The sequence below is a fragment of the Streptomyces sp. NPDC127197 genome, from assembly GCF_042672405.1.
GTDB lineage: Bacteria > Actinomycetota > Actinomycetes > Streptomycetales > Streptomycetaceae > Streptomyces > Streptomyces flavusporus.
Genome location: NZ_JBHXVG010000037.1, coordinates 1 through 48,806 on the forward strand (window position 1 = coordinate 1; position 48,806 = coordinate 48,806).

General features: G+C 70.8%; 43 protein-coding genes, 1 pseudogene and 1 riboswitch. Of the genes and pseudogenes, 15 read left to right on the top strand and 29 right to left on the bottom strand.

All coding sequences use genetic code 11. The annotated features are described in order from the left end of the window. The 5 genes from ACFVJQ_RS36500 to ACFVJQ_RS36520 form a co-directional block, all read right to left on the bottom strand. Positions 1 to 94: hypothetical protein (locus tag ACFVJQ_RS36500; protein ID WP_385516986.1), on the bottom strand; the 94-nt coding region annotated here is incomplete at its 3' end. Between the two features lie 131 nt (positions 95 to 225). Further along, on the bottom strand, positions 226 to 918 hold the full coding sequence (locus ACFVJQ_RS36505; protein ID WP_385516339.1) for an ABC transporter ATP-binding protein: 693 nt from the start codon (positions 916 to 918) through the stop codon (positions 226 to 228). A gap of 117 nt (positions 919 to 1,035) precedes the next feature. Beyond that, positions 1,036 to 1,797: a DUF3710 domain-containing protein gene (locus ACFVJQ_RS36510; protein WP_385516338.1), complete on the bottom strand. Its 762-nt coding sequence runs from the start codon at positions 1,795 to 1,797 to the stop codon at positions 1,036 to 1,038. Between the two features lies 1 nt (position 1,798). Then, on the bottom strand, positions 1,799 to 2,350 hold the full coding sequence (gene dut, locus ACFVJQ_RS36515; RefSeq protein WP_385789985.1) for a dUTP diphosphatase: 552 nt from the start codon (positions 2,348 to 2,350) through the stop codon (positions 1,799 to 1,801). Next, a complete protein-coding gene (locus ACFVJQ_RS36520; RefSeq protein ID WP_385516336.1) occupies positions 2,347 to 2,931 on the bottom strand; it encodes a PaaI family thioesterase in 585 nt (194 codons plus the stop codon). The genes dut and ACFVJQ_RS36520 overlap by 4 nt, the downstream gene beginning before the upstream one ends. A gap of 78 nt (positions 2,932 to 3,009) precedes the next feature. Between ACFVJQ_RS36520 and ACFVJQ_RS36525 the strand changes: the two genes are divergently transcribed. Beyond that, positions 3,010 to 3,480 (top strand): DUF3093 domain-containing protein, encoded by a 471-nt coding sequence (locus tag ACFVJQ_RS36525; RefSeq protein WP_224735396.1) that lies wholly within the window; start codon positions 3,010 to 3,012, stop codon positions 3,478 to 3,480. A gap of 22 nt (positions 3,481 to 3,502) precedes the next feature. On the opposite strand, the gene ACFVJQ_RS36530 is transcribed toward ACFVJQ_RS36525, so the two are convergent. The 4 genes from ACFVJQ_RS36530 to ACFVJQ_RS36545 form a co-directional block, all read right to left on the bottom strand. Beyond that, a complete protein-coding gene (locus ACFVJQ_RS36530; RefSeq protein ID WP_385516335.1) occupies positions 3,503 to 4,462 on the bottom strand; it encodes a hypothetical protein in 960 nt (319 codons plus the stop codon). Between the two features lie 13 nt (positions 4,463 to 4,475). Further along, positions 4,476 to 4,772: a DUF4193 domain-containing protein gene (locus tag ACFVJQ_RS36535; protein WP_003993510.1), complete on the bottom strand. Its 297-nt coding sequence runs from the start codon at positions 4,770 to 4,772 to the stop codon at positions 4,476 to 4,478. A 395-nt stretch (positions 4,773 to 5,167) separates the two neighbouring features. Continuing rightward, the gene (locus ACFVJQ_RS36540) at positions 5,168 to 6,397 is read right to left on the bottom strand and encodes a sensor histidine kinase (protein WP_385789987.1); all 1,230 of its coding nucleotides are present in this window, start codon (positions 6,395 to 6,397) and stop codon (positions 5,168 to 5,170) included. Positions 6,398 to 6,403: 6 nt separating this feature from the next. Next, positions 6,404 to 7,057, bottom strand: coding sequence for a response regulator transcription factor (locus tag ACFVJQ_RS36545; protein WP_007385219.1), 654 nt, complete (start codon positions 7,055 to 7,057; stop codon positions 6,404 to 6,406). 433 nt (positions 7,058 to 7,490) lie between these two features. Between ACFVJQ_RS36545 and ACFVJQ_RS36550 the strand changes: the two genes are divergently transcribed. Further along, complete coding sequence (locus ACFVJQ_RS36550) at positions 7,491 to 7,664, top strand: hypothetical protein (protein WP_165396400.1); 174 nt, start codon at positions 7,491 to 7,493, stop codon at positions 7,662 to 7,664. A 69-nt stretch (positions 7,665 to 7,733) separates the two neighbouring features. Here the strand turns inward: ACFVJQ_RS36550 and ACFVJQ_RS36555 are convergent, their stop codons facing one another. Both ACFVJQ_RS36555 and ACFVJQ_RS36560 read right to left on the bottom strand, forming a co-directional pair. Continuing rightward, the gene (locus ACFVJQ_RS36555) at positions 7,734 to 8,549 is read right to left on the bottom strand and encodes an inositol monophosphatase family protein (RefSeq protein ID WP_385516334.1); all 816 of its coding nucleotides are present in this window, start codon (positions 8,547 to 8,549) and stop codon (positions 7,734 to 7,736) included. Between the two features lie 8 nt (positions 8,550 to 8,557). Continuing rightward, positions 8,558 to 9,685 (bottom strand): ferrochelatase, encoded by a 1,128-nt coding sequence (locus ACFVJQ_RS36560; RefSeq protein ID WP_385789991.1) that lies wholly within the window; start codon positions 9,683 to 9,685, stop codon positions 8,558 to 8,560. A gap of 188 nt (positions 9,686 to 9,873) precedes the next feature. Between ACFVJQ_RS36560 and ACFVJQ_RS36565 the strand changes: the two genes are divergently transcribed. From ACFVJQ_RS36565 to sepH, 3 genes are all read left to right on the top strand, one after another. After that, positions 9,874 to 11,112 (top strand): MFS transporter, encoded by a 1,239-nt coding sequence (locus tag ACFVJQ_RS36565; RefSeq protein WP_224738440.1) that lies wholly within the window; start codon positions 9,874 to 9,876, stop codon positions 11,110 to 11,112. Beyond that, entirely contained in the window at positions 11,072 to 12,391 is a 1,320-nt protein-coding gene (locus ACFVJQ_RS36570; RefSeq protein WP_385516332.1) for a D-arabinono-1,4-lactone oxidase, read from the top strand. The genes ACFVJQ_RS36565 and ACFVJQ_RS36570 overlap by 41 nt, the downstream gene beginning before the upstream one ends. Positions 12,392 to 12,860: 469 nt before the next feature. Beyond that, the gene (gene sepH / locus ACFVJQ_RS36575; RefSeq protein WP_129801036.1) at positions 12,861 to 13,895 is read left to right on the top strand and encodes a septation protein SepH; all 1,035 of its coding nucleotides are present in this window, start codon (positions 12,861 to 12,863) and stop codon (positions 13,893 to 13,895) included. Positions 13,896 to 14,016: 121 nt separating this feature from the next. Here sepH and ACFVJQ_RS36580 read toward each other — a convergent pair whose 3' ends face one another. Beyond that, the gene (locus ACFVJQ_RS36580; protein WP_385789994.1) at positions 14,017 to 14,868 is read right to left on the bottom strand and encodes a sulfurtransferase; all 852 of its coding nucleotides are present in this window, start codon (positions 14,866 to 14,868) and stop codon (positions 14,017 to 14,019) included. 299 nt (positions 14,869 to 15,167) lie between these two features. Between ACFVJQ_RS36580 and ACFVJQ_RS36585 the strand changes: the two genes are divergently transcribed. Beyond that, entirely contained in the window at positions 15,168 to 15,971 is an 804-nt protein-coding gene (locus ACFVJQ_RS36585) for a VOC family protein (RefSeq protein ID WP_385789996.1), read from the top strand. 16 nt (positions 15,972 to 15,987) lie between these two features. Here ACFVJQ_RS36585 and ACFVJQ_RS36590 read toward each other — a convergent pair whose 3' ends face one another. The 4 genes from ACFVJQ_RS36590 to ACFVJQ_RS36605 are packed head-to-tail and all read right to left on the bottom strand — an operon-like array spanning position 15,988 to position 21,404. Next, positions 15,988 to 16,635 (bottom strand): thymidine kinase, encoded by a 648-nt coding sequence (locus ACFVJQ_RS36590; protein WP_385516329.1) that lies wholly within the window; start codon positions 16,633 to 16,635, stop codon positions 15,988 to 15,990. Between the two features lie 43 nt (positions 16,636 to 16,678). Next, positions 16,679 to 17,878, bottom strand: a complete 1,200-nt coding sequence (locus ACFVJQ_RS36595; protein WP_385516328.1) for an alkaline phosphatase family protein — start codon at positions 17,876 to 17,878, stop codon at positions 16,679 to 16,681. Next, entirely contained in the window at positions 17,878 to 18,474 is a 597-nt protein-coding gene (locus ACFVJQ_RS36600) for a DUF5998 family protein (protein WP_385516327.1), read from the bottom strand. The genes ACFVJQ_RS36595 and ACFVJQ_RS36600 overlap by 1 nt, the downstream gene beginning before the upstream one ends. Before the next feature lie 50 nt (positions 18,475 to 18,524). Then, entirely contained in the window at positions 18,525 to 21,404 is a 2,880-nt protein-coding gene (locus tag ACFVJQ_RS36605) for a GNAT family N-acetyltransferase (protein WP_385789999.1), read from the bottom strand. Positions 21,405 to 21,583: 179 nt separating this feature from the next. On the opposite strand from ACFVJQ_RS36605, the gene ACFVJQ_RS36610 reads away from it, so the two are divergent. Further along, complete coding sequence (locus ACFVJQ_RS36610) at positions 21,584 to 21,865, top strand: HPr family phosphocarrier protein (RefSeq protein WP_224735582.1); 282 nt, start codon at positions 21,584 to 21,586, stop codon at positions 21,863 to 21,865. 258 nt (positions 21,866 to 22,123) lie between these two features. On the opposite strand, the gene ACFVJQ_RS36615 is transcribed toward ACFVJQ_RS36610, so the two are convergent. From ACFVJQ_RS36615 to ACFVJQ_RS36630, 4 genes are all read right to left on the bottom strand, one after another. Then, the gene (locus tag ACFVJQ_RS36615; RefSeq protein ID WP_385516325.1) at positions 22,124 to 22,819 is read right to left on the bottom strand and encodes a GntR family transcriptional regulator; all 696 of its coding nucleotides are present in this window, start codon (positions 22,817 to 22,819) and stop codon (positions 22,124 to 22,126) included. A 188-nt stretch (positions 22,820 to 23,007) separates the two neighbouring features. Beyond that, positions 23,008 to 23,772, bottom strand: coding sequence for a M23 family metallopeptidase (locus ACFVJQ_RS36620; protein WP_385790001.1), 765 nt, complete (start codon positions 23,770 to 23,772; stop codon positions 23,008 to 23,010). Between the two features lie 13 nt (positions 23,773 to 23,785). After that, positions 23,786 to 23,950, bottom strand: a riboswitch (cyclic di-AMP (ydaO/yuaA leader). Positions 23,951 to 24,153: 203 nt separating this feature from the next. Then, on the bottom strand, positions 24,154 to 25,542 hold the full coding sequence (locus tag ACFVJQ_RS36625) for a M16 family metallopeptidase (RefSeq protein ID WP_385516323.1): 1,389 nt from the start codon (positions 25,540 to 25,542) through the stop codon (positions 24,154 to 24,156). Then, positions 25,539 to 26,891, bottom strand: coding sequence for a M16 family metallopeptidase (locus ACFVJQ_RS36630; protein ID WP_385516340.1), 1,353 nt, complete (start codon positions 26,889 to 26,891; stop codon positions 25,539 to 25,541). Before ACFVJQ_RS36630 ends, ACFVJQ_RS36625 begins: the two co-directional genes overlap by 4 nt. 330 nt (positions 26,892 to 27,221) lie before the next feature. Here ACFVJQ_RS36630 and ACFVJQ_RS36635 point away from each other — a divergent pair, with 330 nt between their 5' ends. Beyond that, positions 27,222 to 29,678 (top strand): DNA topoisomerase (ATP-hydrolyzing) subunit A, encoded by a 2,457-nt coding sequence (locus ACFVJQ_RS36635; RefSeq protein WP_385516322.1) that lies wholly within the window; start codon positions 27,222 to 27,224, stop codon positions 29,676 to 29,678. On the opposite strand, the gene ACFVJQ_RS36640 is transcribed toward ACFVJQ_RS36635, so the two are convergent. Beyond that, complete coding sequence (locus ACFVJQ_RS36640) at positions 29,675 to 30,748, bottom strand: CobW family GTP-binding protein (protein ID WP_385790004.1); 1,074 nt, start codon at positions 30,746 to 30,748, stop codon at positions 29,675 to 29,677. The two genes, ACFVJQ_RS36635 and ACFVJQ_RS36640, sit on opposite strands and share 4 nt — an antisense overlap. A 321-nt stretch (positions 30,749 to 31,069) precedes the next feature. Here ACFVJQ_RS36640 and ACFVJQ_RS36645 point away from each other — a divergent pair, with 321 nt between their 5' ends. Both ACFVJQ_RS36645 and ACFVJQ_RS36650 read left to right on the top strand, forming a co-directional pair. Beyond that, positions 31,070 to 31,621, top strand: coding sequence for a DUF6082 family protein (locus ACFVJQ_RS36645; protein ID WP_129801055.1), 552 nt, complete (start codon positions 31,070 to 31,072; stop codon positions 31,619 to 31,621). A 199-nt stretch (positions 31,622 to 31,820) separates the two neighbouring features. After that, on the top strand, positions 31,821 to 32,057 hold the full coding sequence (locus tag ACFVJQ_RS36650; RefSeq protein ID WP_129801056.1) for a hypothetical protein: 237 nt from the start codon (positions 31,821 to 31,823) through the stop codon (positions 32,055 to 32,057). 173 nt (positions 32,058 to 32,230) lie between these two features. On the opposite strand, the gene ACFVJQ_RS36655 is transcribed toward ACFVJQ_RS36650, so the two are convergent. Continuing rightward, positions 32,231 to 33,397, bottom strand: a complete 1,167-nt coding sequence (locus tag ACFVJQ_RS36655; protein ID WP_385790007.1) for a citrate synthase/methylcitrate synthase — start codon at positions 33,395 to 33,397, stop codon at positions 32,231 to 32,233. Between the two features lie 97 nt (positions 33,398 to 33,494). Between ACFVJQ_RS36655 and ACFVJQ_RS36660 the strand changes: the two genes are divergently transcribed. The 4 genes from ACFVJQ_RS36660 to ACFVJQ_RS36675 all read left to right on the top strand — a co-directional run bounded on the left by ACFVJQ_RS36660 (position 33,495) and on the right by ACFVJQ_RS36675 (position 38,221). Next, a complete protein-coding gene (locus ACFVJQ_RS36660; protein WP_385516319.1) occupies positions 33,495 to 34,751 on the top strand; it encodes a citrate synthase in 1,257 nt (418 codons plus the stop codon). A 54-nt stretch (positions 34,752 to 34,805) separates the two neighbouring features. Further along, complete coding sequence (locus ACFVJQ_RS36665) at positions 34,806 to 35,765, top strand: sucrase ferredoxin (RefSeq protein ID WP_385516318.1); 960 nt, start codon at positions 34,806 to 34,808, stop codon at positions 35,763 to 35,765. 96 nt (positions 35,766 to 35,861) lie between these two features. Further along, complete coding sequence (locus tag ACFVJQ_RS36670; protein ID WP_385790009.1) at positions 35,862 to 37,544, top strand: ATP-binding protein; 1,683 nt, start codon at positions 35,862 to 35,864, stop codon at positions 37,542 to 37,544. After that, positions 37,541 to 38,221, top strand: coding sequence for a response regulator (locus ACFVJQ_RS36675; protein ID WP_385516316.1), 681 nt, complete (start codon positions 37,541 to 37,543; stop codon positions 38,219 to 38,221). Before ACFVJQ_RS36670 ends, ACFVJQ_RS36675 begins: the two co-directional genes overlap by 4 nt. Before the next feature lie 27 nt (positions 38,222 to 38,248). Here the strand turns inward: ACFVJQ_RS36675 and ACFVJQ_RS36680 are convergent, their stop codons facing one another. The 3 genes from ACFVJQ_RS36680 to ACFVJQ_RS36690 form a co-directional block, all read right to left on the bottom strand. Further along, complete coding sequence (locus ACFVJQ_RS36680) at positions 38,249 to 39,841, bottom strand: cation acetate symporter (RefSeq protein ID WP_385516315.1); 1,593 nt, start codon at positions 39,839 to 39,841, stop codon at positions 38,249 to 38,251. Continuing rightward, positions 39,838 to 40,377, bottom strand: a complete 540-nt coding sequence (locus ACFVJQ_RS36685; protein ID WP_385516314.1) for a DUF485 domain-containing protein — start codon at positions 40,375 to 40,377, stop codon at positions 39,838 to 39,840. The genes ACFVJQ_RS36680 and ACFVJQ_RS36685 overlap by 4 nt, the downstream gene beginning before the upstream one ends. 132 nt (positions 40,378 to 40,509) lie before the next feature. Beyond that, positions 40,510 to 42,633 carry a type IIA DNA topoisomerase subunit B gene (locus ACFVJQ_RS36690; protein WP_385516313.1) on the bottom strand — a complete coding sequence of 708 codons (2,124 nt, stop codon included), beginning with the start codon at positions 42,631 to 42,633 and terminating at the stop codon, positions 40,510 to 40,512. Positions 42,634 to 43,074: 441 nt separating this feature from the next. Here ACFVJQ_RS36690 and ACFVJQ_RS36695 point away from each other — a divergent pair, with 441 nt between their 5' ends. Then, positions 43,075 to 43,305: a hypothetical protein gene (locus tag ACFVJQ_RS36695; RefSeq protein WP_224737409.1), complete on the top strand. Its 231-nt coding sequence runs from the start codon at positions 43,075 to 43,077 to the stop codon at positions 43,303 to 43,305. A 118-nt stretch (positions 43,306 to 43,423) separates the two neighbouring features. Here ACFVJQ_RS36695 and ACFVJQ_RS36700 read toward each other — a convergent pair whose 3' ends face one another. From ACFVJQ_RS36700 to ACFVJQ_RS36715, 4 genes and pseudogenes are all read right to left on the bottom strand, one after another. Further along, positions 43,424 to 44,272 (bottom strand): S1 family peptidase, encoded by an 849-nt coding sequence (locus ACFVJQ_RS36700; protein ID WP_385790011.1) that lies wholly within the window; start codon positions 44,270 to 44,272, stop codon positions 43,424 to 43,426. Positions 44,273 to 44,407: 135 nt separating this feature from the next. After that, positions 44,408 to 45,946: an RNA polymerase sigma factor gene (locus ACFVJQ_RS36705; RefSeq protein ID WP_385514769.1), complete on the bottom strand. Its 1,539-nt coding sequence runs from the start codon at positions 45,944 to 45,946 to the stop codon at positions 44,408 to 44,410. Between the two features lie 480 nt (positions 45,947 to 46,426). Continuing rightward, a complete protein-coding gene (locus tag ACFVJQ_RS36710) occupies positions 46,427 to 47,314 on the bottom strand; it encodes a FadR/GntR family transcriptional regulator (protein ID WP_224736671.1) in 888 nt (295 codons plus the stop codon). Positions 47,315 to 47,476: 162 nt separating this feature from the next. Next, positions 47,477 to 48,806: pseudogene (locus ACFVJQ_RS36715) on the bottom strand (hypothetical protein); the annotation flags it as partial.

Below are 48,806 nucleotides of genomic sequence, written 5' to 3' on the forward strand. Positions count from 1 at the left end.
GCTCCACCCGCCGGTGCGCCTCGGACAACATCGCGTACGTCTTGCCCACCCCCGGTGCCGCACCCAGGTAGATCCGAAGCTTGCCGCGTGCCATGGCCTCATTGTCCGTCTTCTGCAAACTGCGCGTACGCAGCGTCGACCTTACGGCCAACGTTCCGGGCAAATGGGGCGGCCAGGAGGGCCGAGGGCGTCTTTGACAGAACCCTGACGGCACCCCTGAACGAACTAGCGTTCGACGACCGCTCCGTCGCTCAGCTCCAGGACCCGGTCGGCCAGGTCGAGCAGGGTCGCGTCGTGCGTGGCGACCAGCGCCGTGACGCCTTCACTGCGTACGACGGCCCGCAGCAGCTCCATCACCGCGTGACCGGTCTCCGCGTCCAGCTGGGCGGTCGGCTCGTCGGCGATGAGGAGCGAGGGGCTGTTGGCGAGGGCCCGGGCGATGGCCACCCTCTGCTGCTGACCGCCGGACAGCTCGCCGGGCCGCTGGGCGGCGTGGTCGGCGAGGCCGACCAGGGACAGCAGCAGCTCGACGCGTTCCTCGCGCTCCCGCGGGTCGGCCCGGCGCAGCCGCATCGGTACGCCGACGTTCTCGGCGGCCGTGAGGATCGGGATGAGCCCGAAGGACTGGAAGACGAAGCCGATGCGGTCCCGGCGCAGTTCCAGCAGGCCGTTCTCGCCGAGCCCCGACAGATCGAGCCCGTCGACCGCGACCCGCCCCCGGTCCGGCTCGTCGAGGCCGCCGACGATGTTGAGCAACGTCGTCTTCCCGGACCCCGAGCGCCCCTTGAGGGCGACGAGTTCACCGCGCGGGACGTCGAAGGAGACCCCGCGCAGGGCGTGCACGGCGGCGGCTCCCTCGCCGTACGACTTGTGGACGTTCTCGACGCGCACCATGGTCTCGGTGACCACCTGGCTCATGTCGCCTCCCCCGTGATCCGGGCGCCAGTATCACGAAGCGACGCCCACCCGTTCAAGCGTTCGCACACGACGAGGGCCGCACCCCTCCGGGGGATGCGGCCCTGCGTGCGCTGACGTCTAGCGGACCTCGGTGATCTCCGGCCCGCGCTGCAGCTGCCCCATGCCGCCCGAGAAGCGGGAACCGGCCTGGTCGTCCTGCTGGACGCCCTCGGGGACCATCTGCGCGTCGTTCGGCAGCTTCAGGACGATCGGGTCGCGGGGCGCCATCGGTCCGTCGCCGCGGACCACGACCGTGTCCCGGAAGATCTGCTCCAGGAGGCCGGCGGCCTGCGGCTGCACGGCACCCTGCCCGGAGATCACACCCCGCAGGAACCAGCGGGGCCCGTCCACACCGACGAACCGGACCACTTGGAAGCCGCCCGTGCCGTCCGGCAGTTGCACCGGCACCTGGGCTCGCAGCTCCCAGCCGAGCGGGCCCTCGACCTCGTCGATGATGCCGCCCTGCTGGGTGATGCCGGCGCCGATCTCCTCGCGCACCTCGCCCCAGATGCCCTCGCGCTTGGGCGCGGCGAAGGCCTGCAGCTGGATGGCGCTGTCCCGCAGTACGACGGTCGCCGCGACGATCGCGTCGCCCGCGACCTCGACCCGCAGCTCCATGCCGTCGACGCCCGGCACGAACAGACCACCCAGGTCCACCCGCCCCTCGGCCGGGTCCCGGACCTCGGTGCTGTCCCAGGGCCCGTCGGGCCGCGGTTCCGGCTCGAGCCGCACCCGCTCGCGCTCGACCTCGTCCGCCTCAGTGTCGACGCTGTCGACGACCTGCTCGGCCTCGCCGGCCGCGTCCTCGGCGGCATCCTTCTTCTTGCGACGTCCGAACACGTCACTGTCCTTCCCGGTCGGATACGACCGAAGCGTATCGATTCCCACCCGCGTTGCCGCCGACGGCGGCCTGACCGTTTGTGCCGCGCCCGCCGTCCACGGCGGCATGGCCGCCGGTGGACCCGAAGCCCCCCTCGGCCCGTGCCGAGTCGGGAAGCTCCGCCACCTCCTGGAAGCGGACCCTCTCGACCTGCTGGACGACCAGTTGGGCAATCCGGTCGAAGCGCTCGAACCGCACGGGCTCGCGCGGGTCGAGATTCACCACGATCACCTTGATCTCCCCACGGTACCCGGCATCAACCGTCCCCGGGGCATTGACGAGGGCCACGCCGCAGCGGGCGGCGAGGCCGGAACGCGGGTGCACGAAGGCCGCGTACCCCTCCGGGAGCGCCACAGACACCCCCGTGGGCAGTACGGCCCGCTCACCCGGCTTCAGTTCACGGCTTTCGGTGGTGCGCAGATCGGCTCCCGCGTCGCCGGGATGCGCATACGCCGGAAGCGGTACGTCCGGATCGACACGCCGGATCAGCACGTTCACGGGGTCGCGGCTCACGGGTTCACCTCGAAGGCGCGGACGCGCCGGATCTGGTCGGGGTCGTTCATGGCGGCCTGGATCTCTTCCTTGCGGCCGTGGTCGATGAAGTGGTCGACCTCGACCTCGATGAAGAGCGCCTCGGCGCGGACGACGACGGGCCCGTCGGGGCCGCCGATGCGTCCGGTGGCCCTCGAGTAGATCTTCCGCCCGGCCACCGCCGTCACCTCGGCGGCCAGCTGGAGCGTGGTCCCCACCGGCACCGGCCGCACGAAGTCGGTCTCCAGCCGTCCGGTCACAGCGATGGTGCGCAGCAGCCAGTTCAGCGAGCCGAGGGTCTCGTCGAGGGCGGTCGCCAGCACTCCGCCGTGGGCCAAGCCGGGAGCGCCCTGGTGTTCGGGCCGCACGGTGAACTCGGCGGTGATCGACACCCCTTCGCCGGCCCGCGCCGCGAGGTGCAGTCCGTGCGGCTGGTCGCCGCCGCAGCCGAAGCACTCGCCGTAGTGCGGGCCGAGGAGCTCGCCGGGCGCGGGAGCGTCGGGGTGCCGCACCGGCTTCGTCGCGTCGGCGGGAGGCTCCAGAGCTGCGGATGTACCACTCACAGCCGCAGACCTTACCCGGCGCTTCGCCCCGGCCCCCTGACCCTGCCTCCCTGCGGGCACCGTGCCAAGCTTGAGTCCATGCAGCAGCTTTCCGCCGCCCCGTACGAAGAACGCCTCACCGCGCCCCGCTCCTGGTGGCTGATCAGCCTCCTGGTCGGGATCTCGATGGCCCTGATCCTGCTGCCCTTCGGCACCCTGCCGATGCTGGGCGGCCTGGCCGGCGGCACCGCGGTCGCGGCGGTCGCGGCGAGTTCGTACGGCTCGGTCCGCATCCGCGTGGTGAACGACTCCCTGATCGCCGGCGAGGCGAAGATCCCGGTCACGGCCCTGGGCGAGGCGGAGATCCTGGAGCCCGAGGAGGCCCGCGCCTGGCGCACCCACAAGGCCGACACCCGCGCCTTCCTGCTGCTGCGCGCCTACATCCCCACGGCCTTGCGCGTGGAGGTCATCGACCCGGCCGACCCGACGCCGTACCTGTACCTGTCGACGCGTGAGCCCGAGCGGCTGGCGGAGGCCATCAGGGCGGCCAAGGCGGCGTGTACGGCGTAGCCGACTACCCGGCCACCCCGACCTACTCGGTCGCGTTCGGGCCCGGACGCCCGGGCTCCTCGAGGGCCTTCTGGATCGACAGCGCGTCCGCGGGCCGCTCCAGCGGCGGCAGCTCCGACAGCTGGTCCCACGGCACCTGCATCTTCCGCAGGTCCGCCCGGATCCGCGCGGCGACCTTCCTGGTGTCCCGCCGGTTCATGACCGCGCCCACCGCGGCTCCCACCATGAACGGCATCAGGTTCGGCAGATTGCGCACCATGCGCTTCATGATCTGCTGCCGCAGCTCCCGCTTCATCTGACCGCCGAGAGCCGCGTTGACCGTGAGCGGCTTCATGGGGTCGATACCGCGCTCGTCCGACCAGGACTTCAGATACGCGCTGCTGCGGTCCTTCAGATTGCCCGGCGGCCGCACGCCGTAGACCTCGTGGAGCTCGGCGATCAGCTTCAGCTCGATCGCGGCCACCCCGGTGACCTCTGCCGCCAGTTCCGTGGGCATCGCGGGCGGCACTGGAAGCATGGCCGCCGCGCCGACTCCCGCTCCGACCGTCGCCGACGCGTTCGCCGCGCCCGCCACGAGCTTGTCCGCGAGCTGCTCGGGCCCGAGGCCCGGGAACTGCCTGCGCAGCGTCGCAAGGTCCCGTACGGGGATCCGCGGGGCGATCTCGATGATCCGGTCGGCGAGATACGCCAGGCCCGCCCTGGCCCCGCTGCCGCTCTTGCGGGCGCCGGCCTTGGCCAGGTCCCTGGCCCTGTCCCGGATCACCGCCGCCCGCCGCCTGGCGACGGGGGTGGGACCCTGAGCCGGTACCGGGAGGTCGGCCCGGTCACCGGCGGGTTCGAGCGAGGCTGACTCCGCAGGGACCGGCAGTCCCGTACCGGAGGAGCCTCGCTCGTCGTCACGCACGCCGTGAGGGCCGTCGGACGGCCCCGAGTCCGCTCCCCATTGGAAGCGGCGCTTCCGAGGTGGGGTCGAGCCAGTCACGGCCGACCCCACCTCAGTCGCAGTCGCGGCAGATCGGCTGACCGTTCTTTTCCCGGGCCAGCTGGCTGCGGTGGTGCACCAGGAAGCAGCTCATGCAGGTGAACTCGTCCTGCTGCTTCGGCAGCACACGGACCGCCAGTTCCTCGTTCGAGAGGTCGGCGCCGGGAAGCTCCAGGCCCTCGGCGGCCTCGAATTCGTCGACGTCGACCGCCGAGGCGGACTTGTCGTTCCGCCTGGCCTTCAGCTCTTCCAGGCTGTCCGAGTCGACGTCGTCGTCGGTCTTGCGTGGGGTGTCGTAGTCGGTTGCCATGTCGCTCTCCCCCTCCGGGTGTCTGCGGTGTCTCCAGCGCACGTAACGCGTGAGAGGCCGGACTTGTGCCCGACCCGAGGCGGAGATTTTGCCTCACATCAAGGTCTGTTACTCAATCGACACCCAACCGGACTCCTCGCGAGTGATCGGCTTGGATGGCGATCGGGACCGTACACGGTCCGAATGTCGCACTTCAAAGGGGCCTCATCGTGTACTTCCCGTGATCAAGCCCCCGGAAAACCCGGATTTTCTGGGCTTTCCGGCAGCTCAATGATCACGGAGAGTAGATGGCCTGAAAATCGCCCTTGTGATCGATCACACATGGGACAGCCGGACGGGTGCCCCGAAAATTCCGCGCAAAGCGAACATTCCTCGGGTGTGTCGGGGCCATGGTCTCAGATCGGGAAGGTGACCCGCATCACGAGCCCTCCGCCCTCCCGGGGCTGCGCCGCGATATGCCCGCCGTGCGCCCGGGCCACGGACCGGACGATGGACAGACCGAGGCCGACGCCCTTGTCGCTCCCCGTGCGCTCGGTACGCAGTCTCCGGAACGGTTCGAAGAGGTTGTCGATCTCGTACGCCGGCACCACCGGCCCGGTGTTCGCGACGACCAGGACGGCCTGCCCGTGCTGGACCTCCGTGGTGACCTCCACCCAGCCGCTCTCGGGGATGTTGTAGCGCACGGCGTTCTGCACGAGGTTCAGGGCGATCCGCTCCAGCAGGACACCGTTGCCCTGGATGACCGCGCGCTCGCGCTTGCCGCGGATCTGCACGCCCTTGGCGTGCGCCTCGGCGTGCACCTGGTCGATGGCCTGCGAGGCCACCTCGGCGAGGTCCACCGGCTTGCGCTCGACGATCTGGTTGTCGCTACGGGCGAGCAGCAGCAGCCCCTCGACGAGCTGTTCGCTGCGCTCGTTGGTGGCCAGCAGCGTCTTGCCGAGCTGCTGCAGCTCCATGGGCGCGCTCGGATCGGACAGGTGCACCTCGAGGAGCGTGCGGTTGATCGCCAGCGGGGTGCGCAGTTCGTGCGAGGCGTTGCCGACGAAGCGCTGCTGGGCGGTGAAGGCCCGCTGCAGCCGCTCCAGCATGTCGTCGAAGGTGTCGGCCAGCTCCTTCAGCTCGTCGTCCGGTCCGTCCAGCTCGATCCGGCGGGACAGGTCGGAGCCGGCCACCGCGCGCGCGGTGCGGGTGATCCGGCCCAGCGGCGACAGGACGCGTCCGGCCATGGCGTAGCCGAAGGCGAAGGCGATCACGGCGAGCCCGAGGAGCGCCAGGAGCGAGCGGCTGAGCAGGTTGTCCAGGGCGTGCTGGCGCTGCTCGTTGACGCAGTTGTTCATGGCGTGGTTGAGCTCGGTGGCGGTCGGCTGCGACGGGAAATTGCAGGCCTCGCTGGCCACCTGGCCGGAGAGGATCTTGAAGGGCAGGTCGCTGCCCACGTTCAGCGCGTTCGCCGCCAGCAGGTAGATGATCGACAGCAGCAGGATGCCGGCGATCAGGAACATGCCGCCGTACAGCAGCGTGAGCCTTATCCGGATGGTCGGGCGCAGGATCGGGAACGGCGGTGGCTTCCTGGGGTCCCAGGTGGGCTTCGGGGGCGCCTGGGGAGGCGCGGGGTTCGCTGCCACGGTCGATCAGATCCGGTAGCCGGAGCCCGGGACGGTGACGATGACGGGCGGCTCGCCCAGTTTGCGGCGCAGGGTCATGACGGTCACGCGCACCACGTTCGTGAACGGGTCGGTGTTCTCGTCCCAGGCCTTCTCCAGGAGCTGCTCCGCGGAGACGACGGCGCCCTCGCTGCGCATCAGCACCTCCAGGACGGCGAACTCCTTCGGCGCGAGCTGGACCTCCTTGCCGTCCCGGAAGACCTCGCGGCGGTTCGGGTCGAGCTTGATGCCGGCGCGCTCCAGGACGGGCGGCAGCGGCACGCTGGTGCGCCGGCCGAGGGCACGCACGCGTGCCGTCAGCTCGCTGAACGCGAAGGGCTTGGGGAGATAGTCGTCGGCGCCGATCTCCAGGCCCTCCACCCGGTCGCTGACGTCGCCGGACGCCGTGAGCATCAGCACGCGCGTGGGCATGCCGAGCTCGACGATCTTGCGGCAGACGTCGTCGCCGTGCACCAGGGGGAGGTCGCGGTCGAGGACGACCACGTCGTAGTCGTTGACGCCGATGCGCTCCAGGGCGGCCGCACCGTCGTACACGACGTCGACGGCCATGGCCTCCCGGCGCAGTCCGGTGGCCACCGCATCGGCGAGCAGTTGCTCGTCCTCGACGACGAGTACGCGCACGTCGCTTGTCCTTCCTGTGTCCACCCGCGTAGCGCCTGAGCACGCGCGGGCAGGGGTCTTCGGGGTGTGTTGACCTCCATCCTGCCCTTTTCGGCCATAAGTGGGCAGTAAGACGGGGGAGCGGGCACCGGGCGGACCCTGCGCGAAGCTCGCGCGGACGGGGTAGCGGATCCGGGAATGCGAGATTTTCTCCTCCGGTTGAGGTTTCCGCGGAAGGGAGCGGGGGGAGGACCGAATACACCCCGCGATCACGCTCTGCTTGTGCCGCAGCACCATGCGGTACGCCGCGGTCCGCTTTCCGCAGAGTGGGCGTGGGTGTCCGGCACCGTCGCCGCCCAGCAGGGCAGCGCTGGGCACCCACAGACGTGATCGCCCCTTCCGAACGGCACACCCCCGTGCCACCGACCCACGACCCAGGACGAGGGGGCGCAGCATGGACGCTTTCACCGCAGGACTTCTGCAGCGCATAAGGGCGACCGAGTCCGACCTGACGCGGGCTCGTGACGAGGGCGACGACTTCCTCGTCGAGGTGGAGCAGGGCGAGCTCGACGACCTGCGCCGCCTCGCCGCCGAGCATGGCGTGGAAGTCGGCGCGTCCGGCGTCTGACCGGCTCACACGTACGACAGCGGGCCCCGGCGAATCCATCGCCGGGGCCCGCTGCAGTTTTTTGGCTCGTCAGTCGTGCCAGGCGCCGAAGTCCTCCAGGAGCCGCTGGAGGGGCTCGAAGACGCCCGGGGTGCCCGCCACCGTCAGGTCGCGTGACGGGCGCTCTCCGGGGCGTCCGCCGGTCAGCGCGCCCGCCTCGCGGGCGATCAGGTCGCCGGCCGCGAAGTCCCAGGCGTTCAGTCCACGCTCGTAGTAGCCGTCGAGGCGGCCTGCGGCGACGTCGCACAGGTCGACGGCGGCCGATCCGCTGCGCCGGATGTCGCGCAGCAGCGGGATCAGCCTGCGCGCCACGTCGGCCTGGTGGGTGCGGACCTCGGTGACGTAGTTGAACCCCGTGGAGACCAGAGCCTGGTCCAGGGGCGGCGCCGGGCGGCAGGCGAGGACGCGCTCGCCGTCCCAGGCGCCGGTGGCCCAGGCGCCGCCGCCGCAGATCGCGCCGTAGGTCTCGCCGCGCATCGGGGCCGCAACGACCCCGACGACGGTCTCGCCGTCCTGTTCGGCCGCGATGGACACGGCCCAGGTCGGCAGCCCGTAGAGGTAGTTGACCGTGCCGTCGAGCGGGTCGATCACCCAGCGGATGCCGCTGCTGCCCTCGCTGGAGGCGCCCTCCTCGCCGAGGAAGCCGTCGTCGGGGCGGTGACCGGAGATCAGGTCGGTGATCAGCTTCTCCGCCGCGATGTCCATCTCCGTCACCACGTCGATGGGGCTCGACTTGGTGGCGGCGACCGCGAGGTCGGCCGGCCGCCCGTCCCGCAGCAGCTCGCCGGCCCGGCGGGCGGCCTCCCGGGCGAGCTGGAGCAGGTCCGTGTGCAGCGTGTCGGTCACGGCGCTCCTCACGCGTAGGGGCTGTCGGCGCCCGCGGCGGCGGGGCGGGGGGCGCGGGCCGGGCAACAGCCCACCGGGCAGAGGTTGTGGCTCGCGCCGAGGGCGCCCAGGGCGCAGGGGGTGACCTCCTGGCCGCGCTCGACGGCGGCGCGCTCCAGGACGAGGTCGCGGACCGCGGCGGCGAACCGCGGGTCGGCGCCGACGGTGGCCGAGCGGCGCACCGGCAGGCCCAGTTCCCCGGCCTTGGCGTTGGCCTCCGTGTCGAGGTCGTAGAGGACCTCCATGTGGTCGGAGACGAAGCCGATGGGGGCCATCACCACGGCCGGGACGCCCGCGGCGTGGCGCTCCTCGAGGTGGTCGCAGATGTCGGGCTCCAGCCACGGGATGTGCGGGGCGCCGGAGCGCGACTGGTAGACCAGCTGCCAGGGGTGGTCGACGCCCGTGCGCTCGCGGACGGCGTCAGCGATCAGCTGCGCGACGTCCAGGTGCTGCCGGACGTACGCGCCGCCGTCGCCGTGGTCCTCGACGGGGCCGGAGCTGTCCGCGGCGGAGTCCGGGATGGAGTGGGTGGTGAACGCGATGTGCGCTCCGTCCCGGACGTTCTCGGGGAGGTCGGCCAGGGACCGGAGCACGCCCTCGATCATGGGCTCCAGGAAGCCTGGGTGGTTGAAGTAGTGCCGCAGCTTGTCGATCTTCGGCAGCGGCAGACCCTCGGCATCCAGGGCGGCGAGCGAGTCGGCGAGGTTCTCGCGGTACTGCCGACAGCCCGAGTACGACGCGTAGGCGCTGGTGGCCAGGACCAGAATGCGGCGGCGGCCGTCGCGGACCATCTCGCGCAGGGTGTCCGTGAGGTACGGGGCCCAGTTGCGGTTGCCCCAGTAGATCGGCAGGTCCAGGCCGTGGTCCGCGAAGTCCTTGCGCAGGGCGTCCAGCAGGGCGCGGTTCTGGTCGTTGATCGGGCTGACCCCGCCGAACAGGAAGTAGTGCTGCCCGACTTCCTTCAGGCGTTCCTTGGGGATGCCGCGCCCGCGCGTCACGTTCTCCAGGAACGGGACCACGTCGTCCGGCCCCTCGGGGCCGCCGAACGAGAGCAGGAGCAAGGCGTCGTAGGGGGTGGCATCGAGCGCGTCTGGCATGAGTCGATCCTGCCACCCGGCACTGACAGCCGGGAAACGGCGGGTGACCGACGTGTTCCCGGCCTCCTCCCGGGGTGTCTCGGACGGCAGCCGACTCGTAAGCTGTATCAGCCACCTTTATGCCTTACCGCAGCCGTATCGGCCCCGTCACGCCGGCCGATGCGCCGTACCGAGCCGCCGGAGACCCAGTGCCCAGCCCCTATCGCGCCCTGTTCGCCGCCCCAGGCTCCAAGGGCTTCTCCGCCGCGGGATTCCTCGGCCGTATGCCGCTGTCGATGATGGGCATCGGCGTCGTCACAATGGTCTCGCAGCTCACCGGGCGGTACGGGCTGGCGGGTGCGCTGTCGGCCACGATCGCGCTGGCGGCCGCGGTGGCGGGCCCGCAGGTCTCGCGCCTGGTGGACCAGTACGGGCAGCGGCGGGTGCTCCGCCCGGCGACCCTGATCGCGCTGCTGGGCGCGGCCGGGCTGTTGCTCGCCGCGCACTACAGGTGGCCGGACTGGCTGCTGTTCGTGTTCTGTGTGGCCATCGGCTGCGTGCCGAGCATCGGCGCGATGATCCGGGCACGCTGGGCCGCCCTGTACCGCGGCACGCCGCAACTGCACACCGCGTACTCCTTCGAGTCCGTGGTGGACGAGATCTGTTTCATCTTCGGGCCGATCATCTCCATCGGCCTGTCCACGGCGTGGTTCCCGGAGGCCGGCCCGCTGCTGGCCGCCTGCTTCCTCGCGGTCGGTGTCTTCTGGCTCACCGCTCAGCGGGCCACCGAGCCCGCGCCGCACCCGCGCGAGCGGCACGGCGGGGGCAGCGCGCTGCGCTCGCCCGGTCTGCAGGTCCTGGTGACCACCTTCGTGGCGACCGGGGCGATCTTCGGGGCGGTCGACGTGGTCACGGTGGCCTTCGCCGAGGAGCAGGGCCACAAGGGCGCCGCGAGCGTCGTTCTCGCGGTGTACGCGCTGGGCTCCTGTGTGGCGGGAGCCGTTTTCGGGCTGCTGCACTTCAAGGGGGCGCCCGAACCTCGCTGGCTCCTGGGCGTCTGCGCCATGGCCGTGAGTATGATCCCCCTCCTACTGGTCGGAAACTTGCCGTTTCTGGCCGTGGCGCTCTTCGTCGCGGGCCTGTCCATCGCTCCCACGATGATCACGACGATGTCCCTGATCGAAGAGCACGTACCACGCGCGCAACTGACCGAGGGCATGACCTGGGTGAGTACCGGGCTCGCGGTGGGGGTCGCCCTCGGCTCCTCCGTGGCCGGCTGGGTGATCGACGCGGCCGGTGCGCGCTCCGGGTACGGGGTTCCGGCGGTGGCCGGGGCCGTCGCGGTCGCGGTCGGTTTCCTCGGGTACCGCCGGCTCAAGCAGCCGGCTCCGGGTCGGGGAGGCACCGTTGAGCAGCACAGCGAGCGGGAAGAACGGCACGTGGCGTAACTGGGGCGGCACGGTCACCGCCCGGCCCGTACGGGAGGTCATGCCCGCCTCCGTGGAGGAGCTGTCCACGGCGGTGGCGCGGGCTGCGGAGGACGGCCTGAAGGTGAAGGCGGTCGGCACCGGCCACTCGTTCACATCGATCGCCGCGACCGACGGTGTGTTGATCCGCCCTCAACTGTTGACGGGTATACGCAACATCGACCGGGATGCCGGCACCGTCACGGTCGAGGCGGGCACGCCGCTCAAGAGGCTCAACATGGCCCTGGCCCGTGAGGGTCTGTCGCTGACCAACATGGGCGACATCATGGAGCAGACGGTCTCCGGGGCCACCAGCACCGGCACTCACGGCACAGGCCGTGAGTCGGCGTCGATCGCCGCCCAGATCAAGGCGCTGGAGCTGGTGACGGCCGACGGTTCGGTGCTCACCTGCTCGGAGAAGGAGAACCCGGAGGTCTTCGCCGCCGCCCGTATCGGCCTCGGCGCGCTGGGCATCGTCACCGCGATCACCTTCGCCGTGGAGCCGATCTTCCTGCTGACCGCCCGCGAGGAGCCGATGAGCTTTGACCGGGTCACCAGCACCTTCGACGAACTCTGGGCCGAGAACGAGCACTTCGAGTTCTACTGGTTCCCGCACACCGGCAACACCAACACCAAGCGCAACAACCGCAGCGCCGGCCCCGAGCGGCCGGTGGGGCAGCTCAAGGGCTGGTTCGAGGACGAGTTCCTCTCCAACGGCGTCTTCCAGGTGGCCAACTGGGTCGGCCGGGCGGCGCCGGCCACGATCCCGGCGATCGCCCAGATCTCCAGCAAGGCCCTGTCCGCGCGCACCTACACGGACATCCCCTACAAGGTCTTCACGTCTCCGCGCCGGGTGCGCTTCATCGAGATGGAGTACGCCGTCCCGCGCGAGGCCGTCGTCGAGACGCTGCGCGAGCTGAAGGCGATGGTCGACCGCTCACGCCTGCGGATCAGCTTCCCCGTCGAGGTGCGCACCGCCCCGGCCGACGACATCACGCTGTCCACGGCATCGGGCCGGGACACCGCGTACATCGCCGTCCACATGTTCCAAGGCACCCCCTATCAGGCATACTTCACAGCCGCCGAGCGGATCTTCACCGCGCATGAGGGGCGACCCCACTGGGGCAAGGTGCACACCCGGGACGCGGAGTACTTCGCCCGGGCCTACCCGCGCTTCGGCGAGTTCACGGCGCTGCGGGATCGGCTTGACCCGGAACGGCGGTTCCAGAACGACTACTTGCGGAGGGTTCTGGGGTCGTAGCGGGCGTGGTGGCCTGCGTCCGGACAGTCACCGGTGCCACCCTCGGGCCCGGACACGTACCGGCGAAACCGCTGGTTCCGTTTCTGGTGAATCCGTGAAGTACGCCACGTTCGTGATCGAGAAATCCGGCCGGCGGCGGCCAAGTACGACCCCCGGAACGAAGTTGGGCGGCGCGGCAATCCACGCACGTGGTCCGAATGGAGTACTGTTGCGAGCCCTGGGTCCGGTCTCCCGCCAGGGTGTCCGGGGCCTTCAAGGACCGCCGGGAGGGGGCTTGTTGCACAGGGTGACGGATTTTGTCACTTAGCGTTGCGAATAGGTAACCGTGCCATAACGGCGATCCAGGGCCCACGCCCGACACGCCGGGCAACTCGGCAAGGTTGTGGCAGGCTGCACCCGGGCAGGCCACACTCGACTAGCGGAAGCAGCGACGCACGTGACGTCGGCAGGCACCACCCGGGAGGTCCCCATGCCCGAACTGCGTGTCGTGGCCGTCTCGAATGACGGCACACGGCTGGTGCTGAAGGCTGCGGACAGCACGGAGTACACGCTTCCGATTGACGAACGGCTCCGCGCCGCCGTGCGCGGCGACCGTCCCCGCCTCGGCCAGATCGAGATCGAGGTGGAGAGCCATCTCCGCCCGCGAGACATCCAGGCGCGGATACGTGCGGGTGCGACCGCGGAAGAGGTCGCCCAGATGGCCGGCATCCCCGTCGATCGCGTACGGCGGTTCGAGGGCCCCGTGTTGGCCGAGCGTGCCTTCATGGCCGAGCGCGCCCGGAAGACACCGGTGCGTCGCCCCGGCGAGAACTCCGGCCCGTTGCTCGGCGAGGCCGTGCAGGAACGGCTGGTGCTGCGCGGCGCCGAGAAGGACACCGTGCAGTGGGACTCCTGGCGCCGCGACGACGGCACCTGGGAGGTCCTGCTCGTCTACCGCGTCGCGGGCGAGCCGCACTCGGCGAGCTGGACGTACGACCCGCCCCGGCGGCTCGTCCAGGCCGTCGACGACGAGGCGCGTTCGCTCATCGGCGAGTCCGACGACCTCGGCACGCCCGAGCCCAGCTTCCCCTTCGTCCCGCGTATCGCACGGCTGCCGCGCGACCGCTCGGTGGAGCGTGCCCCGGAGCGGGAGCGGCCGGTCCTGCCGGCCCCGTCGCCGGAGCCTGCCGAGGAGAGCACGGGCGAGCGGGACTCGCTGACCAGCCTGCTGGAGGCGGTACCGAGCTTCAGGGGCGACCTCGTCGTGCCGGAGCGCCCGTCGCCGGAGCCGGCGGAGGAACCCGCCGAGCCGCCCGCGGCGGAGGAGCCCCCGGCTCCCGCCGCCTCGGCCGGGTCCGCCTATGCGGACGTCCTGATGCCGCGCTCCGTCGGCAGCCACCGCGACCGCCTCGTCGGCGCCACCGACCGCCAGGCCGAGGCCGACGGCGTCCGCCCCGGCCGCAGAGCGGCCGTCCCGAGCTGGGACGAGATCGTGTTCGGGACACGACGGAAGAAGCAGGAGTAGTACGCAACGCACGAAAACGACTGCCCGCAGCTGCCATAGCTGCGGGCAGTCGTGCCGCTGGGGCGGCACGGGTGCCCCGCCAGCGCAGGGCGAGCGCCCCCACCCCCAGCCGCAACGCCGGCTACTGCGGCGCCGGCCCCACCGCAACCGGCCGCGACGGATCCGACGACCACTCCGACCACGACCCCACGTACAGCGCCGCCGGAATCCCCGCGACCGCCAACGCCAGCACCTCATGCGCCCCGGAAACACCCGAGCCGCAGTACACGCCGACCTTCGCACCGTCGTGCGCCCCCAGCGCACCGAAGCGCGCCCGGAGCTCCTGCGCAGGCAGGAACCGCCCGTCCGCCCCCACGTTCTCGGTCGTAGGCGCCGACACCGCCCCCGGAATATGCCCGCCCACCCGGTCGATCGGCTCCACATCCCCGCGGTACCGCTCCGCCGCTCGAGCGTCGAACAACACACCGGAGCGGGCCAGCGCGGCAGCCGCGTCCGCGTCGAGGAACCCCTCAGGGTCGGGCACCGGCTGGAAATCGCCTTCCTCGGGCGTCGGCTCCTCCACCGACAGCGGGCCTTCCCACGCGGGCAGTCCCCCGTCGAGCACCCGCACGTCCGGATGCCCCGTCCACCCCAGCAGCCACCAGGCCCGGGCCGCAGCCCAGCCCTGCCCACCGTCGTACACGACGACCTGCCGCCCGGACGACACACCCGCCCGACGCATCGCGGCGCCGAAGCCGGCCAGGTCGGGCAGCGGATGCCGGCCCCGCTCGCCCGGCGCCCCCGCCAGTTCCCGGTCGAGGTCGACGAAGACCGCGCCGGGGATGTGCCCGGCCCGGTACTCGGCCCGCCAGTCGAACGGCGGCTCACCGGCCGCCTTGGCCACGCTCAACTGCCAACGGACGTCCAGCAGCACGGGCGGGTTCGCGCCCGCCAGGGCGCCCGCGAGTTCGGATGCGGAAATGATGGCGTTCATGGCCACCATCCTCGCCTACGGGGTGGCCGCATCGTCCATGTCCGACTACTCTGCTCGGCCGGACAGGTCCGATCACAAGGCGTACGGGATCGGGCACATGCTGTACAGCCGATCGACACCCGGGAGCAATCGCCTGGACAAGGCGAGAAACCGCAGATCGGGCATCCTCCAGGCACGGGCAGGCCGGGATGCGGCGGCACGCCCGGAGGGCGCGACACCGAGGGCGGTGCGAGCATCGGCACGGGGTCCGGAGAGCGCAGGCGGCACGGCCACCGCGAGGGGCCGAGGAGAGGGTGACGATGACCGAGGCACGGGGGCCGGCCGGCGGGAACGGCGAAGCACACGCCCGGTACACGCCTGGCACGCCCTGTTGGGTGAGTCTGATGGTGCACGGGGTGGCAGCGACCCAGGAGTTCTACGGATCGCTGTTCGGCTGGGAGTTCCGCCCCGGCCCCCAGCGGCTCGGCCCCTATGTGCGGGCGCTGCTCGACGGCCGCGAGGTGGCGGGCATCGGCCGGCTTCCTCCGGACCGGCACCTGCCGATCGCCTGGACCCCCTACTTCGCCTCCGACGACGTGGATCAGACGGCCGAGACGGTACGGCTGTGCGGCGGCACCCTCGGCGTGGGTCCGCTCGACGCGGAGGAGGCCGGGCGCCTCGCCATCTGTTCGGACCCCTCGGGTGCCGTCTTCGGCGTGTGGCAGGCGGCTGCGCACCGCGGCACCGGCATCGCCGGTGTGCCGGGCACCCCGGCCTGGCACGAACTGCGCACGTTGGAGTCCGAGAGCGTCGCCAAGTTCTACGAGACGGTGTTCGGTTACGACAAGGAGCCGGTCGTCTCCGCCGACTACGACTACCTCACCCTGCACCTCGAGGGCCGCCCGGTCGCCGGCATCCACGGCGTGGGCAACTCCCTTCCCCGCGACCGGGGTCCGCACTGGCTGACGTACTTCGAGGTCGCCGACATGGACACGGCGGTCGACCGGCTCGTCGATCTCGGCGGGCATGTCCTCAAACCGGCGGACGACAGCGCGCACGGGCGCGTGGCCACGGTGGCCGATCCGGAGGGCGCGAGGTTCTCGCTAATCCAGAGCGGGCGCTGAGGCGGAAGCGGACGACTCAGGCCGACGACACCGGCAGCACATCCGGCGACAGCGCGGCCGCGTGAGCCGTCGCGGCGGTCATACGGCGCTGGTGATGACGTCGGCACAGCACCTCGTACCCGATGGTGTCCGCCTGGTTGACGTCCCCGACGACGACCTGGGCGCCCTCGACGACCATCTCACCGCCGACCGTGCGTGCGTTGTGCGTGGCGCGGGCGCCGCACCAGCACAGGGCCTCGACCTGGAGCACCTCGACCCGGTCGGCCAGCTCCACCAGGCGCTGGGAGCCGGGGAAGAGCTTCGTACGGAAGTCGGTCGTGATGCCGAAGGCGTAGACGTCCAGGCCCAGATCGTCGACCACGCGCGCCAGTTGGTCGATCTGCTCCGGCGCCAGGAACTGCGCCTCGTCCGCGATGACGTAGTCGGCGCGGCCGCCCTGCGAGAGGCGGTCGACGAGGTACGCGTACAGGTCCATACCGTCGACGACCTCCACCGCGTCGGTCACCAGGCCGAGGCGCGAGGACAGTTTGCCCTCGCCGGCCCGGTCGTCGCGGGTGAAGATCATGCCCTGCAGCCCGCGCGCGGAGCGGTTGTGCTCGATCTGGAGAGCCAGCGTCGACTTCCCGCAGTCCATCGTTCCGGAGAAGAAGACCAGCTCGGGCATGGGGAGTTGAGCACCTTTCGGCGAAACGAGGGGGGCAGGGATGTCAGGAGCGTACTTCGAGCAGCGGGACCAGCTGCTCGGCGGGGGTCATCGAGCCGTGGTTGCCGACCATCGACGACTCCTTAGGCTCCCGCTCGGAGGCGATGATCAGCACGTCTTCGCGGGCGGCCGCGACCACGTCGCCGATGCGCGCGTACACGCGGTCGTCGCATGCGCCGGGTGGCCCGAACCAGCCCGCGGCGATCGCCTCGTCCCGCGAGGCCACCCAGAACTGCTCGCCGAGCACCTCACGCCAGCAGGTCAGTACGTCGTTCTCGGCGCCCGGCAGCGCGTACACGTGCCGCGCGCGGCCCTCGCCGCCCAGCAGGGCCACCCCGGCGCGCAGTTCCCAGTCCTCGTCGAAGTCGATGCGGTGCTGCTCGTCGAAGGGCACGTCGATCATGCCGTGGTCGGCGGTGACGTAGAGCGCGCTGCGCTGCGGGAGCTGCTCGGCCAGCCGCTGCACCAGCCGGTCGACGTACATGAGCTGGCCGCGCCAGGTGTCGGAGGCGACGCCGAAACGGTGACCGGAGCCGTCGAGTTCGGCGTAGTACGTGTAGACCAGGCTCCGGTCCCCGGCGGCGAGTTGCTCCGCGGCGAGGTCCATGCGCTCCTCGCCGGTCAGCCGCCCGTGGAACGTTCCGCCACTGAGCGCGACCTTGGTCAGCGGGGTGCTCTGGAAGGCGGGGGACGAGACCTGCGCGGCGTGCACACCCGCTTTCTGGGCCAGGTCGAAGATCGTGGGATACGGCTGCCAGGCGCGCGGCTCGGTCCACGGCTGCCAGCGCAGCTGGTTCATCAGCTCGCCGGTGGCCGGGTCACGCACGGTGTAGCCGGGCAGGCCGTGTGCGCTCGGGGGCAGGCCGGTGCCGACCGAGGCGAGGGACGTCGCGGTCGTCGCGGGGTATCCGGCGGTGAGGGGACGGCCCGTACCGCCACGGGAGGCGGCGAGCAGCGAGGTCATGAAGGGGGCCTCGTCCGGGTGCGCCCTGAGCTGCTCCCAGCCGAGGCCGTCGATCAGGAACACGCAGACCCGGTCGGCAGGGGTCAGTTCGGTGATCGTGGCGGTCATGCCCGGCACGCTCATGCCCGCGGCCAGCGTCGGCAGCAGGTCGGCGAGCGAGCCGGAGCCGTACTCGGGCCGGGGGGCGGAGTCGACGGCGAGGGGCTCGGGGTGGTCCTCCCAGGCGGCGGGCTGCGCCATCAGCGGTCGAGGTCCGCGGTCGCCTCGGAGACGGCCTGCGCGAAGGCGAGCGCCTGGCGCACCGTCTCCGGTCCGTCCCCGGCCTCGCTGACGCGCAGGCTGAGGTCGTCTGCCGTCGAACTGCCCGTGTAGCCGTGGTCGGCCTCACAGTTGGGGTCGCCGCAGGCGGCGGGCTCCAGATCGATGCGGGAGACCGCGCCCCAGCCGATGGTCAGCACGACCTCGCGCGGCAGCGTGCCCGGTGCGTACGACTCAGGGTTGGCGACGACGCGGCTGACGACCACGGACGAGATCCGGCCCAGCTTCACCGACTCCGTCGACGTCGTGGCGTACGGCGTCGGGGAGGTGCTGTCCGCGGCCTGCTCGTCGGTGTGGCTGACGATGAAGCGGTTGTCGGTGAGGACCAGCACCGTCACATGCCGCCGGACCTCGTTCTGGTCGAACGTCGTCTCCTGGTGGACCAGGTACGACCGGATGGGCTCGCCGCCCACGGCGGCCTCCACCGCCTCGGCCACGAGGGCCGGGTAGTAGCCGCTGCGCTCGATCGCCGCTCGCAGCCCCTGGGTCGTCGTACTGGTCTTGGCCATGAGGCCCATCCTACGGGGACCCACTGACTGCGAGGCACCGCTCGGTCACCCCGGGCCCCTCAGTACACCGGGAGCGTCCGCGGGCCGAGGTCGTCCCGGGCGGGGGGCGGGGCCAGGCGTACGGAGGCGCCGAGCACGCTCAGACCGTGCGGGGCGACGACGACCGGCTCCAAGGTGACCGCGACCACCTCGGGATGGTCGTCGACCAGCCGGGACACACGCAGCAACAGCTCCTCCAGGGCGGGGGTGTCGACGGGCGTCGAACCGCGCCAGCCGAACAGCAGCGGTGCCGTACGGATCGAACGGATCAGCGAGGTCGCCTCGCGGTCGGTGACCGGGATCAGCCGGTGCGCCGTGTCGCCGAGCAGCTGGGAGGCCGCCCCGGCCAGCCCGAAGGAGAGCACCGCTCCGGCCGCCGGATCGATCACCGTCCGTACGACCGTGTCCACGCCGCGCGGGGCCATCCGCTGTACCACCGGCCGCAGCTCCTCGGGCGTCCCGAACAGCTCCGTCAACTCGGTGTACGCCCGTCGCAGTTGCTCATCGTCCGCCAGATCCAGGCGTACGCCGCCGAGGTCCGCACGGTGACGCAGGTGCGGGGCGGTGGCCTTGAGGGCCACGGGGTAGCCGAGGGTGCGGGCGGCTGCTGCCGCGGCGTCGGGGGTGGGGGCGGGCAGGGCGCGGTGGACGCTGATCCCGTACTTCCCGAGCAGCTCGCACGTCTCCTCCGTACCGAGCGTGAGCCCCTGCCCGCGCGCGAGCAGCCCGCCGATCAGCTCGGCGGCGCCCTTCTCGTCGATGTCCTCGTACTCGGGCACCTTCCCGGGCTCGGCGGCGTCCCGCCGCCACTGCGCGTACTTGACGACTTCGGCGAGTGCACGGACGGCACGCTCGGCCGCGGGGTAGGCAGGGATATGTCCTTCCCAGCCGCGGGCAGTCGTGCCGCCCGGGGCGGCACGGGTGGGCGCTGGGGGTCCCCCCTCTGGGGGAGGCGCCCCGCCAGCGCCGGGCCGCGCGACCCACCCCCGCCCAGCAGCAACGCCAGGACCACTGGAAGAGGCCTGTGGCGCAGTACTCGCCGCAGCCGACAACGCCTCCGCCAGCCCCCCGAGCTCCACATGCACCACCAGCACCGGCTTGGAAGGAGCCGCAGCCGCAGCCGACCGCAATGCCTCCGCCAACGCCGCATCCCCCACCGACGCCTCCCCGATCGCCGGTATCGCGGTCACCACGACGGAGTCGCACGTGTCGTCCGCCAGCGCCCGCGACAACGCCGCCTGGAAGTCCTCCGCCGAAGCCCCCGTCGTGAGGTCCAGCGGAGGATGCGGCCGCAACCCCTCGGACAGACACGCGTCGTACGTCAGCAGCCCCAGCGACTCGGAGTTCCCCAGGATCGCCACCCGCGGCCCCGCCGGCAGTGGCTGCCGCGCCAGCAGCAGCCCCGCGTCGACCAGCTCGGTGATCGTGTCCACCCGGATCACGCCGGCCTGCCGCAGCAGCTCGGACACGGTGGCGTGCGGCAGCCGCGTCGCCCGTACGGCGTGGCCCTGCGGCGCGGCACCTCCGTGGCGCGCGCCCTGCACCACGACGAGCGGCTTCGCCGCCGCCGTCCGTCGCGCGAGGCGGGTGAACTTGCGCGGGTTGCCGATGGACTCCAGGTACATCAGGACGACGTCGGTGTCCGGATCGTCGTACCAGTACTGGAGTACGTCGTTGCCGGACACGTCCGCCCGGTTGCCGGACGAGACGAACGTCGACACACCCGTGACCCCGGTGACTCCGCCGCCACGCCGGTGCAGCCGGGACAGCAGTGCGATGCCGATGGCCCCGGACTGCGCGAAGAGCCCGATCCGTCCGGGGCGCGGCATCTCGGGGGCCAGAGAGGCGTTGAGGCGGACGTCCGGGGAGGTGTTGATGATTCCGAAGGCGTTCGGCCCGATGATCCGCATGCCGTACGCGCGCGCGTGCCGCACGAGCGCACGCTGGCGATCCCGTCCGTCGGGGCCGCTCTCGGCGTAGCCGGCGGAGATCACGACGAGGCCCTGCACTCCGTGCTCGCCGCACTCGGTGACCACCTCGGGCACGTACTCCGCGGGGACGGCAACGACGGCGAGGTCGACGGGCCCGTCGATGTCGCGCACCGAGCGGTACGCCGGCACGCCGTCGAGTTCCTTGACGCCCTCGGGCAGGGCCCTGTTCACGGCGTACAGACTGCCGGTGAAGCCGGCCTCCCGGATGTTGCCGAGGACGCTGCGGCCCACGCCGCCGGGCGTGCGGCCCGTGCCGACGACGGCGATGGAGCCGGGCGCCAGCAGCCGCCGTACCGACCGTGCCTCGGCGCGCTGCTCCCGCGCGCGTTGCACGGCGAGCGAACGGTCCGTGGGTTCGAGGTCGAACTCCAGGCGTACGACGCCGTCCTCGAAGCTGCGCTTCTGGGTGTATCCGGCGTCCGTGAACACCTTGATCATCTTGCTGTTGGCGGGCAGCACCTCGGCGGCGAAGCGGCGGATGCCGCGTTCACGGGCGACGGCGGCGATGTGTTCCAGGAGGGCGGAGGCGACACCGCGGCCCTGGTGGGCGTCCTGCACCAGGAAGGCGACCTCGGCCTCGTCGGCAGGCGCGGAGGCGGGCAGGCCGTCGGCGCCTATGCGGTCATAGCGTACGGTGGCGATGAACTCGCCGCCGATGGTGGCCGCGAGTCCCACCCGGTCCACAAAGTCGTGGTGAGTGAAGCGGTGGACGTCCTTGGCGGACAGGCGCGGGTAGGGCGCGAAGAAGCGGTAGTACTTCGACTCGTCCGAGACCTGCTCGTAGAAGCTGACCAGGCGCTCGGCGTCATCAACGGTGATGGGGCGGATGCGCGCGGTGCCGCCGTCGCGCAGCACCACGTCGGCTTCCCAGTGGGCGGGGTACTCGTGCCGCTCCGACGAGCTCTGCATGCGCCCCAGAGTACGGCTCGCGTACGACAACGGCGCGAGGCAGTCTGTGCAAGGACGGGAGTCGGACCGAGGCCGCGGTCCGACGCCACCTCCGGACGGGACGAAGGACCGCACCGGGCATGCTTCACGATATGGGAAACTGGTCTAGACAACCCTGAACACCTGAAGGGCAGCATCACATGGCTGAGCGCCGCGTCAACGTCGGCTGGGCCGAGGGCCTCCACGCCCGCCCCGCCTCCATCTTCGTCCGAGCCGCCACGGCCGCAGGCGTCCCGGTGACGATCGCCAAGGCCGGGGGCAACCCCGTCAACGCGGCCTCCATGCTGGCCGTTCTCAGCCTGGGCGCCGAGGGCGGCGAGGAGATCGTCCTGGCCTCCGACGCCGACGGCGCCGACGCGGCCCTCGACCGCCTGGCCAAGCTGGTCTCCGAGGGCCTCGAGGAGCTGCCCGAGACCGTCTGACCGCCCGCACAGCGGTCAGTGAAGCCGCGTCGCCCTTCCCGGGCGGCGCGGCTTCGCCATTTCCGCAGCGGGCTCATGCGTTTGCCGCCAGCGGCTTCGCGTCTTTCCCGCAGCAGCCTCACGCCTTTTCCACGGCGGGCGTGACGCAATTCACGCGGGCACACCTGTGACGCGCGGACGTTAATTCCCGGCGCGCCAGAAAAGGGCAGCGGAAATACACCGCCACCGAATATCTCCTCTTTGTATACGGCGCATATGTTAATGCCGCAGGCTGGACATGTTTACGGGGTGTTGCGAAGTCCTCACACGGTCGGTGCGATCCTGGCCGCCGACGAACCGGAGCCGGTGCGCGGCGGTCGCGCGCTCGGTGTGCAGCGCCGTGATGGCCCGCGCGCGCTCGCCGTCGCCGCGCGCCACGGCGTCCACGATCGCGCCGTGCTCCGTCCAGGACTCCGCGGGGCTGGCCGGCGCCTCCACGGCGTACATCCAGGCGATCTTGTGCCGCAGCTGGGTCAGCATCGCGATCAGCGCGGGGCTGCCGGAGGCCTGGGCGAGCGTCTCGTGGAACCAGCCGCCCAGCGAGCGCAGATCCTCGCTGTTGCCCCTCCTCGCCCGCTCCTGGCCCAGCCGGACGAGACCGCGCAGGACCTTCAGATGGGCCTCGGTGCGCCGCTGGGCGGCCCGGGCGGCGCCGAGCGGCTCCAGCAGCATGCGCATCTCCAGCAGGTCGGAGGCCTCCTGCTCGGTGGGCTCCGCGACGCACGCGCCCGCGTGCCGCCGGGTCACCACGAAACCCTCCGCTTCCAGGGTGCGCAGGGCCTCCCGGACGGGGACGCGCGAGACGCCGTAGCGGCGCGCGAGGAGTTCCTCGGTGAGCCGGCCGCCACGCTCGTAGACACCCGCGACGATGTCGTCCCGGATCGCCGTGCACACCGAGTGCGCCGGAATACGCATGACCGACCTCCGCCTTAATCCCCGTGAAACGTCGACGATTGACGTGTGTTCAGTGACTCTATTGCAAAGAGCCGGAATTTCCGATGGCGGGCCGGAATCCATGGATATTTTTTGGACAAACAGACCCCTGAAACGCCGAAAGCCCCGGCTCGGGGAGCCAGGGCTTCGGGCAGCGCAGCCGCCTGTCGTCAGACGCTCACACCGTGCGAGCGGAGGTAGGCCAGGGGGTCGATGTCCGAGCCGTACTCGGCGGTCGTACGGGCCTCGAAGTGCAGGTGTGCTCCGGTGACGTTGCCGGTGGCGCCGGAGAGGGCGATCTGCTGTCCCGGGGTGACCGTCTGGCCGACCGAGACGGCGATGGACGACAGGTGGCCGTACTGGGTGTACGTACCGTCGTTCATCTTGATCACGACTTGATTGCCGTACGCCCCGCCCCAGCCGGCCTCGACGACGGTGCCGGAGCCGACCGCGTGGACGGGCGTGCCGCTCGTGGCGTGGAAGTCGACACCGGTGTGGCTGCCGGAGGACCACAGGGAGCCGCCGGACTGGTAGCCGGTGGAGACATAGGAGCCGGTGATGGGCAGCACATAGGTGTTGAGTCGCTTGCGCTCGGCCTCACGGGCGGCCCGCTCCTTGGCCTCGCGCGCCTCCTTGGCCCGCTCCTCCGCGCGCTTCTCGGCGGCCGCTTCGGCCGCCTTCTCGGCGGCGGCCTCCTCGGCGGCCTGCTGCTGGGCGGCCGCCTGAGCGTCGATCTGGTCGGCGACCGAGTCGCCGATGGTGACGACCGGCAGCAGGCCGGTCTGCTCGAGCGCCGGCTCGGCGGCGAGCGCGGGGGCGGCCAGGGTGCCGACGACGCCGGTGGTGGTGAGCGCGGCGACGCCCGCGGCGCGGGCGGTGCTGCGCTGTATCCGGCTGGGACGACGATGCTTCCCGGTGGCGCGGGTGAACGCCATGAAGTGGCTGGTCCTTTCCTTCCTTCTCGCCTACCGGGTTAGCTGACGGGTTCGGAGCAGGAAGGTCTCCTACGGACCCCCTCGCTGCGCGCGGGCGTCCGATTCACCCCAGGGACTGCATCGTTGGGTCCCCGGCTCCCCTGGCTCGCGCCGTTCGGGGACTCGGCGATGGCTGTCCGGTGCCGCGGGCGCGGCGCACTGCCTGACGGACAGCCCGGAAGACGCTAAACGGGGCATCTTTCAATCCCCAAACAGAACACGGCTTTTGTAGCGCATGCCACAGGTCAGACAGGCAGCCTCTCCCTCAATTGGGACATAAAGGGGCCCTGGTGACTCTTTCGTCACCAGGGCCCCTACGCGCGCGTGCCGCTGTCAGGCCTTCTACTCGGCCGTGACGACGGTGACTTCGCCGATGCCGAGGGCCGCGACAGGCTCCTTGATCTGCGCCGCATCGCCGACGAGGACGGTCACGAGACGGTCCACCGGGAAGGCGTTGACGACCGCCGCGGTGGCCTCGACGGTGCCCGTCGCGGCGAGCTGCTGGTACAGCGTCGCCTGGTAGTCGTCGGGCAGGTGCTGCTCGACCTGGTCGGCCAGCGTGCTCGCGACGGCCGCCGCGGTCTCGTACTTGAGCGGCGCCACCCCGACGAGGTTCTGTACGGCGACGTCCCGCTCGGGATCGGTCAGACCCTGCTCGGCGAGTGTGCGCAGCACCGTCCAGAGGTCCTGCAGGGCGGGACCGGTGTTCGGCGTGTCGACGGAGCCGCTGATGGCGAGCATCGCGGCGCCGCTGCCGTCGGGCGCCGAGCGCAGCACCTGGCCGAACGCGCGCACTCCGTAGGTGTAGCCCTTCTCCTCGCGCAGGACACGGTCCAGGCGGGAGGTGAGGGTGCCGCCCAGGCAATACGTGCCGAGCACCTGGGCAGGCCACACGCGGTCGTGCCGGTCGGAGCCGACGCGGCCGATCAGCAGCTGGGTCTGCACGGCGCCGGGGCGGTCCACGATGACGACCCGGCCGGTGTCGTCGGCGGTCACCGGCGGCACGGGGCGCGGCTGGGCCGGGGCACCGGTCCAGGCGCCCAGGGTGTCACCGAGCAGCGCGTCGAGGTCGACGCCGGTGAGGTCGCCGACGACGACTGCGCTGGCCGTGGCGGGCCGGACGTGCTTCTCGTAGAAGGCGCGCACGGCCGCGGAGTCGATGGCGGCGACCGTCTCCTCGGTGCCCTGGCGCGGGCGCGACATGCGCGAGGTCGCCGGGAACAGCTCCTTGGAGAGCTCCTTGGCGGCACGGCGGGACGGATTGGCCAGCTCGTGCGGGATCTCGTCGAGGCGGTTGCGCACGAGCCGCTCGACCTCGCTGTCGGCGAATGCGGGCGCCCTGAGGGCGTCGGCGAGCAGGCCGAGGGCCTTGGCCAGACGGGAGGCGGGGACCTCCAGGCTCAGGCGGACGCCGGGGTGGTCGGCGTGCGAGTCGAGGGTGGCGCCGCAGCGCTCCAGCTCGGCGGCGAACTCCTCGGCGGAGTGCTTGTCGGTGCCCTCGGAGAAGGCCCGCGCCATGATCGTGGCGACGCCGTCGAGGCCGGTCGGCTCGGCCTCCAGGGGCGCGCCCAGGAGCACCTCGACGGCGACGACCTGCTGGCCGGGGCGGTGGCAGCGCAGGACCGTCAGGCCGTTGTCGAGCGTCCCGCGCGTGGGCGCCGGGAAGGCCCACGGCCTGGCCTCGCCCGCCCGGGGCTGGGGGTGGAACTCCATCGTGGCGAGCTCGGTCACTGGGCCGCCTCCTCGTTGTTGTCGTCGGTGGCTTCGGTGGCGTCGGCGGCGGTCGGCTCGTAGACGAGCACCGCGCGGTTGTCGGGGCGCAGGCGGGCCTTGGCGACCTCCTGGACCTCTTCGGCCGTGACGTCCAGCACGCGCTGGACGGCGGTCAGGGCCAGCTGCGGGTCGCCGAACAGCACGGCGTACCGGCACAGTTCGTCGGCGCGGCCGGCGACCGTGCCGAGCCGGTCCAGCCACTCGCGCTCCAACTGGGCCTGGGCGCGCTCCATTTCCTCGGCCGTGGGGCCCTCCTCGGCGAACCGGGCGAGCTCCTCGTCGATGGCGGCCTCGATGACCGGCACCTCGACGTCACCGGAGGTCTTCACGTCCAGCCATCCCAGGGAGGGCGCTCCGGCCAGCCGCAGCAGGCCGAACCCGGCCGCCACGGCCGTACGGTCACGCCGTACGAGCCGGTTGTAGAGGCGGGACGACTCGCCGCCGCCGAGGACGGTGAGGGCCAGGTCGGCCGCGTCGCACGCGCGCGTGCCGTCGTGCGGGAGCCGGTAGGCGGCCATCAGGGCGCGCGCCGGGACCTCCTCCTCGACGATCTCGCGCAGCTGCTCGCCGATGATCTCGGGCAGCGCGCCGTCGCGCGGGGCGGGCTTGCCGTCGTGGGAGGGGATGGAGCCGAAGTACTTCTCGATCCAGGCGAGCGTCTGCTCCGGGTCGATGTCACCGACGACGGACAGCACCGCGTTGTTGGGCGCGTAATACGTGCGGAAGAACGCGCGTGCGTCCTCCAGGGTCGCGGCGTCCAGGTCGGCCATCGAGCCGATGGGCGTGTGGTGGTACGGGTGGCCCTCCGGGTAGGCGAGGGCGGTCAGCTTCTCGAAAGCGGTTCCGTAGGGAACGTTGTCGTAGCGCTGACGGCGCTCGTTCTTGACGACGTCCCGCTGGTTCTCCATGGACTCGTCGTCGAGGGCCGCGAGCAGCGAGCCCATCCGGTCGGCCTCCAGCCAGAGGGCGAGCTCCAGCTGGTGGGTGGGCATGGTCTCGAAGTAGTTGGTGCGCTCGAAGCTGGTGGTGCCGTTCAGCGAGCCGCCGGCGCCCTGCACCAGCTCGAAGTGCCCGTTGCCCTTCACCTGCGCGGAGCCCTGGAACATCAGGTGCTCGAAAAGGTGAGCCAGACCGGTACGTCCCTTGACCTCGTGGCGCGAGCCGACGTCGTACCAGAGGCACACCGCCGCGACCGGGGTCAGGTGGTCCTCGGAGAGCACCACGCGCAGGCCATTGGCCAGGCGGTGCTCGGTCGCTGTCAGGCCGCCGGAGCCTGCCTGGGCTGTGGCCGTGTGACCCATGGGCATGTACGTCCCTTCGATCGCGGTGCGGTCGGTGAAACCGCCGATTTCTTGCCGTCCTGCCACTGTATGCAAGCGCGCCGACCAGGTGTGAAGTTCCCGGAGCCCGTACGCCGAGAGCGAGAAGCGGGTCACCCGGCGCGAGGCGTAGCCTGCGGGCAGCGCGGGGCCGGGCAGCCGACGACGGGGTCCAGGGTCCGCGTTGTCAGTGGCGCGGTCCACAATGGACCGCGTCAGATCCGTCGAACGCTTCAGCAAGCGTGAGCCGAAGGGGCGCGACAGCGACCTGAGCGCCCCCGTAGGCGAGCGACCAGAAACCAGGAGGAGCCGGCAGCGATGGCCCGCCGCAGCACGAAGACCCCGCCGCCCGACGACTCGTACGAGGAGCGGATCCTCGACATCGACGTCGTGGACGAAATGCAGGGCTCCTTCCTCGAGTACGCGTACTCGGTCATCTACTCCCGGGCCCTGCCGGACGCCCGTGACGGTCTCAAGCCCGTCCACCGCCGCATCGTCTACCAGATGAACGAGATGGGCGTACGCCCCGACCGCGGCTATGTGAAGTGCGCCCGCGTCGTCGGCGAGGTCATGGGTAAGTTGCACCCCCACGGCGACGCCTCCATCTACGACGCCCTGGTGCGCATGGCCCAGCCCTTCTCCATGCGTGTGCCGCTGGTCGACGGCCACGGCAACTTCGGCTCGCTGGGCAACGACGACCCGCCGGCCGCGATGCGGTACACCGAGTGCCGCATGGCCGAGGCCACGAGCCTGATGACGGAGTCGATCGACGAGGACACGGTCGACTTCACCCCGAACTACGACGGCCAGGAGCAGGAGCCGGTGGCCCTGCCCGCCGCCTTCCCGAACCTGCTGGTCAACGGCTCCTCGGGCATCGCGGTCGGTATGGCGACCAACATGCCGCCGCACAACCTGCGCGAGGTCGTCGCGGCCGCCCGCCACCTGATCAGGCACCCGAACGCCGATCTCGACGCCCTGATGCGCCACGTCCCGGGCCCCGACCTGCCCACCGGAGGCCGGATCGTCGGCCTGTCCGGGGTCCGCGACGCCTACGAGACGGGCCGCGGCACGTTCAAGATGCGGGCGACGGTGTCCGTGGAGGACGTGACGGCGCGCCGCAAGGGCCTCGTCGTCACCGAGCTGCCCTTCGCCGTCGGTCCGGAGAAGGTGATCGCGAAGATCAAGGACCTGGTCGGCTCGAAGAAGCTCCAGGGCATCGCCGACGTCAAGGACCTCACCGACCGTGAGCACGGGCTGCGCCTGGTGATCGAGATCAAGAACGGTTTCGTGCCGGAGGCGGTCCTTGAGCAGCTCTACAAGCTGACGCCCATGGAGGAGTCCTTCGGCATCAACAACGTCGCGCTGGTGGACGGCCAGCCCCTCACGCTGGGCCTGAAGGAGCTCCTGGAGGTTTATCTCGACCACCGCTTCGAGGTCGTGCGCCGCCGCTCGGAGTTCCGCCGCGGCAAGAAGCGCGACCGGCTGCACCTGGTCGAGGGCCTGCTCACGGCGCTGGTGGACATCGACGAGGTGATCCGCCTGATCCGCTCCAGCGAGAACTCCGCGCAGGCGAAGGAACGCCTGATGGAGCGTTTCGCGCTGAGCGAGATCCAGACCCAGTACATCCTGGACACACCGCTGCGCCGCCTCACCAAGTACGACCGCATCGAGCTGGACGCCGAGAAGGACCGGCTCACCGCGGAGATCGCGGAGCTGACCCGGATCCTCGAGTCGGACGCGGAGCTGCGCAAGCTGGTCTCCTCCGAACTGGCTGCGGTGGCCAAGAAGTTCGGCACCGAGCGGCGTACGGTCCTGCTGGAGTCCGCGGCGACCCCGGCCGCGGCCGTACCGCTCCAGGTGGCGGACGACCCGTGCCGGGTGCTGCTGTCCTCGACGGGCCTGCTGGCCCGCACGGCGAACGGCGAGCCGTTCGCAGAGGACGCCGACGCCCGGCGCACCAAGCACGACGTGATCGTCTCGGCGGTGCCGGCCACGGCCCGCGGCGAGGTGGGTGCGGTCACCTCGGCCGGCCGCCTGCTCCGGATCAACGTCGTCGACCTTCCGCAGCTCCCGGACACGGCGACGGCCCCGAACCTCTCCGGAGGCGCGCCGCTCGCCGAGTTCGTCTCCCTGGAGGACGACGAGACGGTCGTCTGTCTGACCACGCTCGACGAGTCCTCCCCCGGCTTGGCACTCGGCACGGAACAGGGCGTCGTCAAGCGCGTGGTCCCCGACTACCCGGCCAACAAGGACGAGCTGGAGGTCATCACGCTCAAGGAGGGCGACCGGATCGTCGGCGCGGTCGAGCTGCGCACCGGCGAGGAGGACCTGGTCTTCATCACGGACGACGCGCAGCTGCTGCGCTTCCAGGCCTCGCAGGTCCGCCCCCAGGGCCGCCCGGCAGGCGGTATGGCGGGCATCAAGCTGACGGACGGTGCCAAGGTCATCTCCTTCACCGCGGTCGACCCGGCGGCAGAGGCGGTCGTCTTCACGGTCGCAGGCTCGCGCGGCACGCTGGACGACTCCGTCCAGACGACCGCGAAGCTGACCCCGTTCGACCAGTACCCGCGCAAGGGCCGCGCCACCGGCGGCGTACGCTGCCAGCGGTTCCTGAAGGGCGAGGACTGCCTGTCCTTCGCCTGGGCGGGCGCCACCCCGGCGCGGGCCGCGCAGAAGAACGGCTCGCCGACCGACCTCCCCGAGCTCGACCCGCGCCGGGACGGCTCGGGAGTGTCGCTGGCGAAGCCGGTGGCGTCGGTGGCGGGGCCGGTTTAGGACGACGGTTCGGACGGATCGCCGGAATCCGGTTCCTCGGAGTTCTGGACGTAGCGCAGGACGCCCCACATGCCTTGCTCGTCGGCGTGTGAGGCGTCGCTCTTGCACGCCTGAAGTTCCTTGCCGAGGGTGTGGGCGTCGATGTCGGAGCCGATGAGGACGAGCTGGGTGACACGGTCCGCGCCGGTGGCCCAGGGCTCGGGGTAGAAGCGCAGGAACCGGCCGACGGCGTGCACGAGGTAGCGGTTGCGGGGGTCATGGGCGCCGAAGTCGACGTACCCCTTGATCCGGTACAGCCCCTCGGGCCGGCTGTCGAGGAACTCCATCCACCTGCGCGGGTTCAGCGGCGCTTCGGAGACGAAGGACAGGCTGTCGTAGGCGGTGTGCAGATGGTCGCCGTGCTCGTCCTCGTGATCGTGGTCGTGCAGGTCGTCGAAGGACAGCTGCCCGATGCGCTCCTGCGACGGTCGGCAGTCGAAGAGGAACTCCGGATCGATGCGGCCGTACGTCGCCGGGACGACGGCGGCACCGTCGGTGAGGGAGCGGACGAGGGCGAGGGCGTGTCCGGCGCCGGGCGTCCTGTCGATCTTGTTGACCACGACGAGGTCGGCCAGGCCGAGGTGCCGGTCGATCTCGGGGTGCTTCGCACGGGTGTCGTCGAACTCGGCGGCGTCCACGACCTCGACGAGGCCGCCGTAGACCACGCGGGGATTCTCGCTGGCCAGCACCATGCGCACCAGCTCCTGTGGCTCGGCGAGTCCGCTGGCCTCGATGACGATGACGTCGATACCGGCGCCGGGCCGTGCCAGCCGTTCGAGGTAGACATCCAGCTCACTGGCGTCGACGGCACAGCACAGGCACCCGTTGCCCAGGGAGACCGTGGAGTCCCCCAGCGCACCGGCCACGGCCATCGCGTCGATCTCGATGGCCCCGAAGTCGTTCACGATCGCGCCGATACGGCTGCCGCCGCTGCGGTGGAGGAGATGGTTGAGGAGCGTCGTCTTGCCGGAGCCCAGGAATCCGGCGAGTACGACGACCGGGATCTGCTGCGGGCTCGGGTGCTCCCCCACCGTGCGACCTCTCTCACGCCTACGCGTGCACCGGTTCGCGGTCCGGCGCACCCTACGAGGATTGAATGCCGCCCCAGGATACGAGCACGAAGAATCCCCGCGAAGTGAACGATTGTTAGCAGCGCTTGCGGGGCAGACGTTCGGCAAGGCGCCGGTTCGTGCGACCCTCGCTTCCTTCCGTGCGCCTCCTCTCCGCCTCCCCGCCGATCAGAGCCGCTCGGCACTCTGGGAGACGGCAAGCGCCGCCCACCGCTCGCCGGTCCCCTCCAGTCGACCCGCACCCCGACGACCGGCGGACGGCCGCCTGATTCGGGGGTTGACATGACCACACGGAAGAACACCGCGGGGAGGCTGGCCTCCGCCGCAGCCGGTCTGATGCTCGCGACCGCCACGGTGACGCTGGTTGCCCGCCAGCGGCGTCTTGAGGAGGCCCGCCTGCAAGTGAAGCGACTGGAACTGGAAGAACTCGCGTCCCGCCGCACGACGATCGCTCATCAGCAGCGCATGCACTGGGAACTGTTGTCCAAGGCGATCGACGATCCCTCGCTGGCCGCGGTGATCGACACCTACGACAAGAGCATCCCTGCGGAGAAGCGACGCCAGTTCTTCTACGCGAACGCCTGGTACGTCAACCTCTACCACCTCTACGAAGCAGGAATCCTGGACCAGGAGGAGCTGTTCGGACGCCTGCGCGAGATCTTCCAGAGTCCCCTCCTCCGGGAGTACTGGGAGGCCTCGAGGGCCCAGCGCGCGACTCTGAAGCAGTCGTCCGACGAGGCGAGGATCGGGCTGATGGTCGACGGTCTCATCAGAGACCTCGACGAAGCCGACACCGACGAGTGGTGGGTGGTGGGCAACCCGCCATCGACCTGATGACCGGGCAGCGTGTGACCGCTTGATCACACGCACGGCCGATATCACGGGAGCATGATCACCACGCTGCCGTATGTCACATGGGTCAACTCTTGGGACACCACGGCCCTGCTGAGCGAGTTTGGGCCCCTTGAGGCAGCCGCACCTGTCAGAATGCAGCGCGATACAGTGCCCGAACCTCCGTAAGGACCGGTACCCCTTGAAGATCGTGCGCCGCATCGGTGTGCCTCCGAGCGCCCGTGGCAGTACCTCGGGAGCCAACTGCCCTGACCTCTTCGAGCTGAGCGACGGCAATTTCGCCGTCATCGGCACGGAGGCCACCGAGGCGCTGGAGCGTGAACTGCCTGCCGACGCCTCCCGCGCGGACTACGAGCGCATCGTGATCGTGAGCCGGGAGACCCTGATTCGCGCCAAGGCGGACATCCCCGACGCCTGACATCACCGCACGAGATCGCGTCCACCCCAGACTCGTGCCGTCCATCGCCCCGGCCGCCCGCAACCGTTGAGCGAACCGGAGCCCGTCGGGCGAGCAGACCGGCATCCCGCGCCTGCTCGATCCCCCCACCGATGAGGCCTGGCGTCGGAACGACACCAGGCCGCACGCGTTCGTCAGGCCGCCTCCGGCACCTTGACCGGCGCCCCCGGCCCCACGTACCGCGCCGCCGGGCGGATGATCTTCGGGTCTTGCGCCTGTTCCAGGATGTTGGCGCTCCAGCCCACCACCCGCGCCGCCGCAAAAGTCGGTGTGAACATCTCGCGAGGCAAGCCGCAGAGCTCCATCACCACCCCCGCGTAGAACTCGACGTTGGTGTGCAGTTCACGGCCGGGCTTGAGTTCGGCGAGGATCGCCTCCACCCGGCGCTCGACCTCCACCGCGAAGTCCACCAGAGGACCGCCGAACTGCTGAGCAATGCCGCGCAGCATGCGGGAGCGAGGATCCTCCGTACGGTAGACGGGGTGGCCGAAACCCATGATGCGGTCGCCGGCGAGGACACGTTCCCGGATCCACGAGTCGATTCGGTCCACCGTGCCGATCGCGTCCAGCGTGTCCAGCGCCCGACTGGGCGCACCCCCGTGCAGCGGGCCGGACAGCGCTCCCACCGCTCCCACGAGACATGCCGCGACGTCGGCGCCGGTGGACGCGATGACCCTGGCGGTGAAGGTTGATGCATTGAATCCGTGATCAATGGTTGAGATCAGGTATTGCTCGATCGCCCGCGCCCGCTGCGGGTCCGGCTCCGAGCCCGTCAACATGTAGAGGTAGTTCGCCGCATACGGCAGGTCCTCGCGGGGCGGCACCGGCTCAAGTCCCTTCCCCAGCCGGTGCAACGCCGTGAGTACGGTCGGTACCGCCGCGGCAGCCACGACGGTGTCCGCGCGGCGCCGGTCCGCGTCGATGTCGTACACGGGGGGGAAGTCCTGCGCCGCGCCCAGCAGGGACAGCGCCGTACGCAGCCCGGCGAGCGGGCCGGAACGTCCGCCGGCCGCCGCGATGGCGGGCAGCGCCGCCGACACCTCGTCGGGCAACCGCCGCAGCGCCGCCGTCTCGGCAGCGAAGGCGGCACCTCGTTCGCCGTCCGGCAGCTCGCCGTGGACCAGGAGATGCCAGACGTCCTCGAACGCGCGGGATTGTGCGAGTTCGACGGCGGAGTACTGGCGGTAGTGGTAAAAGCCCTCGAGACCCCGTACGTCACCGATCTGGGTGTCGGTCACGACGACACCCGCGAGTCCCCGCGGTACGTCGACAGAGGTGGCTGCGGACCTGTTGACGGACATGATTTCCTCCCTGAACTTGATTTGACTGTCTATGCTTGACTAATTGCTGTCAATATTGACTCAATCAATGTGTCGTCCAGGCGGATACGGTGACCCCATGCACGATCAAGAACCGGACCCCGTCCGGCGGGAACAGCGGCTGAGCACCAAGGAGGCCGCCGAACTGCTCGGCGTGAAGCCCGAGACCGTGTACGCCTACGTGAGCCGCGGTCAGCTCAGCAGCGAACGCGTGCCCGGCGGCCGGGGCAGCACGTTCGACGCCGCCGAGGTGGAGGCGCTCGCTCGGCGCAACAGGCGGGAGACCGGAGGGAATCCGGGCACCGGCACCGATCTGTCCGTACGCACCCGCATCACGCTCATCGACAAGGACCGGTACTACTTCCGGGGTGTCGACGCGACCGAGCTGGCCGCACGCCACTCCTACGAGGAGATCGCCGAGTGGCTGTGGACCGGACACCTGCGCCCGGGCGTCACTTTCGATGCACCCGAGGCATCCGTCTCCGTCGCCCGCCGCGCCGTCGACGCCCTGCCCGAACACACCGGCGCCACCGACCGGCTGCGCGTCGCCGTGATCGCCGCGGCAACCGCGGACCCCCTGCGCTTCGACCTCTCCGAGGAAGCCGTGCTGGGTACGGCACGCGTCCTGATCCCCACCGTCGTCGCCGCACTCCCGCCCGTGCGACGCACCCACCGCGGCGAGGGCCCGCTGGCGCACCGCCTGTGGGCGCGGCTCAGCGGGCGGGACCCCGACGAGGCGTCGCTGCGCGCCCTGGACACCGCTCTCGGCCTGCTCGTCGACCACGACCTGGCCGCGTCGACGCTCGCGGTGCGCGTGGCGGCGTCGGCCCGCGCACACGCCTACGCCGCCGTCTCCGCCGGGCTCGGCGTGATCGAGGGCCCCCTGCACGGGGCGGCCAGCGGGCTCGCCCATCGGATGCTGCTCGACGTCCTCGACCAGGGCGACGCAGCGCCCGTGGTCGCGGAGGAGCTCCGGGCCGGCCGCCGCATCCCGGGGCTCGGGCACCGGCTCTATCCCGGCGAGGATCCACGCGCGCGTGCCCTGTTCCGCCTCCTGGAGGACATCCCCCAGGCAGCGCCCGCCCTGGCCGCCGCACGGGACGTGGCGGCCACCGCCGCCCGCCACACCCCGCTGCACGCCAACGTCGACCTGGCACTGGCCGTGCTCACCACGTCCTGCGCGATGCCGGCCACGGCCGGGGAGACGATCTTCGCAGTGGCCCGTACGGCGGGCTGGATCGCCCACGCGCTGGAGGAGTACCGGGAGCGGCCGTTGCGGATGCGTCCCAGTGGGCACTACGTGGGCGCAAAGCCGCCGCAGCCCCTGCCGGAGTAGGACACGAACGGGGCCGGAAGTCATCCTGAACGAAGTCAGGTTAGGCTCACCTCTGTGAGTACGTGCGCGACCGTCTCGCGGGACTTCGACGAGCCCATTTCCGGAACCGCGGCCACAGCAAGGACCTGGCTCCTGCTGGAACAGCCGGGTCCGTGGGGCGCCAGGGCGCTCACTTCGAGCCACCTGGACCCCGCACTGGGCCGCGCACTGGAGGCGGCCGCCAAGGGCACGGGCGTACGGATCGCGCTCATCCGCCGTCCCGGGCGCCACGCCGACTGCGGCACGCCGGCGGTGCGCCGGCTGTACGCGGCCCACACCACACCGGGCAACGCGTGGCTGCACACGGCCACGACCGCCGACCCGGAGCGGTTGCTCGACCTCGACTTCACCGCGCTCGGTTCGGGTGACCACCGCACCTTCGACACCGCGCTTCAAGGCCGCCCGCACACCGGCGGTCCGCTCGCGCTCGTCTGCACCAACGGCAAGCGCGACCGCTGCTGCGCCCTCCTCGGCCGTCCCCTCGCGACCGAGCTCGCCGCCTCCGGGGTGGGGGGCATCTGGGAGGTCACTCATCTGGGCGGTCATCGCTTCTCGCCGACCGTGCTCGTCCTGCCGTACGGCTACGCATACGGCCGCGCCGAGGCCCACACCGTCAAGGAGGTCCTGCACGGGGTCCAGGGGGGCCGGATCGTCCTGAAGGGGTGCCGCGGGAGCTCGGCCTGGGAACGGCCCGGTCAGGCGGCCGAGCTGGCCGTGCGTACGGCGGTGCACGAGTTCGCGGCGGACGCGCTGAGCGTCGTACGGACCGAGAACGCAGTACGGACGGACGGTGCGGCGCCTCGCTGGGAGGTGACCGTGGCGCATGCCGACGGACGCCACTGGCGGGTCGTGGTGGCCCAGGGCGCGTCCCTGCCGCCCCGCCCGGAGAGCTGCGGAACCTCGGTCCTCGGCGCCCCGGCGCGGATGGACGTGGTGGCCGTGCGCGAACTGACACCGACGGCGCTCGCGAGCTGACCTCCCGGCCCGCCCGAGGGTGGCCCGGGCCGGCCCGGACGCGAGGTCCACACCTCCCTCTACGGCAGAACCGTTCCCCCACGTACCGTCATGGGTATGAGCCGGACTCACCCCATGCGCCGCCTGCGCCTAGGCCTGCCACGCCGGGTGTTCTCGCAGGTGCTGCTGATGCAGGTGGCGATCGCCGCGGGAGTCGCGGTGCTCGCCACCGGACTGTTCCTCGCACCCCTGAGTGACCAGCTGGACGACCAGGCCATGCGGCGAGCGCTCGCGATCGCGCAGACCACCGCGGCCCAGCCGCAGCTCGCCGAGGAGCTGCAGCGGACGCCCGCGACGGCCGACGGGCCGGTCCAGCGGGAGGCGGAACGGATCCGGAACGCCACCAAGGCCGAGTACGTGGTGGTGATGGACCGGTGGGGCGTGCGCTGGTCGCACACCGAACCCGCGGAGATCGGCAGGCACGTCTCGACGGACCCCAGCGAGGCACTGGCCGGCCAGGAGGTCATGGAGATCGACGAGGGCACCCTGGGCCGTTCCGCGCGCGGGAAGGTGCCGTTGCGCGACGGCGACGGGGACATCGTCGGAGCCGTCTCGGTCGGTATCGCCTACGACAGTGTCCGCGCCCGGCTCATCCACGCGATCCCCGAGCTGCTGGCGTACGCCGGTGGTGCCCTGGCCGTCGGCGCGCTGGCCGCCTGGCTCATCTCCCGGCGGGTCCAGCGGCAGACCCGGGACCTGGCCTTCTCGGACATCGCGGGCCTGCTGGCGGAGCGCGAGGCGATGCTGCACGGCATCCGGGAGGGTGTCGTCGCCCTGGACCGCACCGGCCGCATCCGCCTGCTGAACGACGAGGCGCAGCGTCTGCTGGGCATCGGGAACCAGGCCGTGGGCCGCTCCCCCGACGAGGCGCTCGGCGCGGGACGTACGGCCGATGTGCTGGCGGGCCGGGTCACGGGCACCGACCTGCTCACCGTGCGCGGCCGGCGCGTCCTGGTGGCCAATCGCATGCCCACTGGCGACGGCGGCGCCGTGGCCACCCTGCGCGACCGCACCGAGCTGGAGGAGCTCGGCCGGGAGCTGGACTCCACACGCGGCCTGATCGACGCCCTGCGCGCCCAGGACCACGAGTACGCCAACCGTATGCACACCCTCCTGGGGCTGCTCGAACTGGAGATGTACGACGACGCCGTGGAGTTCGTCGGAGAGGTCGTCGGCGCCCACCGGGACACTGCGGAACAGGTCACCGAGAAGATCAAGGACCCGCTGCTGGCCGCCCTGCTGGTCGGCAAGGCGACCGTCGCCGCCGAGCGGGGCGTCGCGCTGCGGATCTCGGGGCACACCCGGCTCCCGGACCGGGTGATCGACGCCAGGGAGCTGGTCACGATCGTCGGCAACCTGGTGGACAATGCGCTCGACGCCGTCGCGGGCACGCCGCACGCGCGCGTGGAGGTCGAATTGCACGCCGAGGGGCGTACCGCGGTGCTCACGGTGCGGGACACGGGGCCCGGAGTTCCGCCGGAGCTGCGAGAGTTGATCTTCACCGAAGGGTGGTCCACGAAGCGGCCGCCGGCGCACCGTGAGCGGGGCATCGGGCTCGCCGTGGTCCGCAGGCTGGCGGAACGCCACGGCGGATCGGCCACCGTGGGCGAGGCGGCGGGCGGCGGCGCTGAGTTCACCGTCGTCCTGCCCGAGGCGCTGGCGCTGGCCGAACCGGACCCGGAGCCGGCCCTCACCGTGCCATCAGGTCAACCGGCCGCCGCCGAGGAGGAGTCGCGATGATCGAGGTCCTGGTTGTGGACGACGACACCAGGGTTGCGCGGGTGAACGCCGCGTACGTCGAGAAGGTGCAGGGCTTTCGTGTCGCCGGAGAGGCGCACAGCGCGGCCGAGGCGTTGTGTCAGCTGGAGGCGCTGCCTCAGGTGGACCTGGTCCTCATGGACCACTACCTGCCCGACGAGACGGGTCTCGCGGTCGTGCAGGAGATGCGCCGACGCGGCCACCAGACGGACGTGATCATGGTCACGGCGGCTCGCGACATCTCAACGGTCCAGGCGGCGATGCGGCAGGGCGCCCTGCAGTACCTGGTCAAGCCGTTCGCCTTCGCAGGGCTGCGCGCCAAGCTGGAGGCGTACGCGGAGCTGCGCCGGACCCTCGACAGCGGCGGTGAGGCGGAACAGGCCGAAGTGGACCGCATCTTCGGCGCGCTGTCCGCGCCGTCGGAGCCGGATCTGCCCAAAGGGCACTCCCCCACCACCGCCGAGCTCGTACGGCAGTCCCTGATGAACGCCGAGGGCCCTCTGTCGGCCCAGGAGATCGCCGAACGGACCGGGGTGAGCCGTCAGACCGCTCAGCGCTATCTGAAGCTCCTGGAACGCACGGGACGGGCCACGCTGACCCTCAAGTACGGCGACGCGGGCCGCCCGGAGCACCGTTACGTGTGGGCGACCCGCGCCTGAGGACACGGTCGGGAGGAACTCCGGTTCCTACACGGCACCCGCCCCGGTCAGGGACCGCACCTGGGTCTCCGCGTGCTTGGCCTCGTCCGGTGCCTCCGCCGAGGTGACCGTGCCGAGCCAGCCCGCGAGGAAGCCCAGGGGGATCGAGACGAGGCCCGGGTTCTGCAGCGGGAAGTACTGGAAGTCCAGGCCCGGGAACAGCGATTCGGGGCTGCCCGACACAACCGGTGACAGCAGCACGAGCGCCACGGCCGGAACGAGCCCGCCGTAGACGGCCCACACCGCTCCGCGGGTGGTGAAGCCACGCCAGAACAGTGAGTAGAGCAGCACCGGCAGATTCGCGGACGCGGCGACGGCGAAGGCGAGCCCCACGAGGAAGGCGACGTTGAGGTCGCGGGCGAGGATGCCGAGCGCGATCGCGACCACGCCGATACCCACTGCGGCTGCCCGTGCGACGCTCACCTCGCTGCACTGCTCGGCCTTCCGACGGCGCAGTGACGCGTAGAGGTCGTGGGCCACGGACGCCGAGGAGGCGAGCGTGACTCCTGCGACCACCGCGAGGATGGTGGCGAAGGCGACGGCGGCGACGATCGCGAAGAGAACCGTTCCTCCGGTGGAATCCGCGCCGCCGCCCAGGTCGAGTGCCAGCAGCGGAACCGCCGTGTTGCCGGCCGCGTTCGAGCCGCGTACCGCCTCAGGTCCCACAACCGCCGCCGCACCAAAACCGAGGACGATCGTCATCAGGTAGAAGCCGCCGATGAGCCCGATCGCCCACACGACCGAACGCCGCGCCGCCCGCGCGGTGGGCACGGTGTAGAACCGGGACAGAATGTGCGGCAGCCCGGCCGTCCCCAGCACCAGGGCGAGACCGAGGCTGATGAAGTCGAAACGGGCGGTCCAGTCCCCGCCGTACGTCAGCCCCGGCGCCAGGAACGCGTCCCCATGACCGCTGCGCTCCGCCGCGGAGCGCAACAGGTGGTCGAAGTCACCGTGGAACCGCACCAGGACGAGCACGGTCAGGGCGATCGCCCCGCCCATCAGCAGGACCGCCTTCACGATCTGAATCCACGTGGTGGCCCGCATCCCTCCCAACGACACATAGATGACCATGAGCGCCCCGACACCGATGACGGTCCAGGACTGCGCCGCCTCGCTCGTCCCGCCCAGCAGCAGCGCGACCAGGCTGCCCGCACCCACCATCTGCGCCACCAGATACAGAACGGACACGGTGACGGAGGAAGTTCCCGCCGCGATCCGCACCGGCCGCTCCCGCATCCGCGCGGCGACGACGTCGGCCAGGGTGAACCTGCCGCAGTTGCGCACCAGTTCGGCGACCAGGAACAGCACCACGAGCCACGCCACCAGGAAGCCCACCGAGTACAGCAGCCCGTCGTAGCCGAAGAGCGCGATGAGCCCGGAGACGCCCAGGAAGGAGGCGGCCGACATGTAGTCGCCGGCGACGGCAAAACCATTCTCCATGGGCGAGAAGAGACGTCCGCCCGCGTAGAACTCCTCCGCCGAACCACGCCGGTTGCGGCTCACCCAGGCCGTGATCCCCAACGTGATGGCGACGAACCCGCTGAACAGCAGCAGCGCCAGCGTCTGATGATTACCCGTCACGACGCACCGCCTCGCACGCTGCGGGCCAGTTCCTGGGTCTCCCAGCGCAGTTCGAGCGCGGCCCGATCCCTGCGCAGGCGTGCATGCCGGGCATACGCCCAGGTCAGCAGGAAGGTGCTGAGGAACTGCCCGAGCCCGGCCAGCATCGCCACGTTCACCGCGCCCACCACGGGCCGGGCCATCAGTCCCGGAGCCGTCGTCGCCGCGACGACGTACGCCACGTACCAGACGAAGAAGCCGGCCACCGCCGGCACCACGAACCTCCGGTACCGGCTGCGCACCTCCTGAAAGGCAGCGCTGCGCTGTACCTCGAGGTAGACCTGGCCCGCGGCCACCGCCCGGTCCGCGGGCTCGGATCCTCCCGTACGCGCCGCCGGAACGGCCGTCACGGGCTCCGCCGCGCCACCCGACTCGCCCCAGCCGGAGGCCAGGGCGTCGTACCAGGGATCGTCGTACGGGTAGTGATCCTCGGTCTTCTCGAACGGACTCGCGGGACCGCCCCCGCTTTTGCAGGAACGATCGTTGCTTGCGTGCATGCCCAAGCATGGACAGACCGGGAAGATCCCTGACTCTTCTTCCCTCTGCCCTTCACCCCATCAGGTGACCGAAGCCGCTGCTGGAGCCGAGGACGACAGTCACCCGCCCCCGGCTCCGGCCCAGCGCACCGGTCACGCGTCGATACGCGACCGGTCCAGCGTCGCCGCCGAGTTGGAGATGAACTCCTTGCGCGGGGCGACGTCATTGCCCATCAGCAGGTCGAACACCTGCTCCGCTGCCTCCAGGTCGGAGAGGTTGATCCGACGCAGGGTGCGGTGGCGCGGGTCCATGGTCGTCTCGGCCAGCTGGTCGGCGTCCATCTCGCCGAGACCCTTGTAGCGCTGGATCGAGTCCTTGTAGCGGATGCCCTTGCTCTGGAACTCCATGAGCTTGTCGCGCAGCTCACGGTCCGAGTACGTGTAGACGTACTTGTCCTGGCCCTTCTTGGGCTGGATGACCTCGATCCGGTGCAGCGGCGGCACCGCGGCGAACACCCGGCCTGCCTCGACCATGGGCCGCATGTAGCGCTGGAACAACGTCAGGAGCAGGCAGCGGATGTGGGAGCCGTCCACATCGGCGTCGGTCATCATGATGATCTTGCCGTAGCGGGCCGCGTCGATGTCGAACGTCCGACCCGACCCCGCTCCTATGACCTGGATGATCGCGCCGCACTCGGCGTTCTTGAGCATGTCCGTGACGGACGACTTCTGGACATTGAGGATCTTGCCGCGGATCGGCAGAAGCGCCTGGAACTCGGAGTTCCGGGCGAGCTTGGCAGTGCCGAGCGCGGAGTCTCCCTCGACGATGAAGAGCTCACTTCGGTCCACGTCGTCGCTGCGGCAGTCGGCGAGCTTGGCGGGCAGCGACGAGGACTCCAGTGCCGTCTTGCGGCGCTGCGCGTCCTTGTGCTGGCGGGCGGCGATGCGGGTGCGCGCGGCGGCGACGACCTTCTCCAGGACCACGCGGGCCTGCTGGGCGGCATCCCGCTTGGTGGCGGTGAGGAAGGCCTTGAGCTCCTTGGAGACCACGTTGTTCACGATGCGACGGGCCGCCGAGGTGCCGAGCACCTCCTTGGTCTGCCCCTCGAACTGCGGCTCGGCGAGGCGGACGGTGACCACCGCGGTGAGGCCCTCCAAGGCGTCGTCCTTGACGACGTCGTCCTCGGCGACGCGGAGCAGCTTCTTGGCGCGCAGCACCTCGTTCACCGTCTTGGTGACGGCCTGCTCGAAGCCGGCGACATGGGTGCCGCCCTTGGGCGTGGCGATGATGTTGACGAACGACCTGACGGTCGTGTCGTAGCCGGTCCCCCAGCGGAGTGCGACGTCGACACCCAGCTCGCGGGTGACCTCGGTGGGAGTCATCTGGCCGTGCTCGTCGAGGACGGGGACGGTCTCCTTGAAGGTGCCGTGTCCGGTCAGGCGGAGGATGTCGCAGACCGGCTTGTCGGTGGCCAGGAACTCACAGAACTCGCTGATGCCGCCGTCGAAACGGAAGGACTCCTCGCCCTTGCTGCCGCCCTCGCCGAGGCCGTACTCGTCCCGGACGACGATCGTCAGGCCGGGCACCAGGAACGCCGTCTGGCGCGCGCGCTGGTGCAGGTTCTCCAGGGAGAGCTTGGCATCCTTGAGGAAGATCTGGCGGTCGGCCCAGTACCGCACGCGCGTGCCGGTGCGGGTCTTGGGGATCTTCTTCGCCTTGCGCAGGCCGCCCTTCGGCTCGAACTTCGCGTCCGGTCCCAGCGCGGCGAAGGCGCCGGGGACGCCCCGTCGGAAGCTGATGGAGTGGGTGTGGCCGCCGCGGTCGACCTCGACGTCCAGCCGGGCGGACAGGGCGTTCACGACAGAGGCGCCGACGCCGTGCAGGCCGCCGGAGGCCGCGTACGAGCCGCCGCCGAACTTGCCGCCGGCGTGCAGCTTGGTCATGACGACCTCGACACCGGAGAGGCCGGTCTTGGGCTCGACGTCGACCGGGATGCCCCGGCCGTTGTCCCGCACCTCCACCGAGCCGTCGTCGTGCAGGATCACCTCGATGTGGTCGCAGTACCCGCCGAGGGCCTCGTCCACGGAGTTGTCGATGATCTCCCACAGGCAGTGCATCAGGCCACGACTGTCCGTCGAGCCGATGTACATGCCAGGTCGCTTGCGAACGGCCTCCAGCCCCTCCAGGACGAGCAGGTGCCGCGCGGTGTAGTTGGAACCGTCCCGGTCTGCTCCTGCCAGCAGCGCTGTGGACGGCACGGACGTTTCGGCGGTCACGCGGTTCGCTCCTCGCTGAATTTCATTGGGGGCCCATCTGGGTAAGGGCACGGCTTCGGTTGCCGCTCAGAGGGTACCGAGGCCTGGTAGAGCCGTTGTAACGCCACCCTCGCTCCGAACTCAGACTAGTCCAGAGTCGCATACACGTTCGATCCCTCGATGGAGTGAAGCACACATCACGTTCCCTTCGAGGCATGAACCATTTAGGCTCCGGGCACGTCCTCATGAACAAACCGGCAAGCCAGCCGGGAGGACCGACACCGACAGACTGCGCGAACCCGTAAGACACATAGACACGCAATACGGCACATTCGCCGCCAACCGGCAGCAGACAGCCTCCTCGGAAAAATTTTTCGAGGAAAAGCCGCGAGCGGGAACGTTTTCGGGCTGGTTGGATGTTGACCCTGGTACGACAGCTCGTCGAGCTAGAGAAGAGGCGACGTGACTACTGTTCTGACCCCCGCGAGCCCGCTGACGGCCGCTGATCGCTGCGACCGCTGCGGCGCCCAGGCGTACCTGCGCGTGGTCCTGCTCAGCGGCGGAGAACTGCTCTTCTGCGCCCACCACGGTCGCAAGTTCGAGCCGGAACTCAAGAAGATCGCCGCTGAGATACAGGACGAGACGGAACGCCTGACCACCGCTCCGGGCACCGCTACCGAAGAAGAGCGCTGACCCTCCGTCCACGACGAGCCAGCCCGATACAGGCCGGTGAGCGGGCGGCCACCTCTGCTGTCAGGGGCGGCCGCCCGTCCTCGTCCCAGGCGGTCCCGCTCGGGCTCCGCCAGAGCCCCTACTTCGACTCTTGTACGGCGCTCTCCCAGCCCAGCCTCCGGATGACGTCGGACACCCGCGTGTAGACACCCGGGCTGCCGGCCCGTCCGCAGCCACTCCCCCAGGACACAAGCCCGATCAGCTTGCCCTGGGCGACCAGCGGCCCCCCACTGTCCCCCTGGCAGGCATCCCGGCCGCCCACCTTCTCCCCCGCACACACCATGGCGTCGGCCAGATACGCACCGCCGCCCACACCGGGGTAGGCCTCCTCGCAGAGGGTGTCGGGCAGCACGTGCACGCGTGCGGCCCGCAGTCCGGCGGCGTAGTCCCCGGCCCCTGTGACATCGCCCCAGCCGTAGACCATGGCGCCGGTACCGGCTTCGTATGCCGGATCGCCCGCGGCGGCCATGCCCATGACCGCGCCGCGCGGCAGCGACTCGGCGAGGGTGAGCACGGCGAAGTCCCCGGCGTTGCTTTCACTGTCGTACTTCGGATTCACCCAGCTTTCGCGTATGGGGATCTCCCGGCCCTCGGCCGAGCGCAGATCCGTACGCCCCGTTATGACCTTCAGGTCGCGCGTCTGCTCCGGCGGTGCCCCCAGCGCGTCCTCGGAAAGGCAGTGGGCCGCGGTGAGAACGGTCTTCGGGCCGACCGCCACAGCGCCGCAGAACTGTCCCGACCGCGTACCCCCGAACCGGTCACGGCTGGACAGGGCCACCGCCCAGGGGCTCTCGGAGGCATCGACCGGGAAGCCGCCCACGACAATGCCGTCTGCGGCCGCCGGGGCGACGGCAGCCAGCGGTATCGCGGACAGAGCGGCCGCCAGGACGAGCGGCCGGGCCAGCGCACGGACAAAGGGACGACGCATGCGTACTCCTCACTCTGGGGTGCCCATGGGAAACCCAGAGTGATCCAGTAGACGGAGCGCCGCACCCGCTCCGCCCCACGTCGAAGGCCCGGCACCCCTCGGGGTGCCGGGCCTTCGACGTCGTACGACCGCGACCTAGTCGAGGTAGTCCCGCAGCACCTGCGAACGCGACGGGTGGCGGAGCTTCGACATGGTCTTGGACTCGATCTGGCGGATGCGCTCACGCGTGACGCCGTACACCTTGCCGATCTCGTCGAGAGTCTTCGGCTGACCGTCGGTGAGACCGAAGCGCATCGAGACGACGCCCGCCTCGCGCTCGGACAGGGTGTCGAGGACGGAGTGCAGCTGCTCCTGCAGGAGCGTGAAGCTGACCGCGTCGGCCGGGACGACGGCCTCGGAGTCCTCGATGAGGTCACCGAACTCGCTGTCGCCGTCCTCGCCCAGCGGGGTGTGCAGGGAGATGGGCTCGCGGCCGTACTTCTGGACCTCGATGACCTTCTCCGGGGTCATGTCGAGCTCCTTGGCCAGCTCCTCCGGGGTGGGCTCGCGGCCCAGATCCTGGAGCATCTGGCGCTGCACGCGCGCGAGCTTGTTGATGACCTCGACCATGTGCACCGGGATACGGATGGTGCGGGCCTGGTCGGCCATGGCGCGGGTGATCGCCTGACGGATCCACCAGGTGGCGTACGTGGAGAACTTGTAACCCTTGGTGTAGTCGAACTTCTCGACCGCGCGGATCAGACCGAGGTTGCCCTCCTGGATGAGATCCAGGAAGAGCATGCCGCGGCCGGTGTAGCGCTTGGCCAGGGAGACCACCAGACGGAGGTTGGCCTCCAGGAGGTGGTTCTTGGCGCGGCGGCCGTCCTCGGCGATGATCTCCAGCTCGCGCTTGAGCTTGGGCGCGAGCTTGTCGGAGTTGGCGAGCTTGTCCTCGGCGAACAGCCCCGCCTCGATGCGCTTGGCCAGCTCGACCTCCTGCTCCGCGTTGAGCAGGGGGACCTTTCCGATCTGCTTGAGGTAGTCCTTGACCGGGTCGGCGGTGGCACCGGCTGCGGCGACCTGCTGGGCGGGAGCGTCGTCCTCGTCCTCGTCGGACAGCACGAAGCCGGCGCTCTCGGTACCCTCGGGCTCCTCCGCGCCGCCCTTGGCCTCCTCGAGCACCTCCTCCTCGATGAGCTCGGCGTCGTCCTTCTTGGCGGCGGTCTTCTTCGCGGGCGCCGCCTTCTTGGCGACGGTCTTCTTGGCGGCCGCCTTCTTGGCGGTCGTCTTCTTGGCAGCGGCCTTCTTCGCAGGCGCTGTTTCCTCGGCCGGATCGTCGACGGCAGGGGCGGCGGGGGCAGCCGTGGAGGCGGTGGCCTTGCTGGCCGCCACCGTCTTCGCCGCGACCGTCTTGGTGGCGGTGCGCTTGGCCGGACTCTTCGCTGCGACGCTCTTGCGGGTGCGCTTGGGCTCTGCGGCACTGACCATCAGCGTCACACCCTCTTCCTCGAGGATCTGGTTGAGGCTGCGCAGTACGTTCTTCCACTGAGTGGCCGGAATCTGGTCGGCTTCGAAGGCCCGACGCACGTCATCGCCGGCGATCTGCCCCTCAGCCTTTCCCCGCTCAATGAGCGCCATGACAGAGACGGACTCGGCGATCTCCGGCGGGAGCGTACGGGATGTGCTGGCCGACACGAACAACCTCTCGGAATGTTGGAAAACGACTTCCGGTCCCGTCCACAGCGGACAGGAGCCGACCGCCGACTGGGGATGGCCGACGGCGCGGGCGGGGGCCGGGAAGATGCACAGCGCCATGAATGGCGTCCGTATTCCCTCCGCGGCTGTCACCTCTTAGGTCATCGCGGTGCCGCCGCGAGCGTTACGCCCAATCTGCGTGGCCCGAGTCACACCACGTAAGCACTCAAAAACGGTCAGATACAGACAGAGGGGGACACCTGGGGGTGCAGAGAGGTCGCCCAGTGGGCGGCCTCGACCGGCATCAACCTCAAGGCGTCACCGCGCCGCTCGCACCGTCGAACTCAAGGCCTCACCGCGTCGCGCCGTCGGACCCGCGGATCGAGAAGGATCCTGCGGGGTCCGACGGAGGACGGCTCGCCGGCCGAGAGATGCCGGGGAAGGAAACACCTTTCGGCCGCGACGCCCCGCGGTGTGCGGTCAGTGCTCGCGCGGGGCGGGCACCACGCGCTCCACCTCGGGGTGGACGGTGAGCAGCTGCCGCATCGCCGCCTCGGCCGCAGCACCGTCGCCGGTGGCCAGGGCGTCGACGATGCGGCCGTGGTGGGCCAGGGAGGTCTCGTTCGGCCGGTCACAGCCCGTGGCCGGGCCGCCCGACACATGGAGGGCGGCGGAGACGATGCCGGAGAGGTGCTCCAGCATGCGGTTGCCCGCGACCTGGATGAGCAGCGAGTGGAACTCGGCGTCGGCGCGAGCGAAGGTGAGCGCGTCACCCCGCCCCAGGGCGTGGCCCATGATCTCCACCATGTCGGCCAGCCTCTGCTGGATGTCCTCGCGTCCGTGCCCGGCGGCCAGCCGCGCGGCGAGCGGTTCGATCGTCCACCGTAGCTCGCTCAGCTCGCGGTGCTGATCGTCACGCTGCGGCCCGAAGGCCCGCCATTCGATGATGTCCGGGTCGAGCAGGTTCCAGTCACTGACGGGACGCACGCGCGTGCCCACGTTGGGGCGGGCACTGACCAGGCCCTTGGCCTCCAGGACGCGGAGCGACTCACGGACGACGGTGCGGGAGACTTCGAAGCGCTGGCCGATCTCCTCGGGCACCAGCGGACGGTCGGCCCCGAGGTCGCCCGAGACGATCATCTGGCCCAGCTGCTGGACGAGTTGGCCGTGCAGTCCGCGTCCGCGGCTGCCCGCGGCGCGCCGGCCCGCACGGCCCAGCTCGGGGTCCGCGCCCTCCCAGGCGGGGGCGCCGACGCGGTCGGGGGCAGGGGCCTCGGCGTAGGGGTAGCGGTCGGCTTCGCCCGGGCCGGAGAGGCCGGAGTCTGCGGAGCGGGCGGGGGTCATCATGGTGTGCGCAAGGGTACTCACGGATCCTTTGTCGGCGCCCTCTTCAACTGCCTTGAGGTCTTTGGTGAAAAGCACACGAAAGGGTGATCGCTCACCCCATCGCAATTGACGCCTTATCGGAAAGAAATGGGCTTTCCCGAGGGAGTTGTGCACAGTCCGGGATCGGAAGGGTGCGGACGGTGGTCATCGGGTCCTGCTCCGTAGGGTCGTGAGCAGAAACGCGCAGAGCAGGGCGGTCAGGGACAACGTCAGGGCGCCGCCCACGGGTTGGGCAATCACCCGGGCCAAGGCGGACAGATAGCGCTCTCCCCCGAAGGGCCACTGCAGCAGGAACAGCTCGCGCGCCCGCATGGGAAGCCCGGCCGCGGTCCGCACGGAAGGCCCCTCGAAGGCCTTTTGTACGAGGGGTACGACGACAATCGGCACGGCGACCACCGCGGCAAGCCCGCCCGCCGTGGACCGGAAGACGCCGGCGGCCAGCACACCGGCCCAGGCACATCCCACCGTGAGCCCGAGCCAACTCGCGGTCAGGGAGAGCCAGTCCGAGGGAACCTGCACGAGCTCCCGTCCATATACGAGATAGAGCACTTCGGCGTCGCAGCCCAACGTGAGGACGGCCAGGATCAGCGCAGTGGCCGCGGAGACGAGGAGCTTGGCGGCGAGCAGCCCCAGCCGGCGTGGCACCGTGCCGCGGTCCGCCGCCAGTGCGGGATAGCGGAACTCGTCTCCGAAGGCCAGCGCCCCGAGCAGGCCCGCACCGAGCGCCGCGGGCGGCAGCGGCATTTCCTGCGGCCACGCGGCGAGGAGGCGTGCCTGTGGTGTGTGTCCGACGCCGGCGAGAAATACGGCGGTCAGCGCGGACACGACGAGTACGACGGCCCCGGTGACAAATCCGGTACTCACTCCGGCGGCCCGCCGCAGCTCGTATCGCAGAGGGCGGAGGGGGCTGGGAGCTGGGCGGACGGAGATGGGGGGTGGGAGCGGAGGGAGGGCGTCGGGGATACGAGGGGCGGTTGGGGCGGGGTGGGCGGGCAAGGGGGCCGGGTCGGTGGCGGCCGAGGCGGGGCGCGCGGCGGGTGGAGGGCGGTGGGCAGTAGTGGGGGTGGGGTGAGCGGGTTGCTTCGCGGAGGGCGTGACCACGGATGCGGGGCGTTGTGGCTCCGGGCCTGTCGACGCGTCGGGGTGCGGTGAGTGGTTTGCCGTCGGGGGCGGGCCGGCGGGCGACGTGCGGGCTGCGGCCTGGGATGCGGCGGCATCCGGCCGGGGGGCCGTGACCGAGTCCGCTCCGTGGTCGGCGTCGGCGTGCGGGGTATGGCCGGCCGAGGGGGACGTCGTGGCGTGGGACGTGGCGACCGTGCCCTGTGAAGCAGCGGCATCCGACCGAGGGCCGGGGACCGAGTCCACGCCGTGGTCGGCATCGGCGTGCGGGGTATGGCCGGCCGAGGGGGACGTCGTGGCGTGGGACGTGGCGACCGTGCCCTGTGAAGCAGCGGCATCCGACCGAGGGCCGGGG

Bases quoted from the DNA above. Each gene is read 5' to 3' on its own strand.
- ACFVJQ_RS36505 (WP_385516339.1), bottom strand. From the start codon at position 918: ATGAGCCAGGTGGTCACCGAGACCATGGTGCGCGTCGAGAACGTCCAC.
- ACFVJQ_RS36525 (WP_224735396.1), top strand. From the start codon at position 3,010: ATGCAGCAGCTTTCCGCCGCCCCGTACGAAGAACGCCTCACCGCGCCC.
- ACFVJQ_RS36535 (WP_003993510.1), bottom strand. From the start codon at position 4,772: ATGGCAACCGACTACGACACCCCACGCAAGACCGACGACGACGTCGAC.
- ACFVJQ_RS36550 (WP_165396400.1), top strand. From the start codon at position 7,491: ATGGACGCTTTCACCGCAGGACTTCTGCAGCGCATAAGGGCGACCGAG.
- ACFVJQ_RS36560 (WP_385789991.1), bottom strand. From the start codon at position 9,685: ATGCCAGACGCGCTCGATGCCACCCCCTACGACGCCTTGCTCCTGCTC.
- sepH (WP_129801036.1), top strand. From the start codon at position 12,861: ATGCCCGAACTGCGTGTCGTGGCCGTCTCGAATGACGGCACACGGCTG.
- ACFVJQ_RS36580 (WP_385789994.1), bottom strand. From the start codon at position 14,868: ATGAACGCCATCATTTCCGCATCCGAACTCGCGGGCGCCCTGGCGGGC.
- ACFVJQ_RS36585 (WP_385789996.1), top strand. From the start codon at position 15,168: ATGACCGAGGCACGGGGGCCGGCCGGCGGGAACGGCGAAGCACACGCC.
- ACFVJQ_RS36590 (WP_385516329.1), bottom strand. From the start codon at position 16,635: ATGCCCGAGCTGGTCTTCTTCTCCGGAACGATGGACTGCGGGAAGTCG.
- ACFVJQ_RS36595 (WP_385516328.1), bottom strand. From the start codon at position 17,878: ATGGCGCAGCCCGCCGCCTGGGAGGACCACCCCGAGCCCCTCGCCGTC.
- ACFVJQ_RS36600 (WP_385516327.1), bottom strand. From the start codon at position 18,474: ATGGGCCTCATGGCCAAGACCAGTACGACGACCCAGGGGCTGCGAGCG.
- ACFVJQ_RS36605 (WP_385789999.1), bottom strand. From the start codon at position 21,404: ATGCAGAGCTCGTCGGAGCGGCACGAGTACCCCGCCCACTGGGAAGCC.
- ACFVJQ_RS36610 (WP_224735582.1), top strand. From the start codon at position 21,584: ATGGCTGAGCGCCGCGTCAACGTCGGCTGGGCCGAGGGCCTCCACGCC.
- ACFVJQ_RS36615 (WP_385516325.1), bottom strand. From the start codon at position 22,819: ATGCGTATTCCGGCGCACTCGGTGTGCACGGCGATCCGGGACGACATC.
- ACFVJQ_RS36620 (WP_385790001.1), bottom strand. From the start codon at position 23,772: ATGGCGTTCACCCGCGCCACCGGGAAGCATCGTCGTCCCAGCCGGATA.
- ACFVJQ_RS36630 (WP_385516340.1), bottom strand. From the start codon at position 26,891: ATGCCCATGGGTCACACGGCCACAGCCCAGGCAGGCTCCGGCGGCCTG.
- ACFVJQ_RS36635 (WP_385516322.1), top strand. From the start codon at position 27,222: ATGGCCCGCCGCAGCACGAAGACCCCGCCGCCCGACGACTCGTACGAG.
- ACFVJQ_RS36645 (WP_129801055.1), top strand. From the start codon at position 31,070: ATGACCACACGGAAGAACACCGCGGGGAGGCTGGCCTCCGCCGCAGCC.
- ACFVJQ_RS36655 (WP_385790007.1), bottom strand. From the start codon at position 33,397: ATGTCCGTCAACAGGTCCGCAGCCACCTCTGTCGACGTACCGCGGGGA.
- ACFVJQ_RS36660 (WP_385516319.1), top strand. From the start codon at position 33,495: ATGCACGATCAAGAACCGGACCCCGTCCGGCGGGAACAGCGGCTGAGC.
- ACFVJQ_RS36670 (WP_385790009.1), top strand. From the start codon at position 35,862: ATGAGCCGGACTCACCCCATGCGCCGCCTGCGCCTAGGCCTGCCACGC.
- ACFVJQ_RS36675 (WP_385516316.1), top strand. From the start codon at position 37,541: ATGATCGAGGTCCTGGTTGTGGACGACGACACCAGGGTTGCGCGGGTG.
- ACFVJQ_RS36685 (WP_385516314.1), bottom strand. From the start codon at position 40,377: ATGCACGCAAGCAACGATCGTTCCTGCAAAAGCGGGGGCGGTCCCGCG.
- ACFVJQ_RS36700 (WP_385790011.1), bottom strand. From the start codon at position 44,272: ATGCGTCGTCCCTTTGTCCGTGCGCTGGCCCGGCCGCTCGTCCTGGCG.